This window comes from Mesorhizobium sp. M0185, from assembly GCF_040322175.1.
Taxonomy (GTDB): Bacteria; Pseudomonadota; Alphaproteobacteria; order Rhizobiales; family Rhizobiaceae; genus Mesorhizobium.
On sequence record NZ_JAMYSY010000043.1, the window covers coordinates 1 to 53,271 of the forward strand.

The following is a 53,271-nucleotide window of genomic DNA, read 5'->3' on the forward strand; positions in this document are numbered from 1 at the left end:
CACTGCGCGCCGGCCTCGCCTCGTCGGCCGAGGTCGACGAACGCTATGTGCAAAAACAGCTCGGCCATGCCTCCGCGGAGATGACGCGAAATTATCAGCGCCGGCGCGATCGTTTCCGCGTAAATCTCACCAAGGCGTCGGGCTCTGATGCCCCCGTTTTGTCCGCTGGGATGAGGCGGTCAGATCTCAGGCGATAACAATTACCTCATCGAGCACAGCGAGCGCTGTGTCCAGACTATCGGCGGCCGACGCTTCGTAGTCAGGCATGATCATCAACTGCGTTATGGCACGGCCCACAAATTCCGGGTTTAGCTTTTCCAACCGATCCTTGGTCCGGGAGACCTGTTCCGGGAATGCGCGCAGATTGAAGCGAACAAATGACGAGGTCTCTTATCCCCGACACGAATAGCTCGCGACTCATCGGGATTTCCCTTACCGCCATAGGCAGCTTGAGTGGGATAAGCGCAGATCGGCTGGTGCTTGCCGGGGAATGCCTTGCTGCCAGCCGCGAGAGAATCCGGAGCCTTGTCTTGGTTTATCCAGCCCTCGATGGCGGCCAAAGGATCAAAGTCGTCGAAGGCTTGGCCATCGCCGCAGTGGGTCATCCCCGGGATTATGAACATGCGCAAGAAACGGCGAGCCGCTTCCAAATCGCCGCCGCTTGTGACCTCGACGACTTGCTTGTACCAGCGCACCAGATCGTTGGCTGAGAAGACCGGATCGGAAAGTCCCTGAAACAAGAGCAGCTTTCCACCGTGGGCAGCGAAGCTGGCGAGATACGTGCCGGTCGCATCATTGAGCTTGGCCGTATCCGCAACGCGTGCCGGATCCTTGTCGAAGTCGAACTTCAGGGGGTCAAAATTCGGCGCCGGGGGCGTCATGAAGTAGTATTGAAGCGAGCGGGCTCCCAGAACGATGTTATTTGCATCCGACTGGGAAGTGGGGGAATTGCCCAGCTTCCACATTCTCCAGTCCGCGCCCGCAACGCCCGTATCATATGGCCAATCGCTGTAAAGCTTTTCGCCATCGGAGCTTTCCGGACCCGCGAACGCGCGGCTCATGGCCTGCACTTGACCAGCCGTGAGGCAGCGGTCCGTCTTATCGCCTTGGCAGGACAGGACCTTTGGGTCGAACCGGCACTGCTGCCAGGCGTTGATGACGCCATCCTCAATGCCATCGCGGGCATCACAGGCAGCGAGAACCGCCTTGGCGACGATGTTCAGATCCTGCTGGGAGAAGGCGCGGGATAGAATGGGATGGCCGGCCTCATCCTTGGGAGCGATGCTCATGTACTGGCGAGTATCCCAGGCTTCGGCAATGTTGGCGGCACTGAGACGAAAACCCGGGCTACCTGCAACAATGCCGTCGAACTCGAGCGGATATCGCTGAGCCGCTATCAACGCCTCACGACCGCCATTCGAGCATCCCATGAACACCGACTTTTTCGGAGCCGCCCCATAGAACTTGGCAATCACCTGCTTCGAGACCGAAGTGACTTTGCCAATGGAGGCGTACGCAAAATCAATGCGTGCGGCTTGATCGACCCCGAAAGCCGGATCGGGGCTTGGGTGCCCGCCATCCATGCTTACAACAGCGTAGCCGCGCAAGAGCCCGGGAGCCGCGGTCGAGTTCCGGCAAGGAATGGTCCCGACGGCCGGCGCCAGGAAGCCATCAACTGCGCCGCCGCCCTGGAAAAGGAACATGTCGTTCCAGGTCGTCGGAAGACGCACCTCAAACCGGGTGCCATATGATTGACCATCGACCCCCTGGCGTTTCCCGATAACACCTCGGACAAGGCAGTGCCCGCCCACTTTTACCGCCTGAGGCGAGGCGCCGGTGAATGCAGTGAAGGGATCTGCGGGGATCTCCTGCGGCTTTTGAAGGCTAGCCTCGGTAAAGATCACGCTTGGAATTTTGAGCTTGGCGATGGACCGGCACGCCTGATCCGACGCCTCTGCCGCCAGTGCAGGCGCACATACACATATGATCGCCAAGATCAGTGCCAGCGTGCACCCGCGGTCCCGCAGCTTGAGCTCGTTAGCCAAGAACATACCCATCCTCCCTGGATGCGCCCGATAGCCCGAAAGCTGATCGCATTGGTAGCTAGTTGTGAGCTTTCAGTAGGTTGTCCATCCGGTCCGAACCGGGAAAGCTGAGATTGTCGAACCTTCAGTGACTCCAGGGGGACCGGATGAACATCCATAAGAATACCGGTCTGACGCCGCTCGGTCGAGAGCGGATTTTTTGCGCCTGGGCGCGCCGGCAGCACCTCGAGGTGTTGCCGCCTGATCCGCAGACCGTCGGCCTCTACATCACGGCCTGTGCATCCAGAAAGGTTACAGGAGACAAGAAACCAAACTCTGTGGCGACGATCGAGCGCCGTCTCTCCTCCCTGGCGTGGAATTATACGCAGCGTGGCGAGCCGCTCGATCGAAAGGACCGCCATATCGCCACCGTGCCCGCCGGCATCCGTAACAGCCACGCAAAACCGTCTGTGCAGAATGAGGCCATACTTCCCGAAGACCTGATCGCCATGCTGGAGACGGTGCTCCGCAAGACCCATCAGGTCGCCCCAGGCCAGAGCAACCGGCTCGTCCCCGGGGAGGACGAAACGGTCGACCACTCCGCTTGTTCGACTTGTGTTCGGGCGACTATCCCGGCTTCTATGCATCGCGCTTCGGCGCGGCGAGCTTTGTCCAACGCGCCAAGCCTTTGAACCGAATCGCTGTAGACGGAAGTCGCGGCGAGCTTCGCGTTGTTGATCGGAGAATCGAACCAGGCGTCGTATCCGCGGTATCCACCCCATCGTCTGTCGCGCAATCTGTTGGCGAGCGCGTCCTCAGCCGTTCGATCGCGGCCGTCTTTGCCGCAAACTATTATATGGCGGCCGCCGATGCCATTCGGGCGCGCAATATCTCAGGGGTTGAAGGATCGTCGATCAGTTTTCCGATGTCTTGGCGGGCCGCGATGATCTGCACATGACCCTGCAAAGATTGCGCGTAGTAGGAAATACTGGTGCAACTGGTCACCCCAGGCGTCAGGATAATCGTAGAACCAATCGAACGAATGCACGCATCGCGGTTTGCCTACAGCACTGCTCTCCTGTCCCGATAGCGCAAATTCGCGGTTACCTCCGGCCACGAACAGTCGGACCAATTTTATTTGTAGGTTAGACCTTCGTCCTCGGCAAGATTGGCCAAGCGATGACTCGCTGCTGAATTGCCGGCCCGCGCGTGATGAGCGCGAAGGCGTCAGGTGCCCCCGCCGTCAAGACTCAAGCCGCAACGCAATCAGGCGGGAGTGCCTTCCGCTAGGTGGGGATGGACTGGCCGCCGAAGTCAGAAGCAGCAAGCCTGGAGCATAATGGAAGACCTCGACCATGTGAAGCAGGCCGTGAAGGGCGACCTAGCCTATTTGCAGCCACCTGCTCAAAGCCGCGACATGAAGCCAGCCGCCAGCCTGCTACTCGACAGCAACCGTTCAGCTTGCTGCCGCCGACCGCTTGAAAACGATGGTCACCTTCGTCCCTTTGTTGGCGCTGGACTCGACGGCTAGCTGCGCCTTGGCGTTCTCGGTCAGCGATCGCGCGATCAGCGCTCCGAGCTTGCCTGGTTTGGGCCACACCTCGCCTTCCGGCAGGCCGATTCCGTCGTCCGCCACTATAACCCGGCAGCCGTCGCCATCGACGACGCTGTGCAGTGTTATCGTGCCGCCATCGCGGCCCCGGAACGCATGCTTTAGTGAATTGGTCAGCAATTCGTTTACGACCAGCCCGGCCGGCATGGCGACGTTTATTGACACGGGATATGTATCCACCTTCATATCCAGCCGGATTCCCTCGACCGCATGCGAGCTCATGACCGCGGACGCGATCTGGCTGAGATACACACCAAGGTCGACCTCCTCCTTCGGCTCGTCGGCAGTTAGCGTCTGGTAGAGGATCGCCAGAGCGTCGACGCGACCGGCGAGCCGCTCAAACCGTCTCCGGTCGGCCTCGGTCGCGTTGCGGCTTTCCAGCCGGATCAGCGCGGTGATCATCTGCAGGTTGTTCTTCACCCGGTGCTGCAGTTCGCGCAGCAGCGTGTCTTTCTCGCTAACACGCTCCTCCGCCGAGCGCTCATCTCCCGCCTCGCCATGGGCGGATACGTCGACCAGGGCCACCAGTCGGAAGCACACCTTGCCGTTGTCGTCTTCGATCACGTTCGAATAAACGTCGACGATCGCGGGTTTGTCCTCTCCGCGCTCCAGCTTGAAGGTGCCGACCAAATCGGTTCCCTCGACCACGGCCTCGGCTAGCGGCCTGTCCTTTTGCTGATGGAGGCCCGTGCCTAAAAGGGCCGCCCAGTTTTCTTGGGTGAGCCTGGCGGACGTCAGGCCTGACAATTTCTCGAATTCCGGATTGGCGTAGACCACGCGCTCTTCACCGGCAAGGTCCGAAACGGCTATGGCGATCGGCACCTGGTCGAGGAATTTCTTGAACTGTTCGCTTTCCAGTGCGGTTGCAAGGTCAGGTGTATCAAGCAACTGCTCGACCGCCTCAGCCTTCTCTGAATCCGATGTCATTTGCGCGCCTGTTTTGTGCGGATATTATCAACAATGCGGCGAGCCTGCCATCGCCAAAACTGGAGCTGCATCTCACATTTCGCATCACGCATCTGACAACAAGCTCTGCATCGCGTAACGGCCGCACGTCCAGCATTGCGACCGGCCGAAGGAGAGCGGCAAGGATCGGCTAGAATCCAGGTGCCTGGAATGTCGAAGCGACCGGTCAAGTGGGTACGCTGCGGAAGATCGATAGAGCAGGCATTCAAGGAGAATGAGTTCGCGTGCCGGCCTCGGCGATACGTGCCGACACTGTCAACCTCATGACCGCATGCGGGCTGAAAGAGCAGCGCTTCGCTCCAGCGGTAATTCAGGCCGCTAGCTGCCTAACTGCGGCAAGCCCATCGATCGTGTATGTTGGACGCTATTGCCGATGCCTAAATATCGAACCCGTCATGGCAATCGTTGTGACGGGAAGCGCTCGCTTATGGGCTGTGCTGGAATGCGCATGAAGTATACGCCTGTGCGCCGCTTCGTTGATCTCTTGGCCTTCGAGGAAGTCGTCAATCTCATCGTATGTGAGACCGGGACGAGGTTCTCCAGGTCGGCGGTCGGGATCTTTTCAACAAGATCAGACGGAGCGCCCAGATACACTGCCAAGGCGCGAACTCTGCGCTTGTTCAGCCCGGAAAGAGGAAGAATGTCTGCGGCACCATCGCCGAACTTGGTGAAGAAGCCCATCAAGGCCTCGGCTGCTTCGAAGCGACTTCTGAAAAAGAAGTGTGGGTTTGCTCTCATACCCTTTGCTGAAAAATGTTGTCATAGAGCGCATGGAATGCCACGCGCTTCGAAGCGGAGTAGCCATCCGGGAAGCCTGAAGCCCCTTTGAAGCGCATGTCCGGCAGCTATTCATAGCGTGGATGACTTTGATCGAAACAAACGATTTCATAACTCTTCGGAAATCTTGCATGGACAACAGCACGTCCGCACCGGTCACCCATCCAAAGGAGAAAATCTTCCATGCGCCCTGACGTGCAGTGGAGGTCGTGCCGAGAAGTGAGTTGCAACTGGCCGATCATGTCGGCGGTTCGACGCTAGTCGTCCCCAATGTTCCTGAGCTGCGAAGTCTTGCAGGCGAGCCAGCTGCCCAGCGCGATTCTGCTTGTGGCGGGCTTTTTGCCGCAGGCAGTCCGCTCGTTTGGGCAGCGGATTGGAGACCCGGCCGGCAGCGCTACCATACAACATCAGCGCACTTTACATCTACGCGGTATTGCCGGGCTTCCAGTCGGTGCCATGTTTGGCCGACGAATGACGCGATGCGGCCTCCTGCACAAGCGAAGGCGTTATCGGATGTGCGACCGGGAAGCAGGCGGACAGTGCAGCACATGTCAGTCGCCTGTGCGACGGTCTTTCGGGGAATGAAATCGGGCCAGTTCACGGCGCGGCATTATTCGTCAGCAGCCGCCCCTTCGCAAGGATATAGGCAGCCCGCGTCACAAGTTCGTGCTGCAGATGAAAACGGCATCGCCGGCATGCAAGTCAGCAGCCGCTCAAGATTCGATGATCCAGCCAAGCTCTCGGCGTCATGGAACGGCAGGCGCCACGATCGAAGCATCTCATGTTGATTCAGGCGGACCCTTATGAGGCGTTCTTTGATGCCGGTGATGCCTGACAGGCGGTTGCAGCTGCAAGCGACAACGCGGCCTATTTAGTTGGAAACGGTCTGAGGCAGGCCAATTTGGCTTGCCCGTCACTATGTGGAGAAAGAAATGCTGTGTCTAGGAATTAGCGGCGGACTTGACCAAGTCCATGAAAACCGATTCGAGCTTCGGAACGCCTTTATGCACGATGGCGCCGCGGTGCTCGTCCGAGACGGACGGGTGATAGCAGCCGTCGAAGAGGAACGCCTCAATCGGATGAAACACTCCAACAAGCTCCCAATTCGTTCGATTCAATACTGTCTGTCAGCGGCGGGGGTTCAGCTCAACGACATTGATCGTGTCGCGCTCTACGCCAGCGAGCCCTATGCCAACGCCATGCTTGAAGGTATGTCCGCATCCCACCCGGACATTCTCTCCATTCCGTTGGATGCTAAAACGTTGGTGCAGGATCTGTTAACGCGTGAGTTCGGCACTAAGTTGGACAGTTCGCGTATTTCATTCGTAAGTCATCATCAGGCGCACGCCGTGAGCGCCTTTGCAATGTCGGGCTTCGAACAAAGTCTCATTCTAGCGATTGATGGCTCTGGTGATTTCCTATCGGGCCTCTTGGCGGTAGGGTCTGGCACAGAAATTACGCAACTCGAGGCTTTCCCCGAGAACAATTCTCTTGGGCTGTTTTATCTCGAGACGATCCGCTATCTCGGCTACGGCTTGTTCGACGAGTATAAGGTAATGGGACTCGCGCCCTACGGCGACCCCGCTCCCTATCGCGAGCTCTTCGAGCAGTTCTACGAGCTCTCCGCCAACGGCGGTGGCTACCGTGTTCACCTCGACCGCATCGGTCCGGCGTTGCTCCGCAATATCGAGGTCAGGCGAAAGGGAATGCCCTTCACCCAGCAGCATCGAGATGTGAGTGCGTCACTGCAGGAAGCGCTTGAGCGGATCGTGTTCCACATTCTCCGGCATCACCGTGAGGCCACCGGCATGAAGCGGTTGTGCCTGGCGGGGGGGGTGGCCCACAACTGCACGATGAACGGTAAGCTGCTGTATTCAGGGCTTTTCGAAGACATTTTCGTGCAACCCGCGTCTCACGACGCTGGCTGCGCATTGGGAGCTGCGCTGATAGTCTCTAACGAGATGGGCCGCCCCGCGCCGTGTGAGCGACTGCAGGAGGTCTATTGGGGTCCTGATCTCGGGAGCGAGCGCGCCGTGCAACAGGAACTGAATGCATGGGCCGGACATCTCGAGGTTGAACGCTCTGATGACGTGGCAAGCAGTGCAGCCGACTGGATCGCCAACGGCGCCGTGATCGGCTGGGTGCAGGGTCGTTCGGAGTTTGGGCCACGTGCGCTGGGCAACCGCAGCATTCTTGCCGACCCTCGGCCCGCCGCAAACAAGGACCGGATCAATGCGATGGTCAAGAAGCGCGAAGGCTATCGGCCCTTCGCGCCATCTGTGCTGGAGGAGGATGCGAGCGAATTTTTCGACCTCCCGGACGGTAGGCACGAATTTCCATTCATGAATTTCGTCGTTCGCGTGCGTGACTCAAAGCGCGCCTTGCTCGGTGCCATCACGCACGTCGACGGTACCGCTCGCCTGCAAACAGTATCGCGCAACGCCAATCCCGCGTACTGGGAGGTCATCAATGCGTTCAAGAAGCGCACAGGCACTCCAATTCTGCTCAATACGTCCTTTAACAACAATGCCGAACCGATCGTGGATTCGGTTGCAGACGCGATTGCCACCTTTCTGACGACAGAGCTGGATGGACTTGTGGTCGGGCCCTTCCTGGTAAAAAAGCGGGCTGCAACGCTGCAGGATTGGACTGCGCTTGCGGTTTCGTTGCCGCCCTATGTGTCCCTCCATCAAACCCGCGCTTACAAAGCGCCAGATCGTCGGGAGACTCACTGCGAGATCAGCACGACCCACTTCAGCAGTGACAGTGTACGAATTTCACACGACTTGTTTAATCTGCTGATGCGGATTGAGGGCGAAGCCGTGTTGGGAGATCTCCTCAATACAATTGCGCCGGATCAGGCTAAGCGTGAAGCTCTGATGGAGGGCCTGCGACGGCTGTGGGAGCAGCGCCTCGTTCGATTGCATCCCTCACAAGCTGCTCGCATGGATCAAGACTGCGATCAAACGCTGGACCAGCATAACAGGCTCTCAGCGTGATAGAGGTGCCGCTATCCAAGCTCGGCGAATAATGGTGTTCATCGATGCCGCCTGCCACCTCACCGCTGGCAGGCAGTCGACTTCATCACAGGGTTGATTCGTCCACTTCACCTTGGACGACCGGACGCGCAGAAAAAAGCGGCTGCTGCGGGTCCTTGCTAGCGACCGTGATGCGGGACCACAGCGACAGGGCGTGCCCGAGACGGTCAATGCGGCCGGCGGTGTCGTCGCCGGCGGCGACGGTCACATTCAGGATCAGCATCGACCAAAGAGCGAGGCCACTGCCGTTATGCTCCGAGATCTGGGGACGGCGGCTTGGCGATCACGGTCTACTCGGCGTTGCCGAACTCACTGCATGCGAGACCGTGACGAAGCCCTTCACATTGCGGGTCGGGACATAGCTGGCTTTCTTGGCGCGCTACCATCGCTAGAGATGCAGACTTCGCCCAACAGCTCCTGCTGGAGCGCGGCTTGGATCTGATGGCAGAATTCTTGCGGAGACGCGGACAAAGTGGGGAGCACTCCAACCTACACACGCGTCACTGGGCTATCAGTGTTGACCGTATAATCTTCGGAATGGCAATGGCATATTTTACAAAGCACGACGGCAATCAAATTATATACCGCAGCTGGGAAGAGCCGGAACAGTCAAGCGCAAGGATGAGAATTTTGGTCCTCAAGCTTGATCATGTCGGCGACTTTTGGATGTCTCTAGGGCCTCTAAAGGACCTTCGTCAGCGTTTTGCGCATGCCCACATCACGCTGGTGGTGGGAAGCTGGAACATCGCTACTGCAAAACAGTTCGACCTCGCCGACGATCACGTTGCTTTTGACTTTTTTCCTCGCAACCCAAAAGTCAAAACGCGCAAAGAAGCCGCGGACATAAGGCCGCTGCTGACCGGCGAGTTTGATCTTGCCATTGATATGCGTGTTCCGGAAGAAACAAGGCCGATCTTGCTTGAAGTTCCCGCCAGGCACCGTGCGGCGATAGTTGATCCGTACAGCATGCATCAGATCGATATTGCGATAGCGCCATTCAATCTGAAACTGCGCAGAACCATTTTCTACAAGCTGGTCCAAAAAATAGGGCTTGCTAACAAAATCCCCCGTAGATGGCTTGATTGGTTCATTGACCGTAAGCAGGTGCGTCTCCAGCATGTGTCAGAAATCCTCCTCTTTCTGGTCGCAAAGGCAGCTGCCTATTTCGAAAGCGGAGCGGGTCACCCACAGAATTCGACTACAGGCAATGCCCCGATTGTCGTGGCTCCGTTCTCCAATTCCAGCCTGCGAGATTGGCCGATTGAAAGTTTTGGCAAAGTTGTCGCTGCTCTTTCGACCCGTGGTGAGGTGGTCCTCGTTGGCCGTGGCGAATGCCTGGAAGCGCTTGAGGAGGTTGCGAAGATAGCTAGGGAACGTGGGGCCGCGAACATTCGGACGGCTGTCGACTTGTCAGAATTGGAATTCAATTGTCTCGTGAATTCGGCCGCGCTCGTCGTTTCGAACAATTCAGGCACCGGCCATGTCGCTGCCCAGCTTGGCCGCCCTACTATCGGCATTTTCACGGCGTCACATCTACCGGAGATTTGGGGGTTTCGAGGTCCCTTGGTCAGCATGCTTATGAGTGTTATTGAATGTCGCGGATGTGGTCTGGACCAAGTGCGGCATTGTCCGGTCAAAGTCCGATGCAAGTTCGACATCACGCCGGATCTCGTGATTGCCGAGGTAAACGCCTTGATGAATCATTGTAAGGGTACGGCACAAGCTTAGTGGCTCGCGGTCACCACAACCGCGATTGCCAAGCCCTTGTCGCTGATTCAATCGCTACAATCATCTAAAGGCCGAAATTCAGAATCGAATCGACTTGTTCGAAGGACCGCAGTGGCGATGTCACATTGGCCGACAGGTGGCATAGAGCGGCGCCTGAGAATGAAAGTGCCGCCGCCCAGCCTTCATAGCCGTTCCTCCTTTGTGGCGTGACGGCCCGAAAGTCGCCATCGCGTCAGATGTTCATCAGGTTCGGGATAGCCGGGGCTCGTCCGGCGACAGTCATGGCAGCGACTTCGCTTCTGGACCCGCTCATCCGGCCGCCAAAAACAAATGCGCTTTCTAAGCCGTAATTGATCCGCCGGAGCTGACCAAAGCCACCTTGCTCTGGGTTGCGGCAATGGCGACTGGGGCGAGAAGCCGAGAAGAACCGATGCGGCGAGAAATCCTGAGACCATCCGCCACGAGACGTCGCCAGGGAACGCAGTATTGCGTTCCGCGTTACACTAACGTATATACGTCCGCAGCACAGGAGCGCGCCATGGCCACCACACCCACCAGGAAGGAAGCACCCGTCTCGATGCGGTTTCGCGACGATGATCTCACCATCATCGACCGCGGCGCGGAGCTGCTCGGCCTGTCGCGCACGGAGTTCATGCGGCGCGCCGCGCTGCACGAGGCGCAGGCGGCCATCCTCAACGAAACCGTCATCCGCGTGTCCCCGGAAGCCTATGACGCCTTCATGCAGGCGATCTCAGCCCCGGCCGCTGCGCCCCCGGCGAAGGCGGCCGAGCGGCTGCGTCGGTCCCCGCCCTGGGACCGCTAGGTGGCGCTTTCAGGCATCGAACTCCTCGACCACGCACACCGCCTCGACAGCTTCGATTGCGGCAAGCCGGCGCTCCATGCTTGGCTGGCCGGCTTCGCGCGAACGAACCAGGCCCGCGGGTTTACTCGCGTTTTGATCGTTCACGACGAGGGAACAGTCGTCGGCTATTACGGCCTCGCGCCGGGCGTGATCCAGCCAAATAGCGCACCGCGCGCCATCCGCACCGGACGCCCGCCCGATCCGATCCCCTGCCTGCTGATCGGACAACTCGCCGTCGACCACCGCTATGCCGGACAAGGCGTCGGTAGCGGCTTGGTCAAGGACGCGCTGTATCGCTGCGTCGCCGGCGCCGACATCGTCGGCGGCCGCGCGGTGGTGGTGCGGGCGATCGACGCCGAGGCAGAGCGCTACTGGCAGAGCTGGGGCTTCATTCCCGCGCGGGACAATCCGTCGGTGCTCATGCGCTCGATCCAGGACGTGAGCCTCTGGCTGGCCGACAAAGGCCACTAGCTCCGCGCGCGTAGCGCCTCCGGAAGCGGCAGGTCTGCGCGCCGGCCTGCCGCCGACCGGGCTCTAGTTGCGGCGTCCCGCCGCTCCCCGAGCCGGCTTCGCCGTCTCGGCCTTCGGGTGACGATCCCTCACGCAGGGCCAGAGGGAGACGGCGGTCAGAGCGAGGGAGCCCTGGAGAGAAGGGAAAGTCATAATGTCGATGATATTCATAGGTGGTTCACGCGAGATATTTGAGCTGCCGGAACCTGCCATCGCTCGGATCCGCCCAATCGTTGTTGCCGTGCACGGCGTGCTGATTGGCGACGCGTCTGGAGCCGATGCCGAGGCGCAGGGCCTGCTCGCGGGCTACGGCTACAAACATGTCGGGGTCTTCCATGCGGCCAAGGAACCCCGCAATGATCTGGGCGACTGGGCTGCCTACCGGGTCCCGTCTCCTGAGGGCGCTAGAGGATACTGGATCCACGCCGCCAAAGACCGGGAGATGGCGCGCGCCGATTTTGGGATGATAGTCTGGGACGGCGCGTCACCCGGCACGGCCGTCAACGTGCTTCGGCTCGCCATGGCGAACAAGCCGAGGTCATCTACGATCTGGCCAGGGGCAGCATGGCGACTACGCACCATGTCGGAGACTGGTGCGCCATTGCTCCGCGATGCCGGTCCAGACATTCGGCGCGCCAAGCCGAAGCCCGCATGACGCCAGGCGAGCGCCTGGCGTTGCCGGGATGATGTACGCGCGGTCCCGGCGGGTCCAACGTGATAGGCTTGATCCGGCCCCGCGCCCCCAACTCCACTTGTATGAACGGCCGGGGCCGGCCCTTTTCGAAACCGGCTCACCGCCGCGTGGCGTTGTGCAGGATGATTGTCTTGACCCGTCTCGCATCTGAAGCGGGTGCAAGCCTGCCGCACATGCCGCTGCTTGGTCATCCAACCTGGCTGCGAGGCATCGCTACCGTGGGGCGTGGCGTTCGCTGCCAGTCGGCTCCGATCTCCAAACCGCTGTGCCGCCATACCGAACACGCAAGGCGGTTTAACCGCCAGGCTGCTGTTCAAGGTATTAACGACTCAAGCGGCATGACCGGAGAGGCTGGCGGGGTAAGCAGCTTCCATCGATCCGGCGGCATTGCGAATGTGGCTGGCGATGGCGGCCTGAGTTCTTGTCCATCTGCCGCATAGCGGGTGGTCAGATGCTGGTCGCGTTTCCGGCGAGCCGAAGCATTTGTCTCTCAAGGTCACCCGTTGGAAATCCAGCACCAGCGGCTTGTCGGGACAAGATAGTTGCTATTGGGATTTGGCCGCCGCAACCGCGAGCATCGCTTCTCCCATCCCATTGACGCCTCGGGCATTCAGCATTTCACCAGCGTTCTGAATGTCGCGCACCTCTTTGTTCTGGCTGAGTTTTGATTTACCAACCAGGCTGGTGATCTCGATTTCCAGGGCGACGATCGCCTTCACCATCGTGTCAATGAAGTCCTTCGGCGCGTCGCCCATCTTCCACGGGGCAGGCTGCGAGGCTTCATGCATGTGAGTGAGCTTCGCCACGTTACGGCGCACATAGCGCTCATCATCCCGGACAGTGATGCGTCCGTGGGCTTGGACGACGAGATAGTTCCACGTCGGCACCTGGTTATGGAATTCATGCTTGCTTGGATACCAGTTCGGCGAGATGTAAGCGTCAGACCGTCGAGCTCGTCCCGGACCGCGTGGCGCTACGGCGTCACCTCCAGCCCGGCGAGAAAGTCGTCATTGTCCGTGAGGGTGACCGCCGCCTCTATGGTGAGAATATTGATCGCCGGCAACTTATGGCGCCTGCCGACCTCAAATTCGTTGAAGTCGTGCGCCGGCGTGATCTTGACCGCGCCGCTGCCTTTCTCCGGATCAGAATACTCGTCCGCCACCACCGCGATCCTGCGGCCGACGATCGGCAGAGGATGAGGTTCTTGCCGACAAGATGCCGGAAACGCTCGTCGTCGGGATGCACCGCCGACCGCCATATCGCCCAGCATCGTCTCCGGGCGGGTCGTCGCCACGGTGATGAAGGTTTTAGGATTTTCCGGATCCAAAACCTCGCCCTCGACGGGGTAGCGGAAATGCCAGAGATTACCGTTGACCTCCTGCTGTTCGACCTCAAGGTCGGAAATCGCAGCTTCCGTCCCAGTTCACAACGCGCTTGTCCTTGTAGATCAGGCCTTCCTTGTAGAGGGTGACAAACACTTCGAGCACCGCCCTGGACAGGCCCTCGTCCATGGTGAAACGCTCCCGGCTCCAGTCGGCGGAGGCGCCCAGCCGCTTCAACTGGTTGAGGATCGCGCCGCCGGTCTCGATGAGCTCATCGCGCGTCAGGTCGCGGCGGTGGATCTGCTTCTCCATCAGCTGGCGCTCGACCACCATCTGTGTGGCGATCCCGGCATGATCCATGCCCGGCTGCCAAAAGACATTCTTGCCGCGCATGCGCTCGAAGCGCACCAGAATGTCCTGCAGCGTGTTGTTGAGCGCATGGCCCATATGCAGCGAGCCGGTGACGTTCGGTGGCGGGATGACGATGGTGAAGGCTTCCGCGCCCTCCTCGGCGCCTGCGCCGGCACGAAACGTCTTTTACAAGCGTATTATGTTTTTTTGCGCATAGACCAACGAGTTGAACGGCGGCCCCATGAATCGCCGATGTGTAGGTCGGGCAAAGGCGCCCACCAGCTCGTACTTGTCAAGACGATGCCACCCTTGATCTTGCACCCGCCTCCGATACCAGCGATGCACTGCGTCGTATGCTCATGCCTGTCAGGATGGGATGGGCGCTGCTAGCACCGTGGCAGTTTGACAACCCGGCCATCGGGGCGGTAGCACCGTCCAAGGCCAAGAGTCGCAGGGCAGACCGCACCCCATCGGGCTGCGCGACCCAGACCAGCTGACGCCCAACTGGCACACTCATCGCGCATCAGCACCGTGGATGCGACATCTACTTTGTTGCGAGCGCGATGTCGGAACTTGGTTGTGACGCAGCTGTGCGTAAGCGCACCGCTGTCAGCAAGTAAGTGAGTGAAAGAACTACGTGGTGGAGGTGAGAAGTCATGCGGCGTCAAGATTCCCCGCCCTTTGCGGCAAACACACTGATCCCTCTTCAGAATCCGGTCTTTCGTTCGATCTGGACAGCCACGCAGATATCCAGCCTTGGCTGGCTGGTGCAGAGCGTGGCTATAAGCTGGCTTATGGCAACGATTTCAGCCTCCGATCTGATGGTTGCGCTCGTGCAGGCTGCATCGACACTGCCCGCCTTCTTCTTGTCGATCCTTGCTGGAGCGATTGCAGACAGCTTCAGCCGCCGCGGCGTGATGCTTGCCGGACATTGCCTGATCGCACTGGCATCCACGGCGCTGGCTCTCTCTGTTGGACTGGGCTTTGTCAGTCCATGGCTGATCTTGGGACTGTGTTTCTTGGCGGGATGCGGCTTTGCCTTGAATGATCCAGCCTGGCACGCCTCGGTCGGCGACATCCTGGAAAAGCGCGACATACCCGCTGCAGTGACGCTGATGTCGGTGGGGTACAACGTGGTTCGGAGCATAGGACCGGCGCTGGGCGGTGTAATTTTGGCTTTGCTGGGCCCCCTTACGGCTTTCGCCTTCGCTGCGCTGACCGACCTGGTCCCGTTGAGCGCTGTGCTGCGCTCCAAGTGGCAAGTTCGCTCTTCGCCTCTTCCGCGCGAGCGGATGACGACGGCCATTCATGATGGCATGCGCTTCACGGCAATCTCCTCTGAGATCAGAGTGGCGATCGTGCGCGCAACCCTGTTCGGGCTGTCAAGCATCTCGATCCTTGCTCTGCTCCCCCTCGTGGTTCGCGACCAACTGGCGGGCGGGCCAATTGTTTACGGCGTCCTGTTAGCCGGCTTCGGCACAGGCGCCTTCATCGCGGGCATTGGCAATAGCTACTTGCGACGCATCACGTCCCAAAATCGATTGATCACGCTCGCGTCCGTTGCTTGCGCAACGTGTTGCCTTTTACTGGCTCTCACATCATCGGTGGCCGTAGCAGCGATCGCGCTTGCAATCGCTGGCGCAGGCTGGGTTGTCACCTGGACCGGAACCGACGTGTGTGTGCAGTTGGCAAGCCCAAGGTGGGTCGTTGGTCGCACCCTGTCGATCTATTACGCCCTGACCTACGGCGGCATGGCAGCGGGCAGCTGGATCTGGGGTGCTGTCGCGCAGTACTATTCCCTGACGTGGGCTTTGGAAGGTGCTGCAGCGGCGCTGTTGCTGGTTGCAGCTGTGGGAAAGCTATTGCCGGTACGGCTATGGGAGGAATCGGATCAAGGGGCCTTCGACTTCAGGCCACCAGAACTGGCCCTCGATTTGAAGCCCAGGAGCGGCCCGATCGTGATCAAGGTGGAGTACTCGATACCCGAGGAGAATATCGAGGAATTTCTGAGCTGCATGCGCGAAAGGCGGCGCGTTCAGAGCCGTGCCGGTGCGCGGGACTGGACCCTCCAGCGCGATCTTCAGAACTCGACTCTTTGGACCGAGACATTCCGCACGCCGACATGGACGGACTATCTTCGTCTAAACCATCGGCTAACGGTGACTGACAGGGAGGTAGGCGAGCGCCTTGCCGCTCTGCAGGTCGGTGATTCTCCTCCTCGTCTCTCACTTTCGATCGAGCGGTCGACAAGCCCCGCCCCCGGCAGCCAAGTCCAGCCCGTGCCCTTTGTATCGCGCCCGTAAGGAAACCAGTAACTTTTCTGGGTTGGGACACGGGAATGGCCGAGACCTACTCCATCTTTCATCGGGACTGCCCGGATTGCCATACGTTGCGGCCGGTTAGGCGAGCATGAGGATTTGTGTGGCAGGTACGTCCACCACGGGCCTATGTCCAGCCCCACCGCCTCTGACATCAGATCGGCTTGGGCACGGGTTCAGGTCGCCTGTCCCCCTGCATCGTGGCGAGCAGCGGGGAGCAAGGGGGGCGGAGGGGTCGTAGGAGCACCAGCATAGCGCCGCCGTCAGGCGCGATGCGGACCGACAGCCTCGAGAAGGGCGCTGATTGATCGATCGAAACTGAATCGGCTCATTTTATCAGCTGAAATATTCCATGAATTTTTCACGATGCTTCAGCGCGCGCTTGGATTTTCTGCATTTAGCTGCAGCGAAGGTCCCGGTGATGCGGTGGAAGCACACCCGGGGTATCTTGGACTTATTTGATGCGGCCATCCAGGACTGCTGCATTGCCACAGCAGTGGTCACAACCTGCTAGGCGGGCTTCTGGAGATGAACGCGACGATCGGTCAGAAGCGCTTCTATTGGCTGCGGTCGGCGCCAGACGGTCGCGGAGCTTCAAATCTGATCGGGCTCCCGAGCAAATTGCCGTCCTACGAGCATTCGGGACCGATCCCGGCCTACAGGCACGCCTTACTTCGGGCGGCGGATCAAGTGATCCGCGAGGGGAATGCCACGCCGGCATGGCTCGCCAATGACTTCGATGCCAACTGTCGGCAGTCACATCATAAATTTAAGCATAGCTCCGCGACACATATCCAAGCTCGCGCACAATCCTGCGAATTGTCATCGCTGTGACAACAATCGCCGCACCAAGCAAAGTGGCGACCCCAATTCTGCTCGTGAGATCCCAAAGTTCTCCGAACCGTATTAGATCCATGAAGCGAAACACGGCACCCTGAAGCAGGTAAAGCAGCAGTGTGCTCTGACCAAGCTCCACCGCGACAAAGTGAGCTACGCGAGTTGAATAGCCAACTCTCCAGCATAGGAATATAAGCTGCATCGCCACTGCAGAACTTGCTACCGAGCCATCGAACATCAGCAACACTTGTTTGGCCGACTGTGCATCGTAGATCAAAACGAGATTGTTGTAGACGTACGTCTCCTTTCCCCAAACAAGAAAGCACATGAACGCAGCCATCGAAAGTAACACCACAAAAATAGCCTTATGGCGCCTGATGCTAGCTGCCTGCCATCCGATTGGCTGCGCAAACAAGAACCCCAAACAAAAGAACGGGTATGTGTATCGTACCAACGGGGTTATTGACCACGGGACGGGCGCGAATGCGATCGCAATTGCAGATGCGCCTATGATCCACACCGACGAGCCATTGAAAGTCGTGAGCAACTTAATAAGGACGAAGGACGCGAAAGCTGCCCAGATGAACCAGTATGTGCCAATGAACTCCCTAAGGAAATCCAACATTCCGCCGCTTAAACTGGTCGTTGAAGACATCAAGGCGGCCTTCGAAAGCCAAATCAAAGCACACCAAAACATGGGCAACACAAGCTGCCTTGCTCGATCAATGACACCTTGAGGGAACGATTTGCGCAGAATCGCTCCCGAAGAAAGATATCCACTTATTGCCATAAACAGAGGCATGTGAAACATGTATATCGACTTAAAATAGGGGGAAAGCCAAAAGTCGTCAGTACCTCGATAAATAACATATTGTAACAAATGCCCAATTATCACCAAGATAATTAGTACGCCTTTGGCGAAATCGAAGCCTAGATCTCTGACCTTTGTCCCGTCTTGGCGCGAGTCGCGCCCCTTCGAACCGACTGTTATGTGATGATCCATCAGACCTCCAGCCGATAGCTTGTTATTGATCCCGCTTGGTTCTGGAGTGGTTCACGCATGGCATCTTTGGATTCCCATTCTGGATTCTCGCACCTCAATGCAGCCGGTATGGAGAGGATGCAGGGCCGCAGCACGACAGAAGCGGACCAGGCCTGTTCTGGGCTAGAAGGCCGGAAAATTGTCATTGAACTTCGTCCCATCACCTCAACCGCGGCCGTGCCGCCGGCTGGAATGTAGATCAACCGGAACTCAGGACTGGCACCGGCCAACTTCGATTGGTTTCGAATGGTCATGCGGCGCCGGTCGGTCCATAAGCCTCCCTCAAGAAAAGCGAGAGGCAGCTCGCTCGGTAGGCCTGTTCCTCGGGCTGACTTTTCCTATCTGCTATTCTCGGTAATCGGTAAAATCGATTGTGTTTATGGAACGCATTCGCACGATGGATACATGGGCATCAGGCGCCTGCGGCTGCCACAAAGACATGCTTCGGCCGGTCACCGTCCCTTTCGCGACTCTTGCAGTGTATGGATGAGGCGGCAATTCCCGCGGTGCAGCACTTTTCGAGACAAAGTCGCTGGGGTTCGACCTGCGCGGCGACTGGGTGGAGATCCGCCGGACTTAAAAGTGTCATCCGTCCGAGGCGCAACATCTCACGACGTGCTGCGCAGCTTGGAGGATCCGCACTGGCCGATCTTGCGGCGTTCGATCACCTCCGGACAGCTTAAGCGGCCTGCGCAATTTCGTTGTAAACTGCCGGCTCCAGGCGCGCAGGACAGCCGGCCGAATCGCGCATCTTCGCCATTCGGGCCGTCGTTCTTCTTACTCCAAGTGACATCGTAGTCAGGTCCGGCCGGTCACGGAGTGAGTGTTCTCCCTTCGAGCAGCCACGTCGGCGCCGCCCAGAATCTTCGATGAGCGCGTCAGGACAACATCGATCTGGCCAAATTCTTCCTAGGAGATCGTCTCACATGATCATGGCCTCGGCCTCAACCGGGCCGGTGCCCTCCGCCTTTGCGGTTTTTTGTCCCGACGCTCGGGTCGCGCCGCCCGGCCCGGTCAAGGCCAAAAAATCGTCGCGGCTGAGCGCCCACTCCGGCTTCTGCCAAATATTCGTCGGCGGGTTCGCAGCACCGCGGGCGCGCGGGTGAGCTCGTGGGTGGAGTGCGGATGGAAGTAGGCGATGCACATCGTCACCAGCACCTCAGATTGTGTGAGGTCCACGGTTCGCTCGCCGACGGGGGCGTGTACGGCGTCGGTATACGCAGGGCGGGTCCGTCGCCTTGCCTCAGTCTCGGGGCAATGGCAAGCCCCGGTCCGCGCGGCGCCGAGTTGGGCGGAAAGATCGACGGCGCGCAACGCAGGGCTCCTACGCAACGAGCAGGTTTTCCCCCGGTCTGACCCGGCCTCGACTCCAGATGCCGCAATGACCGTCGCGGCCCGGCGCGATTGATCGGGTCTCATGCCCAAAGCTGCCTCGGTGCCCAGTAGCGGCACCGCATGGCCCCAACCCAGGCGCTGCGCCAGTAAAGCGTCGGCGAGCCAGCATCCGACGGTGCGTTCGAAGCGATCTCATTCGGCGGCCATGATCGCGCCGGTCACCATGCCGCAGCGGAAAGCTGCCGAAGCTCGTCTGGCCAGGTCGCTGACCGCCTCGTCGTCGCGGGCGACGACCGAAATCTTCCCCACCGCAGCGAGGTTGAGCTCGGCCGCCCGTTCACGGATTCCAGACGAGATGTTGTCTCGCGCGATGACAAGATTCTTCTGTGAGACGTGCAGTACCTTCTTCCACGCCGTGACCGCCATTACGAAACGCTCGGGCGGCTCCTTGTCGACAGATGTTCCAGGATACCCTCTTACTGCACAACGCCCGGGACTTGCTTGCACATGGTGGCGATCAAGCGCCGCCGCGAGCTGATCTACCTCCAGCGGTCCTGAAGATAACTTGCAGACGATCACAGGTTCAGCCTTGGCAAGCTGACGATCGAGGGTCCGCCACGCTGCTGAGATGATCCAATAAGTCCGACTCTCACTCTAGGCCGCCGGTCGCGCGGCTGATTACCAATGCCTGTTCCTGGCCCGTGAGGTTTGGACGCTATCACTCGCCAGGCGGAAGCTGGACCGCTCGGCGCCGGTTCCTTCGACAGCGATCCCCGAGTTGACCAATGACCGGCATGCGTCGAGAACCGACCAAGGCACTTCATCCACCGCTGCTGCAATATCAACGAAGCTCGCCAGCTCGTCAGTGAGTCGACCTTCGACAGCACGTTCGAGTGATGAATTGCGCCGCAGGATCCAGGCATCGTTGGTCCAATGGATGACGTTGTCCCAGACGATGAAGTGTGCCCCGCATCCAGTGTCTCGCCACACAGAAGGAAAAAGGGTCAACCCGCCCTCGCGTTGATAAAGGCGCCAGGCCGGCCCGGCACGACGGTCGAGGTTAACCGTCAGTATGTCTCCGCATCCATCGGGGCATCTCATGACAAGGGACCGCGGAGCTCCGCGCTCCACAAGTGAAACGTCTCCCGGGTTATCCACCTGCTCGATGGCTTCGGACTGACGTTCAACCGTGCCCTTGAACTGTACCGCGTGCGTTTTCTTGAGCACCCAACCGAACTCCCGACCTACCAGAGCGAAGGATTTGTCACGCGATCCAGAAGGTCCACCGCGCACTTGTAAGCAATGGCCGCATCCGGGCTTTTGCCTTTGGCATAATAGAGCAGCCCGACGCAGATCGCGATTGTATACTCGCGCCTCAGATCGAACGAATGGGACTGACCTTCTTCGAGGATGGTCGTACGCAACGCCACGATCGCGTTGAGCCGATACTGGGCCTTTTTGCCTTGCAGGAGATGTTTAAGCGACATGGCGAAGAGATCTCCGGAGTAAAAATCTTCGAGCACTTGTTCGGGCAGCGGTTGATCAGCCTGCAACTCCGCGTCGAACGCAAGCCCGATTTCCAAGCGGGCGACGTCGTGGGACAAAGGACGTCGAGCTGCCCGCGTGAAGTCGATCAGAACCGCTTCCGCATCGCCGCCGCAGACGAACACGTTGCGCAAATTGAGGTCGTCGTGAGCTCGACACACCGGATGCTGCTCAGCCTGCAGTCCAGCGAGACGAACAAAAAAGCTTCGTGGCGAAGCGCCAGCGTAACTGTCCTTGGTCAATTTGTCGTAGGTGCGCTCAAGGCCTTTTAGATATGCGTCATGCCGTGCCGCAGGTAGAAACTCCTGCAGAAGGTCTAGTCTCTTTCTTTCGGGGTCTTTTCGCCAACGACCCAACACAGTTCGATAGATCGCCTGGATGACCTCTTTCACATCGCGGTTGATCACAACCTTGTCCAGGCGGATGGCATTCTCGACGAAGCGGGAGACCGCAAGCTGGTGCTCAGATCCCACAACGCAACGATCCAGGCACAAAGGGGCGCATCCGCGATATGGCACGCGGTCAGCGACCACGTCCCTGTACGTGTTAATGTGTTCTTCCATCACCGCCGCGGGGCCTGACTTGACGATGAAAGGTGTGTGCTGCTCCAGGCCTTCCGTCTCGACCTTCCAGACGGACGAAGAAGATTTGCCACCATTCTCCTCGGAAATAAGGATGCCCGAGTAGTCGTGAAACGCGCGACGGAACAGAAGCTCCAGTTCGGGTAGCAGAGGCGTCGGCAGCTCATTCCCATTTTTGTCCCGGATCGCCAGGCTGCTGTTCAGGGAAGGGCCGCACCGGCATCGTGCGCAGGTCTCGGCAATGTTATCCCAGTCAGAGTCTGGAAGCACTGCGAGCTGCCGCAGCACGACACCGGTATGCTCTTGCCACTGCGCCAACACGCCTGCGCCTGAACGCGCCACCGAATGTCCAATCGCTTCCTCGCCCCGTTTCGTAACGACAATGACGAGTATGCCGCGCTGTGCGGACGAAGCAGCGAGGCGTCGAAGACGCTTGACCAAATCCAATCGGCCCTCGTCCGACGGCAGGGCACCGGCGAGCACGATCAACGCCCGGGCGCCTCCGTCATCAAGATCAGAAAGCGACACGAGCGGCTTCACGGCAAGTCGCCGGGCGGAGAAAGGCGTCGGGTTCACGGAACCTCCGTCAACCAAAACGGTCGTGCGCTCTTCAGCTTTCATGTTGGCGCCAAATCATGGGCCAACTGTCTCCTTTGGCCAAGGCATTGTCCTGAGCACATACAACGCAGGTCGGATCTGACCTTGAACTGACAGGCCGCACCGATCCTTCAATGGGCCGCCCAACAAGATGCCGCGCCTCCCCAGGGAACCCGGTCACTGCCGAAAGGAACATCGAGACGGCCATGGAAGAGGTTGCTGCGTTAAGGGAGATCACGGCCGGCTGCGGCTCGAAATGGCCGACGAAATACGGATCGGAGCGTGAATCGGCGAGAAGATCGCGTCTCACTGAGGCGGGATCGAGAAGGGAATGGCAGTTAAGGCAGGCCAGCGACTCGGCAAGCATTTGGACCCTAGTCGACATCGCGGCGACGACACCCTCCCGGGCGTCGATGCGCACTCCAACGTCGATCATTGGCAAACGATATTGATAGGCGATCTGATTGAGGACGGCGCGGCTGCCGTGCGAATCCGTGCAACACATGACAAAATCGCCGTCGAGCAACGTCCTGGCCACGGGCTCGTCAATAACGGATTCCGGTAAGGTCATAACCTCGATGTCGCGTTTCGCGCGTTGCGACGCTTCGGAGGCCACTGCGACCTTTGGTCGGTCAACGTCCTTCTGCTCGGCCCCCATCAATCGGTTGAGGTTGGTTCGCTCGACCTGTTCAGGATCAATCAAGTGCAGCCGACCAACGCCCAGCCGGGCGAGTTCCTCAACGACCACTGAACCGGTGCCGCCTACGCCGACGACCGCCACGGTGAGATCGTTGAGAATTCGCTGCCCTGCGGCGCCGAATGCTCGCACATTGCGGTCGAACACTTCCGGCAATGGGGCCGGATCTTCCGCGTCAGTCTCAGTTGGATGAGATCGAACACTGCGCCCGATTTCCTGTATCCGATCGATGGTGAATGTGGTCTCGCCTTTGATATCGAAGAGGCGGCCACGAAATCCCGTCGGCCCGGCGATCAAGAATCCATGCGGCCCTTGCGGGCACCGAAAATGCAGCACCGGAGCCAAGAGTTGCTGCGCTGCGTCGTCGACCGATGAGAACGCCAGTCTGCGTTGCACAGGATGCGAATGCGCAAGAATTACGCCCGCTCGCTTCAGACGCGCGCGTTTGAGCACGCGCGACAGGAACATGGGAGTCAATGAGACTTCTATCGGGCTGCGGGCGATATAGTCGTCCGGAGCCGGGCGAATGATCTCTCTAACGATCAACCTCATCCCGCCTTCGAAATGACCACCGCCAACGATCAACGCAGCAGCAGATTCAAGGGGGGCAGGCGCGATAAGGTCATCGCGAAGAGCCGTCCATTCTCCACCCCGGAACATCAGACGGTTCATCGCGCCTCGCCCAGCCGCCGCCGGATCACATTCAAATAGGTAAGCAGATTGTCGCTGTTGGGCTTCCAGGTAGACGGATGCCAGGAAAACCATAGCCACTCTGAGGGAACTCCCGGGGTGGCCTGTTGCCCTGTGTTTTGTGGGGTTCCACCGTGTTCGAGGGCGAGCGCCGGCTCGGCCCAGAAGCAATCGGGCGCAGCCTGCGGATAGCCCGCAGGCACCACAAACTTTATGCCAACCTCGGCGCGGTTCCAGCCCTTTGGAAGTTGCACAGCCGGCATGCTGACCACTGCCGTACCTCCGGACTGGAGCTCAAGGGTCGCGTTAGGGTGCTTTTTGCTGATATCCTGGAAGTGACGTTCGAGGATCGACATTAGCCAAACGTCGCCGGAGGAACAGTGTAGAAGTGCATTCCGTTCTTGAGCGTAACGGCCTCATTGTCCCCAATCTGCCGATCGGCATCATGGCCGTGCCCCTCGAGGAACAACTGATATTGCTGGTCCTTGCCGGCGAGCTGCTTCAGCTCCGCACCGGTCATGCTTTCGCTTGTCGCTTCGATATGGACCCCATCAATATTGATGGAAAATTTCGGATGATCTTCTTTGGCCATTGTTCCCTCTGCAAAATGAACCCGAAAAAGAGCAGCCTGATTCAAAGAGAATCAGAGCCGCTGCCTCGCTTTTATCGTGAAAGGAGTGACCGCAGAAGGCGGAATCAAGTTCCCCCACCGCCGACGAGCACCCCGCATTGACACCTCCTATGTAGGAACAGCCTCACATTTTTTCACCCCCATTTCGTTGATAATGATGCTGCCACGGCATTCAAATCCGGTCCGGCATTTCGCACGCCTGCGAGGCTTCCTTGCGCCCGGTCCTCTCGAGTTCAACAAGGAACCGCGATCGTATCACACGCGATGGGCGATCGTGCGTCTGTGGGCGGTCGCCTTAGTTATGTTTGAACAGCGTATTTGGTGCCGCTGCGGCCTTCACGAAATGCTTGGTCCGCTTCTCTGCCGGCCGATGGTCCATGAAATCCCCTCCCCACCCATGACACCAGACACCTCCTTGCCAATATGCCGATCAAGCACTGGCCTCCATGGTACCAGCGTGAACTCGCGCGATTTCTCGATGACAGCGTATTTTCCGCCGGCGAGCTCGACGGAGCGGCGGAGCGTGCCTTCTATTCGATCTCCACTCTGGGCTTCAGAATAGGGCAGACCGAGTTCGTTCGACAACTGGCCGGCCACGCGGTTCAACTCGCGTTGGCGCAGCATCGAAAGCATGTTCGCGCGATAGATGACCCGATCCTGCGCTTCATGCGCGAGACCTTGCGCGATCAGCCACTGCTGTCGACGGGCCTGGACCTGACGTAATTCGCGACCGAAGCCAGAGTCACGCAAGGGCTCAGGATGAGCTGATACGAGCTCCTGGTCGATCCAGGTGGCGCCGTCGAAGCTGACTTGGCTCTCCAGCAGCATTGACGAGAGCTTGTCGACGACAACAGGCTCGGCCCTCGCTCGCTGACGCTCGTAGCCCGCGACGCGGTCGAGATGGTCCGGCGCGATAGTCCATGTACCGTCCGGCTCGCGCTCGACACCACCGGTCGCCCGGCGGATCGCCTCCAGTCGCCGCACGTGCGTTTCGGCAAAGCGTTCGGTGGCCGACGGGTCATGCTTGAGATGGATATCGATGCTGTAGCGCCCGTCATGGGCTGTGGCGATCTCGGCAATTGTGCGGTCGACTCGCCTTGGCCCGGTGTCGCTCGGCGTGACCCGCACTATGCAGCCCTCTGGCGTCGGTTGGGTGGCCTCGCCTTTGCCGATATCAACATAGTGGCTTTTGCCGTCCACGCCGTCGACGACGAGGTAATGGCGGTCAGTGATTTCGTCGGCCAGGCCGCGCGCAATGATGCGGCCGACGACAGGCTGCATCTGCTCTGCAGATCGATCATGGACAACATAGTCGGCGGCACTGCGGGCGAGCCCCTTGCCGGTCAGTTCGCGGTGCATGGTCTTGATGATGTCGCCCCGCTCGCCGATGCGGCGCAGTGTCGCTTCAAGCTCGCCATCAAGGCGCCAGCGGCCCGAGCCGACTTCCTCAGCCAGACCCATCCGCTCGAGCTTGCGCAGGCGGCCCTGGTGCATCGTCTGGCGAAACGTGTCTCGGCTGGCGGGTGAGACATGCCCCTCATGGTCGCGGATGCGGAGCAGCTGCCGATCGATGCTGGTGAAGCGTTCCCGCTCCATTTCCTGGCGCAGGCGTTGCACGATCTCGCGGTCCGTTCTCGGGCCAAGGTCGAGGCTGACCAGCTCGGCCGCCCGTTCACGGATTCCAGACGAGATGTAGTCCCGCGCGATGACGAGGTTTTCGTCGCGGTCGTCCTTGCCGCGGACGATAATATGGGTATGCGGATGACCAGTGTTGAAATGATCGACGGCCACCCAGTCGAGCCTAGTGCCGAGGTCTTCTTCCATCTGCGCCATGAGGCGCCGCGTGAGCGGCTTCAAGTCATCATACTCGATGCCGTCTTCAGGGGCGACGATGAAGCGGAACTGATGCCGGTCGCCATCGGCACGATCGATGAAGGCCTTGCCATCAACGCGGTCGCTGTCGGCGCTATAGAGCTCGCCAGGCTCGCCTTCGCGGGTGACGCCGTCGCGCTGGAGGTAGCGAAGGTGTGCACGTGCCCCGTCAACACCCTTACCGGCCAGCTTGACGATACGCGCCTTGACGACGGCGCGCCGCTGCCGAAACGCCGCGTGGGGGTCGCGCGCTCTGAGAACGGCGGCAGCAGCCCCGCCGCGCCCCGCCCGGCTTCCGATGAAGCGGCCACGGCGACCGCTGCCGCCGCCGGCTCGGTTGATCGCGGCGCGGATCTGGCCGGCGAAACGCTTGCCTGCCTTCGAGCCGCGCGATCCGATTTTGCCCAGGCTCGGCTTGAACTCTTCATCCTGCATTGAGCCTCCTAGCAATCTTAAGCAATATCAGAGGTTTGTCGGCAGCAGCTCTCCTGACGCTGAAGGCAGCCTCCGTGGAAAACGATGTGCAGACAAAGACTTTGCCGCCTCCAGGAGGCGATGCCTCTATCTTGCCTTCCGCGGACCTGCCTCCCTGCCTCCCTGCCCCGCCCGACCCACGGTACCCCTGCCCTCACCTGCGATCCGGCCGGCCTGACCTTGCTCGCTCCGATCCGAGCGGCACCACAATTTGGCCATTCGGATCGGTCGCGGAAACACCGTTTCGCAGGAAAAACAGCGACTGCCCGGACGGGATTTCCGGCGCTTTTCCGGAACGGGATTTGCCGGTGAACGCGTCCATGTCGGCGGCCGAAATCCCGGCAGCCTTGAGCTCTTCCAGATACGAAACCGTCTCGCTGGGCAGCGGTCGCCCACGCTGCAAATGCTGTTCGTAGCGGTCCGGCCCAGCGTTATAGGCGGCAAACAGGCCGGGAAAGCCGAAGCGGTCATACATGGCGCGCAGATAGGCAGTGCCTGCCAGAATGTTGTCGCGAGGGTCGTGCGGACTGGCTCCCAGGCCAAGCTCTGCGCGAATCTCCTCGTAGGTGCCGGGCATCACCTGCATGAGGCCAATGGCGCCGGCGTGTGAGGCGATCGGCCGTCCGTCCAGCATTGTCTGCCCCCGGCTTTCGGCATCCATGACGGCATAAATCCAGGGCTGTGGAATGCTGAAACGCCGGCTTGCTTCGGCTATCAAGTGCTGCCATCGTTGGAGCTGCGGACCACGGGAGATGGCGGCCGGCTGAGCGTCGGTCGCGGCGGAACAGGCGCATGGCGCTATCGCGACCATGCCGAGCATCAGGAGGGTTACTCGGTCCATAGCGGCACGAGCCTCCCGGCAATATTTTCAGCCGGCACCGGCCCGAAATAGCGGCTGTCGAAGGAGCGGTTTCTATCGTTGCCGAGCAGGAAAAACTCGTCGGCGGCGAGCTTGCGGCAGGCATTCCACCAAGGCAGCGGACGGTGCTGCGTGTCGGTTGCCAGCCGGCGCGCGACAATCTCGCCGCCGATGATGATGGCGTCGCCGAAGGCGCAGACATGCTCGCCAGGCAGCGCGGCAAGGCGCTTGACCAGCGGCACATTGCTGGGCAGATAGAAGCGTTCGGCGGCGAGATCGGCGACCGGTTTTGGCGGGCGCACGAGCACCAGATCGCCACGAGCCGGTGATCCGGACGCGAGGCGATAGAGGCCGACCGGCGCACTGGCCGAGGCATTCCAGACCAGCCAGGGCGATGGGTTGTCGAAAGCGGCGAAGCCGATCAGGCCGAGGCCTATTGTGGCCACGGCGATCGTCTTGCGCGCCCGAATGCGCCGCACATGGCTGCCGATCAGACGGATAGTGGGACGCCGGCTCATGAGCGGCCTCCCTCACCGGCCGAGCCGGAATTGTGCCCGCCATCCTCGGGCCTGGTCGCCTGCGCGCGTCCCTTCGACCAGTCGTCGAGCTCGTCGATGTGATAGCGGACATAGCGGCCGTGCTTGCGAAATTGCGGGCCACCGCCCTTGAGCCGCATCTTCTCCAGCGTGCGCTGGGATAGCCCGATATAGAAGGCGGCCTGCGCGGTGTTGAGAAACGGACTGCCCTTCTTCGCGCGGGCCGCGCGTTCGTTTTCGTCGTCCATGATGGTCCTCGTTTCGTTACGGACAAGCGAAGGCGAGGATCGGCGAGCGAGATCGTTTTGGGGACGGGCGAAGAGTGGGGGGCGAGTTTTCGCCGCCCCTTCTTGAGAAGAGCCCCGCGCCGGTGGCGGCGCGGGGCTCGAGGCTGGCGATTCAGTCGACCGGGTTCCAGATGATGGCGTATGTGTCGTCGTCGTCCTGGCCGGCGGCGCGGCCGAGATTGGCGTAGAGCTTGCGCGGACCGAACTCCGGGGCGGCAATCGACAGGCTCACATAGTCCTTGCCGGAGGTCTCGCCGGTGCGGATCCAGCCGGCCCCTACTTCGACCCCTTGCGTCAGCACCCGAAAGTCGGGATGGGTGTCGGCGCTCTTTGCCTGATTGGGCACGATGTCGATGTCGGCGCGGACGCTGAGCGTCTTGAGCTGGCCCTTGTAGCCGCCGTTTTCCTGTTTGGTGACGTATCCGATCGCGGTCATTTTTAGTCTCCTTTTGGTGCTCGCCGGGGACCATTCCCCTGCGATGGCGGACCGTGATGGGCGCGTCCGGACCGCCGGAACCGGGACGGCCGCAGCGATAGCGGAGGACCCGAGCGGACAGCTTTTTTGAAGCGAAGCGGCGCGAGGAAGCCGCCGCAGGCGGCGGGGAAAAAAGCTGCTGGCGAGGGTTTCGGGCGGGCCGGATCCGCCCATAGGTCGTCAAGCCAGCCGCAGGGGAATGGTCCTGAGACACCATGGAGACAGGTGGCGCGATCGGCGGCACAACGAGCAGGCGGCATTACAGGGCGCCGGCTGCGCGGGCTCTGTCGGCAACCCGATCGGACAATTGGCCCCATGCGCCTGGGCGCCTCGGCAAGCAACCCGGCGCGGTGCAGGGCTGCCCAAATGGGGGCGAGTTGGCGTCGGGATTTCTCGCGCGCGGCACTGGCTCGACAAGACGACCAATCGGCAGCCGGCGCGGCCCGGAGCGGCGCGCGCGACCTGAGCAGCGGTACTCGAGAGAACCGCCGCTCGGGCCCTGATCGACTATTCGCGCGCGAACAGCGGCTGCACTTGTGCCCACTGATCGGCGGTGCGGAAACCGCCGCGACTGGTGTAGCTTTCGGCGGGGAATTTCATCCAGCGCGGCAGCCAGGTCTCGACCTTCTGGCGGCCATTCTCGCCCGCCAGGAAGTCGCGGATGATCTTCTTTTGCGTCTTGACCTTCTCGGCGACATTGCCATCCGCGACCAGCTTGCCGCCGACGTCGGCCAGCATCGAATTGGCGATTTCCTTGTCGCGCAAGAGGTCGAAGAAGGCATCGTCCGGTTGCCACCATGTGCCCATATCGACGTTCAGATGGTTGCCGAGCGCCTCGATGACGGCGCTGCCGGCTGCAAGCGTCTCGGCCATGACAAGGGTGAGAACGCGCATGACATGGTCGTCGCAGAGCGCCAAGAGGCGCGCGAACACGCCGGCGATAGCAAAGGCGTCGCCATCGCCGCCGGCGACCACGCCATCCTCATCCGGTGATCCGAGCAGGGCCAACACTTCGCGCCGTTTTTTGCCGAATGCAGCTTCGGCCTTGCAGCCGGCAAGGCTGGCAGTCACCGTCTCGTTGGCCGCGCGCTGTGGCTCACGGCGCACCAGCCACAAGCCGGAACCGGTGATGGCGTGCGCCACCACGAGTCGCAGCGCCACGGCGGGATGGTCGAGCATGGCCGCGCGCACGGCCGCATGGCGATGCAGATCGACATAGTTCTGCATCGGGCCGGTGAGTTCGGGGCGCGGCGGCTTGGCGGCTGTTTCTTCTTGCTCGCCGCCCTCGCGGGCGCGGCGCGCTTCCTTGCGTGACAGCCAGCCCTCGTGACACTCGACCTCGCCGCGAAACGTGACCGCGATAAAGACCTTGCCGCCCTTCTTCTTCGGGGTCTTCTCGTGGTCCCATGGGTGGAAATACTGGCCCGGCTCCAGCAGCACCACCTCGCTCCAGCCGTCGTTGAGATAGGTGTCGCGTCTGGCGGCAATCGCTTCGTTCTGCTTTTGCCAGAACAGGTCGGCATCGGCGAAATAGCTGTCCTCGCCGAACAGGTCCGAGGTGATCAGGCCGGGATATTCGTCGATGGCAAACAGCGCCACCTTGGTGGAAATCGACTGGCCGCCGAACAGCCATTGCTTCAATTGAAAGCCACGCGGCGCGTATTGATCGGGATCGGCACAGAGTGCCAGCCAGTCCTTCTGCTGCGCCTTGGACGCCATGGTGAGATGGCGCACCGTCTCGGCGTCGATCTCCTCGCGGCGATAGGCTTCGCGGATTTTGGGCAAGAGGGCGCCAAGCGCCAGAATGCGTTTGACCTTCAGGTCAGTGATGCCGAAGGTCGCAGCGATGTCCGGAACGGTGCGGCCTTGCCTGACGAGCCGCGAAAACGTCTCCCATTGCGATACTTCGTCAGGATCAAGGCGGGCGAGGTTTTCGATCAGCGAGGCTTCCAGCGCATCGGCGTCGTCACCGTCCTCCATGATGGCGCAGGGCAAGGGATCGCCTTCGCCGCGCTCGTCGGCAAGCGATTTCGCGGCGAAATAGCGCCGCCTGCCGGCAACGATCTCGAAGGTTTCCGGCTGGCCGTTCGGCCGCACAAGGAGAGGCACCAGCACGCCGCGCGCACGCACGGATGGCAGGATGTCGGAAATGTCGGGCGCGCGTTTTCCATGGCGCATGTTGAGCGCGGAAATGTTGAGCTGATCCAAGGGGATGTGGGCAAGCTGCATGGTTACTCTCCTTCGCTTTGGTTAAGGTTGTCCCCGCCGCAGAGGCCGAAGGCCGGCGCGGCGGGACGGTTTTTGCGCCTATCGGCGCTGCTGTTCCGCCGTGTCGGGCGGAAGCTCGGAATGGGGCTTTGAAAGGGCGTCTGCTGCCTGCCGCAGAAGTCGCTCGGCCTCGGTGATGTGGCCGCAAATACGGGCGGCTTCGGCATAGACGGAAAGCGGAAAGCGCGCCTGGAAATGCAGGTCGCGCTCTATGCCGAGGCCAAGCGGACCTTTTACGGATGCAAGCTCGGCCAGACTGACGCTGCCGAGTTCGGGGAAGCCGAAGCCGAGATCGCAAAGGCCGAACAGCGTGTCGCCATCGGCGTCGAGTTCGCTCAAAAGCCACGTCGCGGCACCTGTGGGATTAAACAGTTTCACAACGGGAAAATGGTCGATGTCGGCCTCGGCGGCGCCATTGGCGAGCAGTCGTGCGCGCAGTGGATCGGTGATCAGGATCATGGAAAGCCTCCTTGTCAGAACAGGTCGAGTTGATTTCTGCTGGCTTCATCGAAGAGGCCGATATCGAGCGGCTTTTGCGCCGCGCGCGGACGCATCGGCGCGTCCGTCAGGAGGGTGAGCCGATCGCGCGTGGTGATGGGCCGAACGCCTGGAATGAGCATCTGCTCGCCTTGCGGCGTCGGCTCGGTCGCGGTCAGTTGAGGATCGCGCATCGTCATGCCGCAATCCCTTCCTGCGCCTCGCCTTCGGCATCGGCCTGTAGGCCAAACAGGAAATCGGCGGCCTTGGAGGCAAGACTGGCGGCACGGAAGATGGCGCGGTTGTCCTCGCGCAGCACCTTCAGCCATGAGCCGATGTAATCGGCATGACGCACGGTCGGCTCGATACCGAGATTGCTGCAGACGAAGGCGGCAGTGATTTCGGCGACCAATTCTTCACGCGCGTAAGCCTTGGAGCCGAACGAGCCGGAGAGGTCGCGAGCAAGCCGCGTTGGGTGGCCGGTCCAGTGGCCAAGCTCGTGAAAGCAGGTCCGGTAATAGTCGATCTGCTGATGGAACGCCGGCTGCGGCGGCACCTGAATGTGGTCGCTGCCCAGCATGTAGAAAGCGCGATCGCCGCCGACCCTGAAATCCGCACCGCTGGCGCGAATGAGCGTCTCGGCCTGCGGCACGATCTCGCACTGAGGCAGCGGCTCGGCGGCGGCATAGAGGTCTTCCGGAAGATTATCGCACTGCGCGACATTGAAGACGGTGAAGCGCTTCAAAAAAGGCACGGCCTGTGGTTCATCGCCCTCGTGGCGTGCGCGCTCCTTCTCGTCCTTGGGGACAAAGCGGTCGGCATGCACGATGGTCGTGCCGCGCTCGCCCTTCCTGACATTGCCGCCAAGGACGAGCGCCTGCCGGAAGGTGAGCCAGTTCTGGCTGGGATAGCTGCGCTCGATGACCGCGCCCCACAGGATGAGGATATTGATTCCGGAATAGGTGCGCCCAGAGGATGCATTCCTCGGCAGGCCAAGGCCTGCCTTTGCGCTGCCCCATGGCTTGACCCATGGCACGGTGCCGCGCTCCAGCTCGGCAATGATGCGGTCCGTGATCTCCTGATAAAGGCTGGCGCCGGGGCGCCCGCCCTTGCCTGCGCCAGCCTCTCCCCTGGCGGAACGCTTGCTGTTTGCATGCATCGTCTCATCCTCCGCTCGCCAATCGCCGCGCCTTTCCCCGGAAGCGGGGTGGGCGGCGAGTCGCGACCGGAAAGGCCCGCCGTGGGAGGCGGACCGCATCCGAAGGACCGGAACGAAGAGGAGGACCCTGAGCGCACGCGAAGGGTTGCGGGCTGCCGCGGCGGGCCTAGAAGGGAGTGCCGCCCACCCCGCGCCACCGGGAAAGGCCAACAGACAAACCGCGCCGCCCGCAAGGGCGGCGGCCGTCACAGCCCGAAGGGCTGCCCACGCCAAGGGGCGAAGCCGAATGGCCGAGACCGCCTGAGCTTGCCGAAGAAAAGCGGGCTCGGTTCACGAGCACCTGGTGCGCGTCGTCAGGCGCGCGGGCGCCCGCCAGGACGGCAGGCTGGACAGATTTTTCGCACGGATCATCGTCAAGCGCCGCAGTTACGTCGAGAAACTCGACGACATCGCCGCCGTGGCGCGGCTTCCTCCGAACAAAACCAGCGCTCGCCTCTCAACAGGTTGAGGCGCGTGTCCCAGTAATGTTCCTGTCCGGGATCATGATAGATGCGCTCGCCCGTTTTGTGGCTTATATTGGCTTTGATGTTGCGCTGACAGCGGCAGGGTCGATTCGAAGGCAAGAAAGCCAGCCAGGAGTTGTCCTGATAGCGATGGTTGCCCACGCCCCTTCTCCCCGAAGAGAGAATGCGACGTTTGCAGCCTGGAGTCTATAAGTCTGGTCTAATTCACCGGTCCTGTTCCGAACCATTGAATGAACGGCGCATCCTTACCGGTGATATCCTTCACCGTCTTCAACAGCGCTTCATGGGTGCGTTGGAGAGCCCGGTAATGGTTGCTGGTAGGTGATAGAAGCGGCTGGACGATGCTCTTGTGCAGCCGTTCCGCCTCCGCCAGAAAGCGCTCGATTTCAGCCTGTGAAAGCTGCTTGGAATGTTTGGTCCTAGCCATTGCGATCTCCGTTGAGGAATCGCCCCACCTAGGATTATCATCCTATATCGGCATGGCCGGGTAAAGACCCACCCGCAGCGGAATGGCAGCTTGCCGAAGAAAAGCGCGCTCGGTTCACGGCACCGGCGCGAGCCGTTGGTGCGTGGGCGCCCGCTAGGACCGCAGGCTGGACAGAATCTCGCACGGATCAGCGTCAAGCGCCGCAGTTAAGTCGAGAAACTCGATGACGTCGAGACGCCGCTCTCCACCCTCGTACTTGGCCACGAAGGATTGGGGACGATCAAGTTTCTCGGCCACCTGCGCCTGAGTCAGGCCTTTGGCCTTGCGCAGGGAAACCAACTGGGCCAGAAACCGCTGGTGGCGGGGCGATCGAAGAGATTTGGGCATGTAGGCGAACCGGTCGGGTAAAGACCGGATCAGCGACTAATCCCGGTTTCGGATTATCCCATTTTGGGATATGCTGCGTTGCATCCAGCGCTCAACAGCCGAGGCTCGCAACAGGCATGAATCGATCAATGGGAACAGATGAGACTCGAAACTCAACTCTGTGCGACGAAGTCCCCTGGTCGGAGAACCTGACGGCCTACGATAGGCAGCATTTCACGATCTACCTGCGGATCCTGGATGCCTGCGCCGACAATGCCAGCGAAGAGGAGATGGCCGATCTCATTCTAGGCATCGACCCGGCCCTTGAACCGGTCCGCGCCCGCAAGGCTCTTCGCAGCCATATCGACCGGGCGAACTGGATGGTGACGACCGGCTACAAGGAACTGTTCGCCGGCTGACGCACAGCACGGATTGTCATGCTCTTCAAACAAGGAAGTTCAGATACCCGTCACTCATGAGCGCACGGCCGCGAGAGACGGCGCGGCGGGAGCGGTCACAACTGGTTCGCGTGCTGTTTGACTGCCATTTCCAGTGCTTGGCTCAGAGGCACAGCCTTGGAGAACAGGAAGCCTTGAGCGGTTCGGCAGCCAAGCTTGTGCAGGGTTTGCCGATCCGCCTCTGTTTCGACGCCCTCGGCCATGACCTCGATCCCGAGCATGTTACCGAGATCGATGACCGATTTGACAAGCAGTCGGTCCTCTCGGGACTTGGCCAAGCCGCGAATGAAGCCCTGGTCTATTTTGACCTTGCGTATCCGACTGTCCTTGAGCGATGCCAACGTAGAAAAGCCGGTGCCGAAGTCATCGAGCGCGATGGAAATGCCCGCATGTGAAAGCCGTCCGAGCTTTTCATCCACTCTGTCCGGGTCAACCGGGGATTCTTCGGTAATCTCGATCTCGAACATCGTTGCAGGGAGACCTCTTGCCGCCAGACCATCCAGAACCATGTCGTCGATATCGCCGGCTTCTAGTTCGCGCGGTGAAACATTCATCGCCACACGGAGATCACGACAGTCAGCTTTCACCAAGCCGTCGATAAAAGCACAACAGTCGGCGAATACGGTTTGCGTCAGCAGCTGAAGCATTCCGGTTTCGCGTGCAGCTGTGATGATTTCGGGTGGAGAGATGGCGCCATGAGTCGGATGGGACCACCTCAGCAAGGCTTCAAAACCGACCACGGCCTCGGTGTCGAGTTTCACGATCGGCTGGAACCAAGGTTGCAAGCTTCTCGTCTTTATCGCCGAATGAAGGTCCCGTTCGACGGACTGGCGGCGTTGCAGTTCCCTGTCGAGTTCGGCATCGAACAGGCAAAATTCGTTCCTGCCACGACGCTTGGCCGTATAAAGGGCGATATCCGCCCGCAACAACATTTCCGTCAGGCCCGGCGTCTGCGCCAAATATATTCCTATCGATGCCCCGACCCGGACGGACGCGACCTCGATATAGGGTCGGGCAATTTTGGCTATGATATTGGAGGCGAGATCACTGGCAGAAAGCGAAACCCTCGTTGAGGGAAAAAACAGCACGAATTCATCGCCGCCGATACGAGCGAGCGTTGAGCCTTCCGGTGCTTCCTCCTCTATGCGGCGGGCGATCCTGACAAGCAGTTCATCACCGGTCCTGTGACCGTAGGTATCGTTGACGGATTTGAACCCGTCCAGATCAACCAGCATTGCCACGAAGGGGCCATCCGCGGTCTCGAACCGTCCGATTGCGTCTTCGAGGCCACGCCTGTTGAGAAGGGCCGTCAGGTGGTCCTGCCTGGAACTGGCCTTCATCTCCGCCGCAAGCCGCTCGGCCTCATGCCTCAGGCGGCTCGCTTCGCGGAACCGTGCTTGCCCAACACACGAAGCTCGAACCAAGCCGCCCATGAAGAGCAGAACGGTAAAAGCCAGAATGTAGTCTTCAAAATTGCCTTTCGCCAAAAGGCATCCCACCGTGATGAGGAGCGGAGGTGTGATGAAGTTGATCGCCGCCGCGGCATACGAACTGCCGTATGTAACCGCACCAGCTGAAATGCCCGCCAGAATGACCAGATGCAGCGGTGCTTGAGGTGTCGTGTATCCAACAGTCAGGACGGCCAGGAAGGACCAGGCAAACCCTGCCAGAAGAGCAAGGATGCCAAACCAGCGAAGCCGCCGCAAACCCCCCACGAAATTGTCATGGCGCCCTGTTTCCTTTAGCTGATAACGCGCGAGTGCAAGGCGGGCGGCATTTATCGCATTGACGACCAGGAACCAGATTACAGCGGCAAAGCCGCTGCCAGAAAGGGCGTGCACCGCCCAAATCAGGCCTGACAGGATAGCGCTTATCGGCATCGACACGAAGAGGCCGGTCCTCAGGTCAGCAAGCTGATCCTGACGGATTTTGGCCTCCAGCGTGTCTTCATTCTTCGGGGCCATGGACGGACCAGCTTGCTCCCATCGTTGTTCGCGAGGACAAGCTTACGCAGGCCCACTGAAGGACGGGTTAACTATCCAGCGGGGGTAACCAGTGCGCTCACCATGGCTTCGGGTCGCAGGTCTGCTCTGAGGATTGCCGGCTGATCATCAAGGTCTCGTCCGCGCGCGTTCTTGATCCGAATCATGCCAGGATCGGCAACGTCAGAGACAAAAGGAAGCCGGGCCGAGATAGCGTTCCAGAGCGGCAGCGCTGCCTGCGATTCACCGCCTGAGCATGGCCGAAATGCCATGGCGGATAAAGGGAAGATATTGGGCAAAGCGAAGCCCCGCATGTCTTGCAAGCCGTGCCGTCGGGTGCTCGCCTGAGTAGAGAGCGACAAGTACATTCGTAGCATGATAGAGCGGTGCCGCCGACAGACGCAGCCGGCTTTCGTATCTGCCGAGCATGTCAGGATCAGCAATGTCGCGGCGCTCACGACATGCCGCCAGGATTCCATCGGCGAGTTGCTTCTGGCCGCTGAGGCCGATGTTGAAGCCATGCGCGGTCACCGGGTGCATGCCGAGGGCAGCATCGCCGATCAGTGCCGCACTCGGAGCCCAGAACTTGTGCGCCCAGGTCGTGACCAGCGGATAGGCATGGCGGGTGCTTGCCAAGGTCATCTCTCCGAGGCGTCCTCGACAACGGTTCGTCAATTCCATCAGGAACAAATCGTCGTCGAGAGCAAGCAGTCTGTCGGCCTCGTTTGAGCGCAACGTGAGAAGCAGCGACGACACGCCTTCCATGAGCGGCAACATCGCTATCGTCTGATAGTGATCGAACCATTCGACCGCGATCTGGTGATGGGCGCGCTCGTGCCTCACCCGGCAAATCAGCATGGAGTTGCCAAGCCGATTGATGTCGGCCCCAATGCCGAGCAGGTCGCGCGTCGCGGACAGACGCGAATCCGCTGCAACGAGCAGCCGAGCGGCCAATTGCCTGCCATCACAGAGCCTTATGACTGCTTCTTTGTGGCTGGTTGTTGCATTGACGACCGAGTGGCCGCACAGCAGCTGGGCATGACCCTGGAAGTGGACAATCTTGAACAGGGCGTCGCGGATCCGACAATTTGGGACCAGAATTCCGAGTGGTTCCCCAGATCCGCTGGGAGAATCGAAGCACAGGGCGAAAGGGCTCGATCCGTTGAGCACACGCGCGCCTTGAAGTGGTGATTTGTCCGAAGCGGGGATGGCATCCCAGGCGCCGAGCTCGCGAAGGATTCCAACCGATGCGTGGGTCAGCGCGATCTCGCGACAGTCGAAAGCCGGATTCGCCAGGCTTTCGAGCGACTGCCGTTCAACCACTGCCACCTTGAGTCGGCTCTGGGCAAGCGACGCGGCGAAGGAAAGTCCGACCGGCCCGGCTCCGACCACAATAACGTCGAATCTATCGACAGAGCCGGCCATCAGCGTGCCGCCATTGCGTCGGCTATCTGCGACGAAGGGCACTGGAACGCATCGCAATCGATCCACGGTTTGCGGCTCATCTCCCCAAGCGTCTCCACGCGACCTAACCGTCCGTTAGACATCCGTTCTCCGTTCAAAAATGCTCAATGAAACCATGCCGATGAAGAGATAACCCTGATGTGGATCAACCAGGCTCGATAAACGCGGCAACGGCGGGTTCACGGTCGACTGGTCGATCGCCACGCCATGGTCTGGTCAGGTCATCATGAAATGGCCGGCTTCCCGTTCGGTGCGGCCCTTTCCTGGCCGAAAGTTCGGCAACGTATTCTGGCTGATCCGTTCGCACCCGTCGCGCGCCGAAATCGGCATGACGCGAAGCAACCGCGGAAAATATTCGAGCGAGTCCTCGCAGGGCAGGCTGGGTCAACTGCGTGGCTCGTCGCGGTCGATCAGGATCCGCTCGGCGGCGCCATCGAGATCTTCATATTGGCCGCTCCTCAAGGCCCACAGGAACCCCGCCAGCCCAAGCGCTCCGAGGAACAGGGCCACAGGTATGAGGTAGGCGAGCGTCGTCATGAGGATTGTGCCAGTGCGCCAATGTCGGAGCGCCTGTCATGTCGGGCATCTTGCACCGATGCATTTGACACGAAACCTTGCAGGCGTAGCGCATTGCCGATGACCAGGAGGGACGAGGCGGACATCGCGACCGCTGCGATCAGTGGCGTAACGTGCCCCAGAATGGCGACCGGCACGGCGATGCCATTGTAAACGATCGCGAGGGCGATGTTCTGCCGGATCAGCCGTCCGGCCTTCCGCGAAATGTCTAAAGCAAGTGGGACCGCCAGAAGACTTTTACGCAGGAACACGAAATCCGCGGCGTTGCGACCGATATCCGCCGCCGTGGCCGGAGCGAGCGAAACGTGTGCGGCACCCAACGCAGGCGTGTCGTTGAGCCCATCGCCGACCATCAGGACCTTGTGGCCGGATCTGGTCAATGCTTCGATGTGTTCGACCTTGCCCGAGGGAAGCAACGCGGGAATAAAGCGCTCGACGCCCAGTGCTTCCGCGACTTCGACACAGGCAGCTTCTGTGTCGCCCGACAGCATCTCCACCGACACGCCGGCGCTGTTCAAGAGTTCGAGGGCCGCCTTGGCATCGGCACGCAGCTCATCCTCGAAATCGAAAGTCGCGACAATGACCCCGTCCTTCGTCAGAACGGTTCCGCCATAGCCTTGTTTGCCTTCGCCGCCGATCCGAGCTTTCCACTCACGCCATCCGCGGCGACCCAGCCGCCAGGTACTGCCCTCGGCGATGGCTTCGATGCCGAAGCCCGGATGCTCGCTGACGGACGCGAGTTTCGGCTGGCCGGCAAAGGCTGCATTGCCAGCGATTGCCTTCGAAAAGGGATGGCGGGAATGCGCTGCCATCTCGGCCGCCATGGCGAGCATCGTCGGATCGATGGACGGCGCATTGATCAGCCTGGGCAGTCCGAGCGTAAGCGTGCCGGTTTTGTCGAACAATGCCGTGTCGATCCCCGCCAGGCGCTCCATGGCGGAGCCGTCCCTGACCATGACGCCGCTTTCAAACAGCCGCCGCGCAGCGACCACCTGCACGATCGGCACGGCGAGACCGAGCGCACACGGGCATGTAATGATCAAAACGGCGATCGCGATTGTTATTGCCCGGTGCCAGTCGCCGGTCGCCGCCATCCAGCCGAGGAACGTCACAAAGGCGGTGAGGTGGACCACGGGGGCGTAGAGCGCGGAGACGCGATCGGCGATCCTGCGATGGCGGGCGCGGCCGCCCTCTGCCGCTTCCATCAGCCGAACCATTTCGGCCAGGAAGGAATCCTTCGCGGCAGCCGTCGCCTCGATGGTCAGTGGACCGGTGAGATTGAGTGTACCGGCCTGGACCTGCGCCCCCGGGCCCACCGTTCTGGGCGTGCTTTCCCCGGAAACCAGGGAACAGTCGAGATCCGATGCCCCGCCAATGATCCTGCCGTCGATCGGCACCCTCTCGCCAGCCGCAATCAAGAGCTCCATTCCTGGTTCGATCTCGCCAACCGGCAAGTAGTCGCGCGAACCATCCTCGCGCAGCACCATGGCGCCGCGCGCCGCCAGCCGAGCCAGTCCGTTCACGGCCGTCCGCGCCCGTTCCCGCATCACGTGATCCAGCGTGCGGCCGATCAGCAGAAAGAACAGCAGCGACACCGACGCGTCGAAATAAGCATGGTCGCCATGGTTGATCGTCTCGTAGAGGCTCATGGCGTAAGCGAGCGATACCCCGACCGCGATCGGCACGTCCATGTTCATGCGGCTGTGGCGCAGCGCATTCCAGGCCGAGCGAAAATAGATGCCGCCGGCGAAAGCGAGCACAGGAATGGCAATCAAGGCCGAGACCCAATGGAACAGGTCGCGGGTCGCGCCTTGCGCGCCGGACCAGACGGAGACTGATAGCAGCATGATGTTGCCCGCCGCAAAGCCAGCGACCGCGACGGCGCGGATCAGTTCCGAGAGCGTCTTGTCGTTCCCGTCAGCCTCGGGATCGAACAGGTGCGCGCCATAGCCCAGCCGTCCAAGTGTGGCGACGAATGGCGGAACCTCGTCGCCGCGCCACCGGACCGAAACACGTTTCGTCGAAAGATTGACACGAGCCCCTTCGACGCGATCCAGCTTGCCGATCGCCGTCTCGATCGTCTGGATGCAGGCGGCACAATGCACAGCCGGCACCGAGAGGTCGGTCTGGCGAAGATTTTCGCCAATCGAGCGGCTCGCCAGTCTGATTTCCTGGCCAGAAGGCAGGACCAGTGTGACCTTTTCCAGGTCCAATGCCATTTCGGCGCCTGGCGCGCAGCAGCTCATTGCAGCGCCCCGTGGGAAATCATGATCCGGCGAACGTCGCGATAGGGTTCCGCAAGGCTCGCATCGGCGTCGATTTCGACGATCCAGACGCCATCCGTGGGCATGTGGTGCGCGGCGAATATCTGACCGGAGGCAGCGGCAAGAGTGACGGATTTGTCCTCGGCCTCGTAGGCGGGATGACGAAACAGCACCTTGACGCCATGCAAGGCAACCGGCTTGCCGACAGCATCGGTGAGGCTGTAGCGGACCTCACCGCCTGCGATGGTCAGTTTGCCAGTCCAGCCGAGGGCTGCCTGAGCTCGCCCCTCCTCGGCCTTCTTGTTGAACTGCTGGCTCGCCACATAGGTGTTTTCGACGACAAGGCCGGTCCAGCTCGTGTTGGCGAGCGTCGCCATCGTCAGATTGACCGCTATGACCACGCCGAAGAAGCCAAGGATGGTGAACAGCATATGCCTGCCGGTGAATTCGCGGGATTGTCGCGAGGTGTCGCTCATCTGGCGATCTCCGGTGCGTTGAAAGTGGCCGTGTATTCGTCCGACTCGAACGTTGCCTTGTTTTCGACCCGGAACTTGAAGCTTTGCGCTGCACCCCGAACCTGATCTGCCGGCTGACGCACGAAAACCTTGAGCATCTTGAGCCGGTCGGGTTCGACCGGGATGGCGAAGGAGCGATCCGCCGCCAGGTCGATACCGACAACGCTCATTTCGGCTCCATGCAGGCCCTGCATCGTGACGATGATCGTTCTTGGTTCGGGGATCATGTTCAGCAGCTTGACGGTGTAGCCATTGCGGATAGAGCCGTCGGACAGCGTCACGAATTGCGGATTGCGGTCGTGCAAGACATTGATCTCGAGCCGGTCGCGCGTCATCAGCGAATAGAGCAGGCCCAGGCCGATCAGCCCCCACATAGCCATGTACACGTAGGTGCGGGGACGAAAGATCTTGCGGATGTGGAAATGAGCCACACTGTCTGAAAACAGGCCGTCAGCGGTTCTGACCAGCGACGGATTGACTGCACTGGAACCGCCCGCGGTCGCTAGCATCATGTTGGCGTTGTAGTCGGAGAGGGTCGCGTAGGAGATCAACCCGCGCTCTTTGCCAAGCTTGTCCATAACGCCGTCGCAGGCGTCGATGCAAAGCGCGCAGGTGATGCATTCAAGCTGTTGGCCGTCGCGAATGTCGATCCCCATCGGACAGACGGCGACGCAGGCATTGCAGTCGACGCAATCGCCGATAGCCTTCCCCGCGGCTTGCGCCTTCTTGGCGTGACGTGAGCGCGGTTCGCCGCGCCAGTCATTGTAGGTGACGGTGAGCGAACTTTCATCGAGCATGGCTGCCTGGATGCGCGGCCAAGGGCACATGTATGTGCAGACCTGCTCGCGCATCAGCCCGCCGAACGTAAAAGTCGTCGCTGTCAGCACGGCGACGGTGATATAGGCGACAGGCGCTGCCGTGCCGGTGAAGAGTTCGCCGAGCAGGGTCGGCGCATCGGCGAAATAGAAGATCCAGGCGCCGCCGGTCGCCGCACCTATGACTAGCCAGATGGCGTGTTTCGATACCCGCAGCACCAGCTTGCGGGCAGTCCACGGCCCGGCGTCAAGCTTCATGCGCGCGTTGCGGTCGCCCTCGATGGCCCGCTCGACAACCAGAAACAGATCGACCCACACAGTCTGCGGGCATGTATAGCCGCACCAGGCACGGCCGACAGTCGACGTGATCAGGAAGAGACCGACGCCGGCCATGACCAGAAGGCCGGCGACGTAGTAGAATTCCTGCGGCCATATCTCGACGAAGAAGAAATAGAAACGCCGGTTGGCGACATCGAGCAGCACGGCCTGATCGGGGGCAAACGGGCCACGGTCCCACCGCAGCCAAGGCGTCAGATAGTAGACGCCAAGGGTGACCGCCATCACCAGCCATTTGAACTGACGAAAATTCCCGGAGGCCCGTTTCGGGAAGATCTTCTTGCGCGCGGCATACATCGGCTGTCGCACTTTGGCGGAGTTGACCGCCTCGGCTTCGAGCCGTTCTATTTGCGTGTTATCGAGCACGAGAAGCTCCAGTCACCAGCGACGATTTCGCCGGAAGCCCGACCCATCGGTTTCTGGATGATGCCGAGGCCCGGCTCGCGCCGGGCCTCGTCGCTTGGCGGTGGGGGAGGACGAGAATAGGCTTGCGTTCCTATTCTCCGCCGCCAAGCGAATGGACATAGACCGCGAGTTCCTTGACCTTGATCTCGCCGAGACGCCCGATCCAGGCCGGCATGACGCCATGCCTCGGGGCGCGGACCTGCGCGGCGATGGCTGTTTCGCCAGACCCGTAAAGCCAGATCGCGTCGGTCAGGTCGGGTGCGCCGAGCTCCCTGTTGCCCTTTGCATTCTCACCATGACAGGCCGCACAATTCTCGGCGAAAACATTGGCGCCGAGTTCGATCAGGCTTGTGTCCTGAATAGGATCGGAGAGGCTCGCGACATAGGCGCCGACCTGCTTGATCTGATCCGTCGTGATGATGTCGCCAAAAGCAGGCATTTCCGACAGGCGCGTATCCGGGTCTGATGCGAAGCGGATGCCGTGCGCAATCGTCTGCTGGATCTGTTCGGCGTTGCCACCCCACAGCCAATCGTCGTCGTTTAGGTTGGGAAAACCCTTGGACCCTTGAGCGCCCGAGCCATGGCACTGCACGCAATTGACCTTGAACGCGGCGCCACCTGCGGCGATGGCGAATTCGCGTAGCGTATTGTCGGCTGTAATCTCGGAGACGGTCTTCGCCTGAATGGCAGCGACAAATTTACCCTTGGCCACTTCGGCCGCCGCCAGTTCATTCTTGACGTCTCTGCGGCTCGAATACCCCAGCACACCCCTGGTCGCGGAAGTCAGCATCGGCCATGCCGGATAGACGACGGTGTAGCCGATCGCCCAGGCAATGGTGATGTAGAAGGTTATGACCCACCAGCGCGGAAGCGGGTTGTTGAGTTCCTTGATGCCGTCCCACTCATGGCCGGTCGTCGAGATGCCCGAAACCTCGTCGATATGCTCGCTGCCCATGATCAGTCGTCCTTGAGAGGAATGTGAGCGGCTCTCTCGGCTTGCCTGCGGCTGCCGGGACGAAATGCAAAGGCAACGCATCCGAGGAAGAAAAGTGCCATGGCAAGCAGGCCCCAGCTGTCGGCAAACTCCCGCATGAAATTGTAGGTCATCGCCATTCTCCTCAGCGGTAACCGGCGGCTTCGTCATAGGTCCTGAAATCGACCAGCGTGCCGAGCATCTGGAGATAGGCGACCAGCGCATCCATTTCGGTGACCTGCTGCGGATCGCCGTCGAAGTCCCCAACCTTGGCTTTCGGATAGCGTCTCTCCAGGCCCGATGTGTCGGCATTCGCATCGGCCTGCGCCATGAGATCGGCATTGGCATGAGCGATCATGTCGTCTGAATAGGGCACACCGACACGGCTGTTGGCGATCAGATGCGTCGAGAAATCCTTCACCTCGATTGGCATGTCCCTCAGAAACGCGTAGCTCGGCATGATCGATTCCGGCACCACGGAGCGTGGTTCGGTGAGATGCTGGACATGCCATGCGTTGGAGTAGCGGTCGCCGACCCGGGCGAGATCCGGCCCCGTGCGCTTCGAGCCCCACTGGAACGGGTGGTCGTACATCGACTCGGCCGCCAGGCTATAGTGGCCGTAGCGCTCGACTTCGTCGCGGAATGGCCTGATCATCTGGCTGTGGCAGAGGTAGCAGCCCTCGCGCACATAGATGTTGCGCCCGGCGAGCTCGAGCGGCGAATAGGGCCGCATGCCTTCGACCTTCTCGATGGTGTTGTCGAGATAGAAGAGCGGTGCGATCTCGACGATGCCGCCGACCGTTACGACCAGCAGGGACCCGAGGAGAAGAAGTGTGGCGTTCTTCTCGATGACCGCGTGTCTGTCCATCAGGCCCATTTTCTGGCTCCTGATCGCACAGGCTGGAGGGCGGGGATGGAGCGCGGCATCGGATCCTCCTCGCGCTGGTAGCCGAGGATGGTCATGGCGACGTTCCAGGCCATGATGAGGGCGCCCGACAGATACATCGCGCCGCCGATGGCACGCATGATGTAGTAGGGATGCATGGCGGCGACGGTTTCGGCGAAGGAGTAGACCAGGAAGCCCTGCTCGTTGTATTCGCGCCACATCAGGCCCTGCATGACGCCGGAGACCCACATCACCGCGGCGTAAACGACGATCCCAAGCGTCGCCAGCCAGAAGTGCCAGTTGACGAGCCGCAGCGAATAAAGCCGGTCGCGGTTCCATAACTTCGGGACCATGAAATAAATCGCGCCGAACGAGATCATGCCAACCCATCCGAGCGCGCCCGAATGGACGTGACCGATGGTCCAGTCGGTGTAGTGCGAGAGCGAGTTGACGGCCTTGATTGACATCATCGGGCCTTCGAAGGTGGACATCCCGTAAAAGGCGATGGCCATCACCATCATGCGGATGATCGGGTCGGTGCGCAGCCTGTCCCAGGCGCCCGAGAGCGTCATCAGGCCGTTTATCATGCCACCCCATGACGGCATCCAGAGCATGATGGAGAACACCATGCCGAGGGTCTGGGCCCAGTCCGGCAGGGCGGTGTAGTGGAGGTGGTGCGGACCGGCCCAGATGTAGAGAAAGATCAAAGCCCAGAAGTGGATGATCGACAGCCGGTAGGAATAGACGGGTCGGTTGGCCTGCTTGGGAACGAAATAATACATCATGCCGAGGAAGCCGGCGGTGAGGAAGAAGCCGACGGCATTGTGGCCGTACCACCATTGCGTCAGGGCGTCCTGTACGCCGGAGAAGGCTGAATAGCTCTTGGAGCCCAGGAAGGAGACCGGCATCGACAGGTTGTTGATCACATGCAGCATTGCGATGGTCACGATGAAGGCAAGGTAGAACCAGTTGGCGACATAGATGTGCGGTTCCTTGCGCTTTAGGATCGTGCCGAGGAACAGGATGAGATAGGCGACCCAGACAATGGTCAGCCACAGGTCCACATACCATTCGGGCTCGGCGTATTCGCGGCTCTCGGTTATGCCGAGCAGGTAGCCGGTCGCCGCCATGACGATGAAGAGCTGGTAGCCCCAGAACACGAACCAGCCGAGATCGCCGCCGAACAGCCGAGCGCGGCAGGTGCGCTGGACGACATACAGCGACGTGCAGAGCAGCGCATTGCCGCCGAAGGCGAAGACGACGCCCGACGTATGCAATGGCCGTAAACGGCCGAAATTGAACCAGGGCTGGATGTTGAGATCCGGGTAGGCGAGCTGCAGGGCGATGACCACGCCGACCAGCATGCCGACGACGCCCCAGAATACGGTGGCGATGGCACCGTAGCGGATCGGCCCATCCATGTAAGCGGCGGGGTCGATCGGAACTGCCGGCTTGAACTCCGTGTTGCGCAACAGAATCGCCGTGAAGCCAGCCACGGCGAAGAACAAAACCCACATATGCCGCCGAAAAGGTTCATCTACGCCGAAGCCGGCAGCCACCAGGGCCGCAAACGCAAACAGGCTTAGAAGGACGATCTCTGTGCCGAATTTCATCGCAAGCCCCGATTTCCGATTCCGGCGGGCGCCAAACCGCAGTGCCTTATTGCGCAGCCGTGGCCTGCTCGCCCTGATCCATGTCAGAGCCGCACGATTTTGCTTCGAGCAGGATCGAGTTCGGTGCGATCAGACTGTGGCGATCGAATGTGGAAGCGCGGCACCGGCCGCCACGCTTATGGACAGGCCCGGCGTCCCAGGTCGGGCCGGGTTTGGAGGCGATCGCGGGCGTGTGGGAAGCGCGCCTTCTGTGACGCTGGAAAGTAGGCCGATGCCTTGCCGAACGTCGATCGTTTCAATGCCTTGGGACAGCCAGCGCCAGCGTTGCGCTAACTTCGTGACATACATGGTTCGGGGAGACGGCGATTTTCCCCTGCGTATGAGTCGTATTGACTTCGGCCGAGTGCGATCCTGCCTGGAACAGCCGGTTGCACGTCGAGCACGTCGAGGATGGATGCTTCGCCGACGAGTTGGCCGAAACGCACCTGGCTCATGCGATCGGATGGAGAGCGGGCTGTCGCTATGCGACTTCTTCTAACGCCCAACGCGAGCATGCCCTGCCCCGAACGAAGTAAGTGACGTAGGCCATGCAGCTTCGGTGTCATTCAAACGGCGGTTGCGCCTCGGCCGCCGCAGCGCCGTTCCAGCCGGCTCATGCTGTCCACGGTGATACGGCGGTTGTTCTCGATCCGAATCACGCCGTCCATTCTCAGGCTGGTCAGCTGACGGCTCACGGTCTCGTTTGTAATTCCAAGGAAATCAGAGATGTCGGCACGCGTCATCGGCAGCTCGAAGCACGCCGACCTGGCCGCCGGGTCAACACTGGAACCGATGTTCCGGGCGATCATGAGGAGAAAGCTCGCCACCTTCTCCGGTGCGGTCTTGCGCCCCAGAGTCACCATCCATTCGCGTGCCTCGTCGAGTTCGTTCAGCGCCTGCTTGAACAGGCGATGCACAAATTCCGGTGATTCCTTCATCAACCGTTCGATGGCCGCTCTCGGAAACGAGCATAGCGAGACAGCTGTTGCCGCTTCCGCATTGATCGCGCTTTTCATCTTGAAGGGCCGTCCCAGAAAATCCGGCGCGAACTGGAGACCGACGATCTGCTGGCGGCCGTCCGAAAGGCTCTTCGTGAGCTTCACCACGCCTGAAAGCACGTTTGAATAACAGTCGACCGCCTCGGCGTCGCCGATCAGTTCGACCCCCGGCTCGATATTGTGCCGCGACGACGTCTTGGCGAGCTGAGCCAAATGGTCTGGTTCGAGCGCACCACAGACACCGCGGTGCCGTGCCTCGCAAGACAGGCAAAGAACGGGAATGCCGGAACTGTGAATGTCCTGCCGTAATGTCATTCGATCGCTCTACCGGTCCAGTGCGGGCAGGATAGCAATCGACGGTAGAAAAATCCTTGCGGCAGTTTGTCCGTGCTGAACGTTGATCGAAATCAGGGCTTAGGCTCATCCAAGCATCCACAGTTCCGGCGACGCAAACACGGTGGACCACGACATGCGACTGGAGCTAGCTGCCAGACTTGGCGAGAACGTCCCCCGCTATACCAGTTATCCGACCGCGCCGCATTTCCATGCGGGGGTCGATGCCGTCGTTTACCGAGGCTGGTTGGAGGCGCTCGAAGGTGGTGACGAGATATCGCTTTACCTGCATATTCCCTATTGCGACAGGCTCTGCTGGTTCTGCGCGTGCCATACCAAACAGACGCGCCACTACGAGCCGGTGGCCGCTTATCTGCGCTCGCTGTATGCGGAGATCGCGACGATTGGCGGCCTTGTCACCGGCAAGGGCCGAGTTCGCGCGGTTCATTTCGGCGGCGGTTCGCCGACGATGCTCAAACCGGAAGATATCGTGGCGCTGGGAACCGTCCTGCGCAACCGCTTCACGTTTCTCCCCGGTGCAAAGATCAGCGTTGAGATCGAACCCAACGATGTGGACGATGCCCGCCTCGATGCACTTGCCGAAATCGGCATGACAAGGGCGAGCCTCGGCGTCCAGGATTTCGACCCGAAGGTGCAGAAAGCGATCAACCGCGAGCAGACCTTTCTGCAGACCAAGACGGTTGTTGATGGCGTTCGTTCGCGCGGCGTCGAATCCGTCAATCTCGATCTGCTCTACGGCCTGCCGCATCAGACCAGGGAGAGCGTCGCCTCCACGGTTGCACAGGCCCTGACCCTGGAACCGGATCGGATCGCGCTTTTTGGCTACGCCCATGTGCCGTGGTTCAAGAAACATCAGACGATGATCGACAAGGCCTGGTTGCCGGGTCCGGCGGAGCGGTTTGCCCAATCGCAATTGGCAGCGCGGGCGATCATGGACCAGGGATACGAAGCAATCGGGCTCGATCATTTCGCCAAGCCGGGCGATGCGCTGGCGCTTGCGGCACGCGCCGGGACTTTGCACCGGAACTTCCAAGGCTACACCGAGGACTGCTACGAGACATTGATCGGCCTCGGCCCATCGTCCATCAGCCAGTTTCGCCAGGGCTATGCACAGAATATGCCTTCGACCGCCGAGTATGGACGCATGGTTGCTGATGGCGGGCTGGCCGCTGTTCGGGGTATCGCGCTTTCCGACGACGACCGTGTTCGCGGCTGGATCATCGAGCGATTGATGTGTGACTTCGCCTTCTCGGCGATTGAGCTGGTGGAGCGCTTTGGCGAAGCCGGCCAAAGACTTCTCCTCAAGGCGAGTTCCACGGCCCTCCAAGATCCTGCGCGGTTGCTTGAACTTGATGGTGACCGCTTCGTCGTGCCTGCGGAAAGCCGGCCCTTTGTCAGGAGCATCGCGGCAAAGTTCGACAAATATTTCGAAAGTGGAACGGCCAGGCACTCAGCGGCAGTCTGAGCACCGCAGAGGAACGGTCATGGTTCTCAGTCGATGGTGAACCGATTGCGCTACATTTTTCACTGTTGATCGGCGACCGTCGTGTCGAGACAGGATTCGGAGCGGACCAGACGCGTCTTGGTATAGCGACGATATCGTCCGGTCGTGCCTTCCGGCGCCGTATTCCATTTCGCAGTCCCTGAAGCGCCACGTCGAGTCCGGCCTCTTTTCTGTATCGGAAGCAGTCGACAATCGTCCTGGCCAGATCATGGTTGTCGGCCGACAGCTCCCTTCGGCCTTGCAACAAGAATCCGCAAGGACCCTGCCAGCTGCAGCAGGCGCCGCCGCATCGCACCACCACACTATCCACCCGTGGCTCGCGCTAACCTTTGATTGGTTCGCGCCAAGCCGACGCCCGTCGAAACCGAGCCTCGGCAACATTCCGAGTCGTAAGCGGCTGGCCACGCTCCTGGTGCCGGTGGCAGAAAGTCCGCAAGCACCCCGGCAGCGCCGTCAAGCGTGGGACAACCCGTCCACCCGAATATCCGCCGGCGCAGTTTCAGTGAAAAGCGGGCCCAGGCTAGACGGCTCTCTTGTTACCCCAGAGCATAACGTGCAGCTGCGGCAGCACACGGGCTTCGAACCACCTGTCGCGGGTCACGCTATCAACCAGCCACTCCATGCGCTTCAATATTCCGTCAAGGTCGACAGGCGCGTCTTCATTTGCGGGGCGTGGCGGCGTGTGATTGCCGGGTTGCAGATAGATCGGAAGTCGCGGAAATCTCGCAGCGGCGTCTTTCGCGTAGGCGTAGTCCCTTTCGTCGAAAACAATGAGCTTGAGCACGACTTGCGGCCTGCCTTGTGCCGCCTGGAGGCACGCCTCGAAAGCGGCCCAATCGGTCGTCATTTGGCTTGACGGCGGCTTTGGGCTGAGGACTAGCACGTCGAGGTCGGCAAACCAGTCCCTGGCCACCGAACCTTGGGTTTCCAGCGCAAAACGGTAACCTTCACCATGGCCTCGCTCGATGAGCGCGCCGAGGGGCTGGATGGCCGGATTGCCGCCTGACAGCGACACCATCAGCGGGCGGCCACCGGAAAGCGCAAGCACGTTTTGCCACACCGCGCCAATGGACATCATCTCCCATTCATGGCGGAATTGATTGTCCACCGCATGCAGGCTGTCGCACCAGGAACAGCGATAGTCACACCCGCCGGTTCTGACGAAGACCGTCGGCAAACCGATGAGCACGCCCTCGCCCTGGATCGTCGGCCCGAAAATCTCACTCACGCGGATTGCGGGATGCGTATCGGTCATGGCCGGTATTCCGCCCAGGTTTTCGGCGTTTCGCTCACCCGCACGGCCGAGGTTTCGCGCAGGCGTGCCTTGCACCATTCATAAAAATGTCTGGCCAGATATTCCGCCGTGACTTGCTCATGTCCCAACACGTCGTTGAGATGTCGGTGGTCGAAGCTCTCGTCGATGTAGCGTTTGAATGGCGCCAAATCGTGATAGTCGCGCACGAAGCCGTTGTCGTTCAGTCCATTCGCTGAAAGCTCCACTTCAACGATGTAGTTATGCCCGTGCAGGCGCGCGCATTGGTGATCGGGTGGCAACGAGGTGAGCTGATGCGAGGCTGAGAAGTGGAATTCCTTGGTGATGCGGAACATTACGCGGTCCTCCTTCGCAGCGCATCGAGCCAGAAGTCGGAGTCCTCGTAGTCGGTGGGGTCCGGCTGCCCAGAGAGATGAAACGCCTCGCGCCGCTCGACGCAGGTCCCGCACCTCCCGCAGTGACGCTCGGCGCCCTTGTAGCAGGACCAGGTCTGCGCAAACGGCGTGCCGTATGCTGCTCCATTCCTAACAATGTCCGCCTTCGTGAGATTCACATAGGGTGCATAAATGCGAATCTCCGCGTAGCCGTCGAGCGCGTGGTCCTGCATCATCTGGAAAGCGTCGATGAAGGCCGGACGGCAGTCGGGATAAATGAAATGATCCCCACCATGCACGGCCGTCGCCACCGCCTCAGCGCCGTGCGCTGCGGCGAAGCCGAAGGCAATGGCCAACATGATGGCGTTCCGGTTCGGCACCACCGTGACCTTCATCGTGTCTTCGGCGTAGTGCCCGTCGGGCACGTCCACATTATCGGTCAGCGCGGAGCCGGAAAGGCCGCCGCCGATCTCGTGGATGTCGATGATGCGGTGCGGGACGCTCAGTCGCTCCGCGCAAAGGGCGGCGAAGCCCAATTCCTTCCTATGCCGTTGGCCGTAATCGAAAGATAGGAGGCCGGCGAGTTCGTGCTCCGCTGCCACCTTGTGAGCAAGGGTAACGGAGTCCAATCCGCCGGAGCAGACGACGAGAGTCTTCATTTTTGGGTCCTTGTTTTAACCGGGTAGGCTGCGACCGGAGATTTCTCTGCGCTCCCAGTACTTCAGGAAATCCATTTTGTGAAGTGAAGGGGGGACGAGTTTCATGCGCTGACGTGCAGCTGTGTGCAAGGCGCCCTCGCGGTGAGCCTGCAAGGAACACTGACTAGCGAAACGTCACGCTTCAGCGGAATGCTCAAAGGCGAGCGCACCAGAATAAGCTCTGCAGGAGGTCCGGACCTTCGTAAACAAAGTTCTCGACGATCAAGCGCCCGGCGGTCCCGAGCTTCGAGGGACGCCACCGCGAGGGTTTCAGGTACTAGACGGCCCAAGGATGGGCTTGCCGCAAACAACGGACTTACCAGTGGGATGTTCAGCGACGCCGATGCAGATGTCTGGAATGATCACGACATCAATTGTCGCGGCAACTTTGGCTGGCCTGCTCCTCGGGTTCCGTAGATCCAGCGCATTCCGCTTCAGGATCGGTTCGAACCGGAGCACTCCCTCGGTCAATGGACGTCCGGCAACGACCTGAATGATCGGTCGTGAGCCGACATCTGTGAACAAGCGGTGTGGTCGATTGCTATCACCCATGTGTTGCGCGCAGGTACCTTATGGCAGTGGATGAACTGGATTTGATGGTTTTACAGCTGGCGGTCGAAAGCGTCCGCTCGCTCTCCTTAAGCTTCGCTGAAAAGGCCGCCGAGGTAGCCACCAGGAGCCGCGGCATCCTGCTTTTCGACGTGCGGGTCGACGGTGATGCGGGGGTCCAGCGGGTCGCAGCCATCCGATATCAGGGCGACCAGATCGGCGTGCTGGCGTTGGACAGACAGGGCCTTGTTACCCACCATTGCATCGTCAACGGTACGTTCTCACATTTAATTGCGCCCTTGGAGAACTGGCACAGCATGCCCCTGTCGATGCAGGCCAAGATCGATGCCAACGGCCATGCCAGTCTCTTCCTAGGGGCCTTGCGAAATGCCGGACATTTGCTGGGCAGCTAGCATTTGGCCAGAATGCATCTGTGAATTTTTGCATGCGCATCGCTGCCGAACCGCCGGCATGATTGTCGTGCTCGAAAACGGCGGCGGCGATAGCGGCAAAGCGATCGCCGCGATCATGGCGATCAACGCGTGGGCGTTGCATCGATGCGCGATCGTTTGAGACGGAGATCTCCGCCTGGCATCGAGCAACATGCACGGAGGTACGCAAAGCGCAAATGCATCAAGTAGTTGAAGGGACGAGCCCCTCGCGCAAATGGAGCTTGCGCTGCCGTTGTCGTCCCATCGTGCCGCCGAACTCGGGGGCGTGACGATCGACCACGATGGCCTATTTTTTTGCAAAGCCGAATGTCCCGATTCCGAAGCCAAGGAAAAAACTCCGACCACAGCGAAGAATAGTAACAACACGGCGACGCGAGCCGCCTTGCGCTCTAGCAGGGGAGGTGCTTGCGGTGCTCTCACCGACACAAGATCGCAAATGGCACGTGGGTGAGCACCAGAACTGGCGACACGCATGGTGATCGGCTTGACTCGCTGGAGGAAGCACAAGGCCTCAGTGGGCGGAGGCGCCAGCGACGGTCGAATACTGACTGGCTGCTCGGGATCTGATCGTTGAAATGACGTAGGATTTGGTTGCTTAAGCCGATCCGAACCATTTCCCGGAGACCACACCCACCATGAACGATCTTGCGCTGCCGCTGAGCGGTTTGTCATCAGTCGGCGGCAAGTCCGTCGTCGCCCGTTTCGACGGCGGCATGCTGTCGTCCAACAGCGGCGTTCTGGCCTTGGCCGAGGTGGAAAAGCGGTTGCGGGTGGCCGAGCGTCTGGCGCGTTGCATCGACGATCCGCGCTGCCCGGACCAGGTCGTCCACAGCCTGGCGGACATGATCGGCTTTCGCATGAA

General features: G+C 60.5%; 49 protein-coding genes and 5 pseudogenes. 13 read left to right on the forward strand and 41 right to left on the reverse strand.

All coding sequences use genetic code 11. The features are described from left to right. Nucleotides 1–197, forward strand: a pseudogene (locus NKJ20_RS26075) (hypothetical protein); the annotation flags it as partial. 111 nt (nucleotides 198–308) lie between these two features. Here the strand turns inward: NKJ20_RS26075 and NKJ20_RS26080 are convergent. Continuing rightward, complete coding sequence (locus tag NKJ20_RS26080; protein ID WP_352748045.1) at nucleotides 309–2,045, reverse strand: tannase/feruloyl esterase family alpha/beta hydrolase; 1,737 nt, start codon at nucleotides 2,043–2,045, stop codon at nucleotides 309–311. Nucleotides 2,046–2,242: 197 nt separating this feature from the next. Here NKJ20_RS26080 and NKJ20_RS26085 point away from each other — a divergent pair. Then, nucleotides 2,243–2,560, forward strand: a pseudogene (locus NKJ20_RS26085) (integrase); the annotation flags it as partial. A 2-nt stretch (nucleotides 2,561–2,562) separates the two neighbouring features. Here NKJ20_RS26085 and NKJ20_RS26090 read toward each other — a convergent pair. The 4 genes and pseudogenes from NKJ20_RS26090 to nadE all read right to left on the reverse strand — a co-directional run. Further along, nucleotides 2,563–2,820 (reverse strand): aminopeptidase, encoded by a 258-nt coding sequence (locus NKJ20_RS26090; protein WP_352748048.1) that lies wholly within the window; start codon nucleotides 2,818–2,820, stop codon nucleotides 2,563–2,565. A 56-nt stretch (nucleotides 2,821–2,876) separates the two neighbouring features. Further along, nucleotides 2,877–3,029 (reverse strand): aminopeptidase, encoded by a 153-nt coding sequence (locus NKJ20_RS26095; RefSeq protein ID WP_352453905.1) that lies wholly within the window; start codon nucleotides 3,027–3,029, stop codon nucleotides 2,877–2,879. Nucleotides 3,030–3,480: 451 nt separating this feature from the next. Beyond that, nucleotides 3,481–4,563 carry a sensor histidine kinase gene (locus tag NKJ20_RS26100; protein WP_352748049.1) on the reverse strand — a complete coding sequence of 361 codons (1,083 nt, stop codon included), beginning with the start codon at nucleotides 4,561–4,563 and terminating at the stop codon, nucleotides 3,481–3,483. A gap of 403 nt (nucleotides 4,564–4,966) precedes the next feature. Further along, nucleotides 4,967–5,298 (reverse strand): annotated as a pseudogene (gene nadE / locus NKJ20_RS26105) (NAD(+) synthase); the annotation flags it as partial. A 1,013-nt stretch (nucleotides 5,299–6,311) separates the two neighbouring features. Here nadE and NKJ20_RS26110 point away from each other — a divergent pair. Further along, nucleotides 6,312–8,378: a carbamoyltransferase family protein gene (locus NKJ20_RS26110; protein WP_352457394.1), complete on the forward strand. Its 2,067-nt coding sequence runs from the start codon at nucleotides 6,312–6,314 to the stop codon at nucleotides 8,376–8,378. 85 nt (nucleotides 8,379–8,463) lie between these two features. On the opposite strand, the gene NKJ20_RS26115 is transcribed toward NKJ20_RS26110, so the two are convergent. After that, entirely contained in the window at nucleotides 8,464–8,640 is a 177-nt protein-coding gene (locus NKJ20_RS26115) for a hypothetical protein (protein ID WP_352748052.1), read from the reverse strand. Between the two features lie 320 nt (nucleotides 8,641–8,960). On the opposite strand from NKJ20_RS26115, the gene NKJ20_RS26120 reads away from it, so the two are divergent. From NKJ20_RS26120 to NKJ20_RS26135, 4 genes are all read left to right on the forward strand, one after another. After that, a complete protein-coding gene (locus NKJ20_RS26120; RefSeq protein WP_352453586.1) occupies nucleotides 8,961–10,145 on the forward strand; it encodes a glycosyltransferase family 9 protein in 1,185 nt (394 codons plus the stop codon). Nucleotides 10,146–10,683: 538 nt separating this feature from the next. After that, nucleotides 10,684–10,968: a type II toxin-antitoxin system TacA family antitoxin gene (locus NKJ20_RS26125; RefSeq protein ID WP_352453587.1), complete on the forward strand. Its 285-nt coding sequence runs from the start codon at nucleotides 10,684–10,686 to the stop codon at nucleotides 10,966–10,968. Continuing rightward, a complete protein-coding gene (locus tag NKJ20_RS26130) occupies nucleotides 10,969–11,478 on the forward strand; it encodes a GNAT family N-acetyltransferase (RefSeq protein WP_352748053.1) in 510 nt (169 codons plus the stop codon). Between the two features lie 193 nt (nucleotides 11,479–11,671). Further along, complete coding sequence (locus tag NKJ20_RS26135) at nucleotides 11,672–12,172, forward strand: hypothetical protein (RefSeq protein ID WP_352748055.1); 501 nt, start codon at nucleotides 11,672–11,674, stop codon at nucleotides 12,170–12,172. Nucleotides 12,173–12,756: 584 nt separating this feature from the next. Here the strand turns inward: NKJ20_RS26135 and NKJ20_RS26140 are convergent. Together NKJ20_RS26140 and NKJ20_RS26145 are read right to left on the reverse strand one after the other, a co-directional pair. Further along, entirely contained in the window at nucleotides 12,757–13,098 is a 342-nt protein-coding gene (locus NKJ20_RS26140; protein ID WP_502902832.1) for an FMN-binding negative transcriptional regulator, read from the reverse strand. A gap of 92 nt (nucleotides 13,099–13,190) precedes the next feature. Then, nucleotides 13,191–14,064 (reverse strand): annotated as a pseudogene (locus tag NKJ20_RS26145) (class I tRNA ligase family protein); the annotation flags it as partial. A 476-nt stretch (nucleotides 14,065–14,540) separates the two neighbouring features. Between NKJ20_RS26145 and NKJ20_RS26150 the strand changes: the two are divergent. Both NKJ20_RS26150 and NKJ20_RS26155 read left to right on the forward strand, forming a co-directional pair. Next, nucleotides 14,541–16,187, forward strand: a complete 1,647-nt coding sequence (locus tag NKJ20_RS26150) for an MFS transporter (protein ID WP_352748057.1) — start codon at nucleotides 14,541–14,543, stop codon at nucleotides 16,185–16,187. A gap of 525 nt (nucleotides 16,188–16,712) precedes the next feature. After that, a pseudogene (locus NKJ20_RS26155) lies at nucleotides 16,713–16,961 on the forward strand (hypothetical protein); the annotation flags it as partial. Nucleotides 16,962–16,971: 10 nt separating this feature from the next. On the opposite strand, the gene nolL reads toward NKJ20_RS26155, so the two are convergent. The 19 genes from nolL to NKJ20_RS26250 form a co-directional block, all read right to left on the reverse strand. Beyond that, complete coding sequence (gene nolL, locus NKJ20_RS26160) at nucleotides 16,972–18,042, reverse strand: nodulation factor fucose acetyltransferase NolL (RefSeq protein WP_352748059.1); 1,071 nt, start codon at nucleotides 18,040–18,042, stop codon at nucleotides 16,972–16,974. 1,566 nt (nucleotides 18,043–19,608) lie between these two features. Continuing rightward, complete coding sequence (locus NKJ20_RS26165) at nucleotides 19,609–19,995, reverse strand: hypothetical protein (RefSeq protein WP_352748061.1); 387 nt, start codon at nucleotides 19,993–19,995, stop codon at nucleotides 19,609–19,611. Nucleotides 19,996–20,094: 99 nt separating this feature from the next. Beyond that, complete coding sequence (locus tag NKJ20_RS26170; RefSeq protein WP_352484172.1) at nucleotides 20,095–20,643, reverse strand: ubiquitination-like system serine protease family protein; 549 nt, start codon at nucleotides 20,641–20,643, stop codon at nucleotides 20,095–20,097. Nucleotides 20,644–20,660: 17 nt separating this feature from the next. Beyond that, a complete protein-coding gene (locus NKJ20_RS26175; protein ID WP_352748064.1) occupies nucleotides 20,661–22,163 on the reverse strand; it encodes a phosphotransferase in 1,503 nt (500 codons plus the stop codon). After that, nucleotides 22,153–23,508 carry a ThiF family adenylyltransferase gene (locus NKJ20_RS26180; protein ID WP_352484170.1) on the reverse strand — a complete coding sequence of 452 codons (1,356 nt, stop codon included), beginning with the start codon at nucleotides 23,506–23,508 and terminating at the stop codon, nucleotides 22,153–22,155. The genes NKJ20_RS26175 and NKJ20_RS26180 overlap by 11 nt, the downstream gene beginning before the upstream one ends. Beyond that, nucleotides 23,505–23,882: an E2/UBC family protein gene (locus tag NKJ20_RS26185; protein WP_023800976.1), complete on the reverse strand. Its 378-nt coding sequence runs from the start codon at nucleotides 23,880–23,882 to the stop codon at nucleotides 23,505–23,507. Before NKJ20_RS26185 ends, NKJ20_RS26180 begins: the two co-directional genes overlap by 4 nt. Beyond that, nucleotides 23,882–24,118: a multiubiquitin domain-containing protein gene (locus NKJ20_RS26190; RefSeq protein ID WP_023724123.1), complete on the reverse strand. Its 237-nt coding sequence runs from the start codon at nucleotides 24,116–24,118 to the stop codon at nucleotides 23,882–23,884. The genes NKJ20_RS26185 and NKJ20_RS26190 overlap by 1 nt, the downstream gene beginning before the upstream one ends. A 375-nt stretch (nucleotides 24,119–24,493) precedes the next feature. Further along, nucleotides 24,494–26,464: a relaxase/mobilization nuclease RlxS gene (gene rlxS, locus NKJ20_RS26195; protein WP_352748066.1), complete on the reverse strand. Its 1,971-nt coding sequence runs from the start codon at nucleotides 26,462–26,464 to the stop codon at nucleotides 24,494–24,496. Between the two features lie 193 nt (nucleotides 26,465–26,657). Beyond that, nucleotides 26,658–27,344 (reverse strand): lytic transglycosylase domain-containing protein, encoded by a 687-nt coding sequence (locus NKJ20_RS26200; protein WP_352748068.1) that lies wholly within the window; start codon nucleotides 27,342–27,344, stop codon nucleotides 26,658–26,660. Continuing rightward, complete coding sequence (lepB, locus tag NKJ20_RS26205) at nucleotides 27,332–27,880, reverse strand: signal peptidase I (RefSeq protein WP_352717944.1); 549 nt, start codon at nucleotides 27,878–27,880, stop codon at nucleotides 27,332–27,334. The genes NKJ20_RS26200 and lepB overlap by 13 nt, the downstream gene beginning before the upstream one ends. Continuing rightward, entirely contained in the window at nucleotides 27,877–28,146 is a 270-nt protein-coding gene (locus NKJ20_RS26210) for a helix-turn-helix transcriptional regulator (protein ID WP_352474127.1), read from the reverse strand. Before NKJ20_RS26210 ends, lepB begins: the two co-directional genes overlap by 4 nt. 151 nt (nucleotides 28,147–28,297) lie before the next feature. Next, nucleotides 28,298–28,621, reverse strand: a complete 324-nt coding sequence (locus NKJ20_RS26215; RefSeq protein ID WP_023672372.1) for a DUF736 domain-containing protein — start codon at nucleotides 28,619–28,621, stop codon at nucleotides 28,298–28,300. Between the two features lie 546 nt (nucleotides 28,622–29,167). Beyond that, on the reverse strand, nucleotides 29,168–30,889 hold the full coding sequence (locus NKJ20_RS26220; RefSeq protein ID WP_352748071.1) for a ParB/RepB/Spo0J family partition protein: 1,722 nt from the start codon (nucleotides 30,887–30,889) through the stop codon (nucleotides 29,168–29,170). 78 nt (nucleotides 30,890–30,967) lie between these two features. Further along, complete coding sequence (locus NKJ20_RS26225) at nucleotides 30,968–31,387, reverse strand: DUF2958 domain-containing protein (protein WP_352748073.1); 420 nt, start codon at nucleotides 31,385–31,387, stop codon at nucleotides 30,968–30,970. Between the two features lie 14 nt (nucleotides 31,388–31,401). Further along, nucleotides 31,402–31,605: a hypothetical protein gene (locus NKJ20_RS26230; protein WP_352474122.1), complete on the reverse strand. Its 204-nt coding sequence runs from the start codon at nucleotides 31,603–31,605 to the stop codon at nucleotides 31,402–31,404. After that, complete coding sequence (locus NKJ20_RS26235) at nucleotides 31,602–32,564, reverse strand: ArdC family protein (RefSeq protein ID WP_352748076.1); 963 nt, start codon at nucleotides 32,562–32,564, stop codon at nucleotides 31,602–31,604. The genes NKJ20_RS26230 and NKJ20_RS26235 overlap by 4 nt, the downstream gene beginning before the upstream one ends. A 413-nt stretch (nucleotides 32,565–32,977) precedes the next feature. After that, nucleotides 32,978–33,229, reverse strand: coding sequence for a sunset domain-containing protein (locus tag NKJ20_RS34205; RefSeq protein ID WP_502902833.1), 252 nt, complete (start codon nucleotides 33,227–33,229; stop codon nucleotides 32,978–32,980). 58 nt (nucleotides 33,230–33,287) lie between these two features. After that, nucleotides 33,288–33,515: a hypothetical protein gene (locus NKJ20_RS26245; RefSeq protein ID WP_352748082.1), complete on the reverse strand. Its 228-nt coding sequence runs from the start codon at nucleotides 33,513–33,515 to the stop codon at nucleotides 33,288–33,290. 153 nt (nucleotides 33,516–33,668) lie between these two features. Continuing rightward, a complete protein-coding gene (locus NKJ20_RS26250) occupies nucleotides 33,669–33,902 on the reverse strand; it encodes a helix-turn-helix domain-containing protein (protein ID WP_023679646.1) in 234 nt (77 codons plus the stop codon). A gap of 128 nt (nucleotides 33,903–34,030) precedes the next feature. On the opposite strand from NKJ20_RS26250, the gene NKJ20_RS26255 reads away from it, so the two are divergent. Next, nucleotides 34,031–34,300 (forward strand): DNA -binding domain-containing protein, encoded by a 270-nt coding sequence (locus tag NKJ20_RS26255; RefSeq protein ID WP_352453619.1) that lies wholly within the window; start codon nucleotides 34,031–34,033, stop codon nucleotides 34,298–34,300. A 95-nt stretch (nucleotides 34,301–34,395) separates the two neighbouring features. Here the strand turns inward: NKJ20_RS26255 and NKJ20_RS26260 are convergent, their stop codons facing one another. The 11 genes from NKJ20_RS26260 to NKJ20_RS26310 form a co-directional block, all read right to left on the reverse strand. Further along, on the reverse strand, nucleotides 34,396–36,303 hold the full coding sequence (locus tag NKJ20_RS26260) for a putative bifunctional diguanylate cyclase/phosphodiesterase (RefSeq protein ID WP_352748084.1): 1,908 nt from the start codon (nucleotides 36,301–36,303) through the stop codon (nucleotides 34,396–34,398). A 261-nt stretch (nucleotides 36,304–36,564) separates the two neighbouring features. Beyond that, complete coding sequence (gene ubiM, locus NKJ20_RS26265) at nucleotides 36,565–37,746, reverse strand: 5-demethoxyubiquinol-8 5-hydroxylase UbiM (protein WP_352748105.1); 1,182 nt, start codon at nucleotides 37,744–37,746, stop codon at nucleotides 36,565–36,567. Nucleotides 37,747–38,169: 423 nt separating this feature from the next. After that, entirely contained in the window at nucleotides 38,170–38,322 is a 153-nt protein-coding gene (gene ccoS, locus NKJ20_RS26270; RefSeq protein WP_023679633.1) for a cbb3-type cytochrome oxidase assembly protein CcoS, read from the reverse strand. Next, on the reverse strand, nucleotides 38,319–40,607 hold the full coding sequence (locus NKJ20_RS26275) for a cation-translocating P-type ATPase (protein ID WP_352748086.1): 2,289 nt from the start codon (nucleotides 40,605–40,607) through the stop codon (nucleotides 38,319–38,321). The genes ccoS and NKJ20_RS26275 overlap by 4 nt, the downstream gene beginning before the upstream one ends. Then, nucleotides 40,604–41,101, reverse strand: a complete 498-nt coding sequence (locus NKJ20_RS26280) for a FixH family protein (RefSeq protein WP_352517892.1) — start codon at nucleotides 41,099–41,101, stop codon at nucleotides 40,604–40,606. The genes NKJ20_RS26275 and NKJ20_RS26280 overlap by 4 nt, the downstream gene beginning before the upstream one ends. Then, nucleotides 41,098–42,657 (reverse strand): cytochrome c oxidase accessory protein CcoG, encoded by a 1,560-nt coding sequence (gene ccoG / locus NKJ20_RS26285; RefSeq protein WP_352748089.1) that lies wholly within the window; start codon nucleotides 42,655–42,657, stop codon nucleotides 41,098–41,100. The genes NKJ20_RS26280 and ccoG overlap by 4 nt, the downstream gene beginning before the upstream one ends. Before the next feature lie 130 nt (nucleotides 42,658–42,787). Further along, complete coding sequence (ccoP, locus tag NKJ20_RS26290) at nucleotides 42,788–43,651, reverse strand: cytochrome-c oxidase, cbb3-type subunit III (RefSeq protein WP_352748091.1); 864 nt, start codon at nucleotides 43,649–43,651, stop codon at nucleotides 42,788–42,790. A 2-nt stretch (nucleotides 43,652–43,653) separates the two neighbouring features. Beyond that, complete coding sequence (locus NKJ20_RS26295) at nucleotides 43,654–43,803, reverse strand: cbb3-type cytochrome c oxidase subunit 3 (RefSeq protein WP_352457387.1); 150 nt, start codon at nucleotides 43,801–43,803, stop codon at nucleotides 43,654–43,656. 11 nt (nucleotides 43,804–43,814) lie between these two features. After that, entirely contained in the window at nucleotides 43,815–44,546 is a 732-nt protein-coding gene (gene ccoO, locus NKJ20_RS26300) for a cytochrome-c oxidase, cbb3-type subunit II (RefSeq protein ID WP_352748092.1), read from the reverse strand. Continuing rightward, nucleotides 44,537–46,168, reverse strand: a complete 1,632-nt coding sequence (gene ccoN / locus NKJ20_RS26305) for a cytochrome-c oxidase, cbb3-type subunit I (protein ID WP_352748094.1) — start codon at nucleotides 46,166–46,168, stop codon at nucleotides 44,537–44,539. Before ccoN ends, ccoO begins: the two co-directional genes overlap by 10 nt. A 605-nt stretch (nucleotides 46,169–46,773) precedes the next feature. Beyond that, the gene (locus NKJ20_RS26310; RefSeq protein ID WP_352690206.1) at nucleotides 46,774–47,520 is read right to left on the reverse strand and encodes a Crp/Fnr family transcriptional regulator; all 747 of its coding nucleotides are present in this window, start codon (nucleotides 47,518–47,520) and stop codon (nucleotides 46,774–46,776) included. A gap of 154 nt (nucleotides 47,521–47,674) precedes the next feature. Here NKJ20_RS26310 and hemN point away from each other — a divergent pair, with 154 nt between their 5' ends. Further along, nucleotides 47,675–49,024 carry an oxygen-independent coproporphyrinogen III oxidase gene (gene hemN, locus NKJ20_RS26315; RefSeq protein WP_352748097.1) on the forward strand — a complete coding sequence of 450 codons (1,350 nt, stop codon included), beginning with the start codon at nucleotides 47,675–47,677 and terminating at the stop codon, nucleotides 49,022–49,024. A 559-nt stretch (nucleotides 49,025–49,583) separates the two neighbouring features. Here the strand turns inward: hemN and queE are convergent. The 3 genes from queE to queC are packed head-to-tail and all read right to left on the reverse strand — an operon-like array spanning nucleotide 49,584 to nucleotide 51,369. After that, nucleotides 49,584–50,318 (reverse strand): 7-carboxy-7-deazaguanine synthase QueE, encoded by a 735-nt coding sequence (gene queE, locus NKJ20_RS26320; RefSeq protein WP_352453860.1) that lies wholly within the window; start codon nucleotides 50,316–50,318, stop codon nucleotides 49,584–49,586. Beyond that, on the reverse strand, nucleotides 50,315–50,671 hold the full coding sequence (queD, locus tag NKJ20_RS26325; RefSeq protein WP_023722053.1) for a 6-carboxytetrahydropterin synthase QueD: 357 nt from the start codon (nucleotides 50,669–50,671) through the stop codon (nucleotides 50,315–50,317). The genes queE and queD overlap by 4 nt, the downstream gene beginning before the upstream one ends. Next, nucleotides 50,671–51,369 carry a 7-cyano-7-deazaguanine synthase QueC gene (gene queC, locus NKJ20_RS26330; RefSeq protein ID WP_031194962.1) on the reverse strand — a complete coding sequence of 233 codons (699 nt, stop codon included), beginning with the start codon at nucleotides 51,367–51,369 and terminating at the stop codon, nucleotides 50,671–50,673. Before queC ends, queD begins: the two co-directional genes overlap by 1 nt. 611 nt (nucleotides 51,370–51,980) lie before the next feature. On the opposite strand from queC, the gene NKJ20_RS26335 reads away from it, so the two are divergent. Beyond that, nucleotides 51,981–52,370: a hypothetical protein gene (locus tag NKJ20_RS26335; protein ID WP_352748099.1), complete on the forward strand. Its 390-nt coding sequence runs from the start codon at nucleotides 51,981–51,983 to the stop codon at nucleotides 52,368–52,370. A gap of 674 nt (nucleotides 52,371–53,044) precedes the next feature. Continuing rightward, a partial coding sequence (locus tag NKJ20_RS26340) for a transposase (RefSeq protein ID WP_352748101.1) occupies nucleotides 53,045–53,271 on the forward strand: 227 nt, incomplete at its 3' end.

Coding starts and splice junctions, on each gene's coding strand:
- hemN (WP_352748097.1), top strand. CDS start 47,675: ATGCGACTGGAGCTAGCTGCCAGACTTGGCGAGAACGTCCCCCGCTAT.
- ccoN (WP_352748094.1), bottom strand. CDS start 46,168: ATGAAATTCGGCACAGAGATCGTCCTTCTAAGCCTGTTTGCGTTTGCG.
- queE (WP_352453860.1), bottom strand. CDS start 50,318: ATGACCGATACGCATCCCGCAATCCGCGTGAGTGAGATTTTCGGGCCG.
- NKJ20_RS26215 (WP_023672372.1), bottom strand. CDS start 28,621: ATGACCGCGATCGGATACGTCACCAAACAGGAAAACGGCGGCTACAAG.
- nolL (WP_352748059.1), bottom strand. CDS start 18,042: ATGGATCATCACATAACAGTCGGTTCGAAGGGGCGCGACTCGCGCCAA.
- NKJ20_RS26260 (WP_352748084.1), bottom strand. CDS start 36,303: ATGGCCCCGAAGAATGAAGACACGCTGGAGGCCAAAATCCGTCAGGAT.
- queC (WP_031194962.1), bottom strand. CDS start 51,369: ATGAAGACTCTCGTCGTCTGCTCCGGCGGATTGGACTCCGTTACCCTT.
- NKJ20_RS26185 (WP_023800976.1), bottom strand. CDS start 23,882: ATGTCGATCCTCGAACGTCACTTCCAGGATATCAGCAAAAAGCACCCT.
- ccoP (WP_352748091.1), bottom strand. CDS start 43,651: ATGGGCAGCGAGCATATCGACGAGGTTTCGGGCATCTCGACGACCGGC.
- NKJ20_RS26250 (WP_023679646.1), bottom strand. CDS start 33,902: ATGCCCAAATCTCTTCGATCGCCCCGCCACCAGCGGTTTCTGGCCCAG.
- NKJ20_RS26175 (WP_352748064.1), bottom strand. CDS start 22,163: ATGAAAGCTGAAGAGCGCACGACCGTTTTGGTTGACGGAGGTTCCGTG.
- NKJ20_RS26280 (WP_352517892.1), bottom strand. CDS start 41,101: ATGAGCGACACCTCGCGACAATCCCGCGAATTCACCGGCAGGCATATG.
- rlxS (WP_352748066.1), bottom strand. CDS start 26,464: ATGCAGGATGAAGAGTTCAAGCCGAGCCTGGGCAAAATCGGATCGCGC.
- NKJ20_RS26110 (WP_352457394.1), top strand. CDS start 6,312: ATGCTGTGTCTAGGAATTAGCGGCGGACTTGACCAAGTCCATGAAAAC.
- lepB (WP_352717944.1), bottom strand. CDS start 27,880: ATGAGCCGGCGTCCCACTATCCGTCTGATCGGCAGCCATGTGCGGCGC.
- queD (WP_023722053.1), bottom strand. CDS start 50,671: ATGTTCCGCATCACCAAGGAATTCCACTTCTCAGCCTCGCATCAGCTC.
- NKJ20_RS26230 (WP_352474122.1), bottom strand. CDS start 31,605: ATGACGATGCGCGATCCTCAACTGACCGCGACCGAGCCGACGCCGCAA.
- NKJ20_RS26200 (WP_352748068.1), bottom strand. CDS start 27,344: ATGGACCGAGTAACCCTCCTGATGCTCGGCATGGTCGCGATAGCGCCA.
- NKJ20_RS26295 (WP_352457387.1), bottom strand. CDS start 43,803: ATGACCTACAATTTCATGCGGGAGTTTGCCGACAGCTGGGGCCTGCTT.
- NKJ20_RS26125 (WP_352453587.1), top strand. CDS start 10,684: ATGGCCACCACACCCACCAGGAAGGAAGCACCCGTCTCGATGCGGTTT.
- NKJ20_RS26335 (WP_352748099.1), top strand. CDS start 51,981: ATGGCAGTGGATGAACTGGATTTGATGGTTTTACAGCTGGCGGTCGAA.
- NKJ20_RS26275 (WP_352748086.1), bottom strand. CDS start 40,607: ATGAGCTGCTGCGCGCCAGGCGCCGAAATGGCATTGGACCTGGAAAAG.
- ubiM (WP_352748105.1), bottom strand. CDS start 37,746: ATGGCCGGCTCTGTCGATAGATTCGACGTTATTGTGGTCGGAGCCGGG.
- NKJ20_RS26225 (WP_352748073.1), bottom strand. CDS start 31,387: ATGATCCTGATCACCGATCCACTGCGCGCACGACTGCTCGCCAATGGC.
- NKJ20_RS26120 (WP_352453586.1), top strand. CDS start 8,961: ATGGCATATTTTACAAAGCACGACGGCAATCAAATTATATACCGCAGC.
- NKJ20_RS26190 (WP_023724123.1), bottom strand. CDS start 24,118: ATGGCCAAAGAAGATCATCCGAAATTTTCCATCAATATTGATGGGGTC.
- NKJ20_RS26245 (WP_352748082.1), bottom strand. CDS start 33,515: ATGGCTAGGACCAAACATTCCAAGCAGCTTTCACAGGCTGAAATCGAG.
- NKJ20_RS26220 (WP_352748071.1), bottom strand. CDS start 30,889: ATGCAGCTTGCCCACATCCCCTTGGATCAGCTCAACATTTCCGCGCTC.
- ccoS (WP_023679633.1), bottom strand. CDS start 38,322: ATGACGACGCTCGCCTACCTCATACCTGTGGCCCTGTTCCTCGGAGCG.
- NKJ20_RS26255 (WP_352453619.1), top strand. CDS start 34,031: ATGGGAACAGATGAGACTCGAAACTCAACTCTGTGCGACGAAGTCCCC.
- NKJ20_RS26135 (WP_352748055.1), top strand. CDS start 11,672: ATGTCGATGATATTCATAGGTGGTTCACGCGAGATATTTGAGCTGCCG.
- NKJ20_RS26210 (WP_352474127.1), bottom strand. CDS start 28,146: ATGGACGACGAAAACGAACGCGCGGCCCGCGCGAAGAAGGGCAGTCCG.
- ccoO (WP_352748092.1), bottom strand. CDS start 44,546: ATGGGCCTGATGGACAGACACGCGGTCATCGAGAAGAACGCCACACTT.
- NKJ20_RS26180 (WP_352484170.1), bottom strand. CDS start 23,508: ATGAACCGTCTGATGTTCCGGGGTGGAGAATGGACGGCTCTTCGCGAT.
- NKJ20_RS26235 (WP_352748076.1), bottom strand. CDS start 32,564: ATGCATGCAAACAGCAAGCGTTCCGCCAGGGGAGAGGCTGGCGCAGGC.
- NKJ20_RS26310 (WP_352690206.1), bottom strand. CDS start 47,520: ATGACATTACGGCAGGACATTCACAGTTCCGGCATTCCCGTTCTTTGC.
- NKJ20_RS26115 (WP_352748052.1), bottom strand. CDS start 8,640: ATGCTGATCCTGAATGTGACCGTCGCCGCCGGCGACGACACCGCCGGC.
- NKJ20_RS26100 (WP_352748049.1), bottom strand. CDS start 4,563: ATGACATCGGATTCAGAGAAGGCTGAGGCGGTCGAGCAGTTGCTTGAT.
- NKJ20_RS26150 (WP_352748057.1), top strand. CDS start 14,541: ATGCGGCGTCAAGATTCCCCGCCCTTTGCGGCAAACACACTGATCCCT.